This is a genomic window from Halalkalibacter sp. HAAS-P013, assembly GCF_056619925.1.
In genome coordinates this window covers 1-57671 of sequence record NZ_JBWQTU010000008.1, presented here as the reverse complement: position 1 = coordinate 57671, position 57671 = coordinate 1, and the positions used below count along the sequence as shown (strand labels likewise).

Genomic DNA, 57671 nt, shown 5'->3' with positions numbered 1-57671 from the left:
TTCTGAGAGGCGGAATTTCTATGTTAATGACATTCAGTCGGTAATATAGATCTTGTCGGAATGTTCCTTCTTCCACCATCTTCGTTAAATCTCGATTCGTTGCTGCAATAATTCGTAAGTCAATCGGAATCGTTTTTGGTCCTCCTACAGGTTGTACCTCTTTTTCTTGCAGGGCTCTTAATAATTTACTTTGCATAGAGAGCGGCATATCACCAATTTCATCAAGAAAAACCGTCCCCTTATTTGCGACTGTAAAAAGGCCTTCTTTCCCACCCTTTTTGGCTCCTGTAAAAGCTCCATCCTCATAACCAAATAGCTCTGATTCAAACAACACCTCAGGAATCGAAGCACAGTTGATGGCGACAAACGGAAAGTTACCGCGCATGCTGATATGATGAATCGCATGAGCAAATAACTCTTTTCCGGTACCAGACTCGCCTGTTATTAAAACAGATGAATCACTTCCGGCAACCTTTTCTCCCAAAATTTTGGCGGCTTTTAATACATCACTGTTTCCAATTAAGTCATCGAATGAATATTTACTTGTTAATTCATTTGCTGCTTTATTTTTATAGAAGTTCAGCTCTTCCAAAAGGTTATTCATCTTATTTTTAAAATGTCGTAAGTTATCTAAGTCAGGAAAAATAACCGTCCCAAATGCCCCTACTAATTTACCATCTATAACAATGGGGTAGCGGTTGGCAATCATCACACTGCCATTAATAGGTTGAAGATGTTCGATTTCTTTCTCGCCAGTTTTTGCGACAATGTGCATCCGTGTATTTTCAATAATATCTTGGACTGGGCGGCCAATTGCATCATCAAAAGTCGTTCCTATAAACTTACAATACGCCTCATCTATATAAACAATGATTCCATCACGATCCACTATGACGATTCGTTCAATACATAGATGAATAATCTCTACTAACCAATTAATTGAAAGCCTTCTCATTTCTAGATTCATGATTTCTCCTCCAATCAGTAGAACAATTATAACATAGTAGAAAATGCGGAAGAAGCTGTCCCTAATTGAACAGCTTCTTAACCTAAATTTTAATAGATTCCCATAGCCGCTAACGCGATTGCAGCAACCGTTGCAATAATTGGGATAACAATCGCAACAACAGCAATGTCTTTGTAGCTTTCTTTATGGGACAATCCTGTAATAGTTAGCAACGTTAATACTGCACCATTATGTGGCAGAACATCTAACCCTCCCGAAGATAAGGAAGCTATACGGTGAAAGGCTTCCGGACTAATTCCTGTACTTAAGGCAATTTTATAATATTGATCTCCCAATGCTTCTAGGGCAATCCCCATTCCCCCTGAAGCGGACCCTGTTGCACCTGCTAATAGATTAACAGCGATCGCTTCAGAGATGAGCGGATTTCCTGGAACATTCATTAACATTTCAGTAAGCTTTTTAAAGCCTGGTACTGCTTGCACAACTGTTCCGAATCCTACTGCTGCACTCGTATTAATAATCGCTACAATCGAACCTGTTGCACCACTATTGATCGATTTTACAAATCCCTTCATTTTCGTAATATTTAATAATAAGATTAATAGAATACCAGAAAGCAAAGCTACAACAATATGCCATTCAAGTAAGTTTAATGTTAAAAGTACGGTTAGTAGTGGTAATAAAGATAAGAACACGTTCGGGGAATTCCCTTCTACTTTTAACATGCTCGTATCTTTTGGCTCTGTAAACCCTTCCCCTTTTTCCGTAAGCTGTTTTTGACGCCAAATTAAATAAAAATAGCCTCCGATTGCCATAATTAGAGCAGAAACAATCCCCATAACTGGAGCGGCCATTGCATTTGTTTGAAAATAAGGCATAGGAATCAGATTTTGAATTTGCGGCGTTCCCGGAAGCGCTGTCATAGTAAAGGTGAAAGCACCTAATGCAATCGTAGCTGGCATAATCCTTCTGCTAATATTAGCCTCTCTGAATAAAGATAATGCAAGAGGATAAACCGCAAACACGACAACAAATAAACTAATTCCACCATATGTTAACACTGCACAAGATAAAATAACTCCTAATATCGCTCGTTTAGTTCCCATTAGCTTCGATAAAACAACAGCAATCGATTTTGCCATCCCTGTATCTTCCATTAATTTACCGAAAATCGCACTTAACATGAATACAGGGAACCACTGTTTAGCAAAGTTCACAAACCCGCTCATGTACGTATTTGTGTATGCATCTAACAGGTCCAAACCGCCAGTTAGTGCTACGACACCGGCCGCGATTGGTGCGACCCAAATAATCGACCACCCCATAAATGCAAGCGTCATTAAAACAATTAAACCTAGTATAATACCAATCATCATTCCACCCCATTATCTAATAGATTATCTGCATTTTTACTTACCCTATTACTTAGAATGTCAGGGTGTATATATACCGGTGCTAGTAAGACGGACTATTATTACTGTGCCGTATATCCTCCGTCTAACAACACCGCTTGCCCAGTAACTCCTTTTGCTTTTTCACTACTTAAAAATAGAGCATAATCAGCAATTTCTTGAACTGCTAATAACCGTTTTTGTGGGACTAATGGATATAGCACCTCTTCTTTTACTTTTTCAACAGGAACATTACGAGTTTTTGCTAAGTCTTCAAATTGTCCACGAACGAGTGGCGTATCCACATAACCTGGACAAAGAGCATTCACGGTAATGTTATGCTCTGCTGTTTCAAGTGCAGCTACCTTTGTTAAACCAATTACTCCGTGTTTTGCACTGTTGTATGCAGCCTTTCCAGCAAAACCAATCACCCCATTTATTGAAGCCATATTAATAATTCGTCCAAACCCTTGCTTTTTCATAATTGGCAAAACATGCTTTGTCGCAACAAATGGGGCGATTTGCATCACTTTAATCATGAATTCAAACTTTTCAGTTGGAAATTCTTCAATAGGTGAAACATGTTGTAATCCTGCATTGTTAAACAGAACATCAAGCCTTCCAAATTTTTGAACTGTTGTATCAATTGCGGCTTTTATATCTTTTTCTTTTGTTACATCCACTTTTAATCCTAAACAATCATATCCTTGTTTTCTCAGGTTTTCTGTTACTTCGTTAACTTTTTCTTCATTAATATCTGTAAAAACTACTCTATAACCATCCTTAAGAAATGCTTCTCCAATTTGATACCCGATTCCGCTCGCTGCACCTGTAATAAACGTTACTTTGTTTTCCATTCTTTTTTCCTCCCTAATCTCTACTAATAATGTCTGTGAATGAGGGACTCGTTAACCGCTCCCCAATTTTGTTGTCGACGTGTAATAAGGGATAATAACTACAATCTCCATTAAGACAGCGCTTTCAACAAAACAAGTGCTTTTTTGACACACTCACCAATAGATTAAGCAAGTTTTGTGCCAACTTTTTAATTACCTTTAAAAAATGTAAAAATGAACTATAAAATCTCTCACCAGTTACGAACTTACTTACATTCTCAGAAAACAAAATTATATTTTGTGGTTTTGTTTATCCATGCTTTCTTATACTTTGCCATTTCCGAAAAAGTGGAATATTCCGTATTACAGGAATATTTTTTGTTACTTTTCCGGAATTGCGGATAAACCAATAAATAAAAAGGTTCCTGCACACCATGCGTTTTAGCATGGGACAGGAACCATTTATTCAAACCCTAACTTGCTGCTATACTTATTCCTCTAACCACTTCTTCAACCGTTCAAACTGCATTTTTGCATCATGATAGCCAAGTTCGTATAATTCTAACAGTCTCTTTTGATTTCGTTCAAAGCCGCTTATAGACAGATCGATACTAGGCTGAATTAAAAAGACATTCTTTTCTTCTTGCTCTGATTCAATAAAGGATAACGTATCGTTATATGTAATCAAACGCTTCTCAAATGAATCAGCAACAGCTGGAAACTTTCTATAAAGTCGCTTTAATATGGAGGATGCTCTATTAGCTTTTAATAGTTCATTAGTTGATTTTGTCATAATGACAATGTTTTTCTGATTTCCGTCTTTTTTCGCTTTTCCTAAAGGTATTGGATCAACCAAACCACCATCTAGGAGCAATCGCCCATCATACTCCACAGGACGAGCAATGAAAGGGATAGAGCTAGAAGCTCTAATAATTTTTAGTATATCGTCTTTGTGCCGCTGTTTATTATAGTAAATTGCTTCACCCGAATGACAATCCATCGTCCCTATTAAAAATTGTTGTTTTGTCATTGCAAAGGTGTCAAAATCAAATGGAACAATATGATTTGGCACTTCATCAAACAAAAAATCCATTCCAAACATTTCTCTCTTAAAAAGGAAGTTTCGAAAGGATAAATACCGTCGATCATTCACAAGTCCAACATTGACCTTCTTATTTCTCCCCTTTTGTCTCGATACATGAGATGCCCCCATACAAGCGCCAGCTGAAACGCCAATGACATAAGTAAAAAACAAATCCTTTTCAAGGAAGTATTCTAGAACCCCCGCCGTATAGAGTCCTTTCATACCCCCACCTTCTAAAACAAGTCCGCAGTTTTGCATGTATATGATAGTCCTTTTCTTAAACTTTTGATACTAATTTAATAGTATATTATATTGTTATCAACATTTGTAGACCCAAAAGAAGACACTAGGAGATAATCAAAGACAAGCACTCAAATCAGATTTTTTAGAGCTGATTCTAGCCACTAAAGAAGAAAACCCCTTTTCAAGTAAACGACTACTCAAAAAGGGGAATCATAAGCTTTTTTTATTGCTTCACTTCAACTGGCACATGGAAATCATCAACATTAATGTGTCCCCATCCACCCGTATCGTTATCAACTAATAGAATATAACAATCTGTTCCGATATAATCATATGCATCCCAGTATACTCTGCTGTATGCTTCTCTATTGCCACCCGTTGCTTTCATTAAAATCTTCCCATCAGACTCTCTGACAAGAGCTACATATAAATCATAAATGTTATCTCCCCCTGAAACTAAAAAGTTTATTTGACCGTTTCCTCCTAGGGTAAATGTCTCCGAACGCATGGATCCTGTAAGAGAATCATCACCTGTATTGACACTCCAGAAATGATAGTTACCGACGTGATTAAATGGTCCACCCCACCCCCATTCATTTCTATCCGTAACATCACCAGGACTAAATGCATCACCAGAAAGAATAGTCCACCCTTCTAGCCCATCTTCAAAACTTGGATTTGTGATGTTACCAGCTGGAGGAGGGGCGACGACGACAATTTCTGTAGTTGCCTTATGGCCACCATCCCTTGTTTTCGCTTTAATTTCTACCGAGCCAGGAGCATGTGCAGTAACTCTGCCATTTGTAACTGTAGCAATAGTAGGATTACTAGATGTCCAGATTACATCCTTGTTCGTAGCATTTTGCGGAGAAACAATTGGTGTTACATATTGATTTGTTCCAGCCATCATTTCTTGCTTTTCTTGATTAAGACTTATTCCAGTTGCTGGGACCTGTTTGTAAGCAGAGTTCATTTCCCAAACTTTCAATGATTTTACAACTACGGTTTCACTATTTTCATTCGCCCATAACTGAAGGCCTGTTGCATCCGTTCTCGTAGGATAAGCTCTCGTTGTTAAAGTTTGCAGTCCATTCAAGTATGCTTCAACCATCGAACGATCAATAAATACTCTTAGTTTTACATTTTCATCATGAAGTTCGACGTTTCCTCCTTGATACCAAGCTTCTAAATCTCGATTTAAACTGGACTTTGTTCTGTCAACCCAGAACTCTTCGTTGCTCTTTTTATAATAAAGAGTCGTACCTTCTTCTCCATCCGGAGTTCTCCTTACCGTTATTCCAGCTTCGTTCGCTAAACCTTGATCTAATTCAAGTTGAACCTCAAGCAAATCCCCTTGTACGTTTGAAAGGATTTCATTTGCCTGATCGAATGACGTCTCTTCCGTAATATTAACAAGTTGTTTGCCTCGAAGCGATTCAACCTCTTCAATTGGGGCAACACCTAGACGATCGTCTTCACGAAGATATACATGAAGCGGCAAGCCAAAGTTATGAGCATAACCAGAATCATAATCGATTAACGCTGTTCTTCTTCCTTGTGTAATGCTGTAAATTACCGTTCTCCCATCAGGTGTTACAAAGCCTGCTGGTCCAGTAAAATAATCTCCATAATCAATTAATTTTGGTTCTTCATCATCTGGTATAAATCGCGCCTCTTCCTTATCCCATGTCCCTATCCAATACCATGTGTACCGAGATTGATATTGCTCCCTTTCCATTTTAGCAGGATTGATAAGCAAGATATGTTTTCCGCTATCTCCTAAAGGTAAAAATATCGGCAACTCCCAAACACGTCCTGTATAAGGATACTTTTCATAATCCCCAACAAGTAACTCTCCTCGATAATCCCAATTTTCAAAACTTGAATCTTTTGTAGAATAAACGAGAGCTGTTCCTCCGACAGGATCTCCACTTTCATTTTCTACCCCTGAAGTAATGAACATAAACCACGTATCTCCATCTTTAAAAACATATGGATCACGAAATTCTCCCATTATTCCATGGCCTGGCTCTTGGTCTAGAATCACTTCTGGATGTTTCACCCATCGATTTAAATCCGGATCACCATCTTCTTCAAACGTACTTCTAGCTATGTTTATCCGTTGATTTGGCGTCTTACGATCATCACCAGCTGTGTAAAAAATCACAGGATTTCCGAAATCATCTACAACAGCATCTCCTGCCCATGCACCATCGGGATCAACATCGTGTCGACCTGGAACAATGGTATCGTCTACATCTCTCCAGTGAATCATATCATCACTAACTAAATGGCCCCAGCGAATATGATTCCAATAAGGTCCCCGCGGATTGCTTTGATAAAAGACGTGGTACTGCCCATTAAAGTAGAACGGACCACCTGGCTCATTTTGCCAATGTACTGGTGGTGCTGCATGATACTGTGGCCTGTGTGGGTCATTCTCTAGAATGCCTCGATTAATACGAAGATTTGGAGTAGGCAAGTTCCCGTTTACTTGCTTTAGGTAACGATCATATTCACCTCTCACTTCCTCCGCTGAAAGTGCGCGCCCTCTTAATTTGACTTCGTCCATAAGGCCGCTAAACATATTTAACGTAAACCCATACAACCACATTCCGTCATTGTTCTTTCCAATTTTTAATGGGCTAGAACTTGATTTGATTTTAGCACCTTGAGGCAAGTTTGCTGACGCAACTTTTTCACCGTTTAAATATAAAACAACTTCACCAGTTGAACTCGCATAGGTTGCAGTCACATATGACCATTCCTCTAGTGGCAACACCGTATCAGACATGACTTCAAACCAGTCATTACCCGTACCAAATTGCAAGCCCCACGTTCCATGACGAAAGTGTCCAAGAATGAATCCTTCTTTTTCTTCTCTATTATGCTGGTTAATAATAGCGGAAAGCCGCCCTTCATCTCCATGTTCAAAGTTTCTTGGAGCAACCCATGCTTCAATCGTAATCTCATCCTCCAAGACTGGCGTTTGATTAGGTAGACTTTCTACCCAAGTTGAATAGCCATCAAACAGCAATGTTCCATTTTCAATACCGTCGTCTCTCCACATTGGATCACGTGCCGGTTGATAAACACCTTTATTAAGAAAATAATGTACAGAATTAGAGGAATCTGTCACTTTTTCCTTTACAGTTGTTCCTTGTTTCTCGTCAAATGCCCAATGCCCAAGTAACTCTCTTGAAAATTTCGAATTATAAACATTAAAATCATCAACATTTATATGCCCCCAAGGACCTGTTGCATCATCAACAATTTTAATAAAAACTTCTTCACCTAAATAGTTAGAGGCATCCCAAAAAACACGTTGGAACGTTTCAGAATTTCTGCCAGTTGCTTTAAAGAGAACTTCTCCATCTGACACTCGGACAAGGGCAACATATAAACGATCAATATCATCCCCGCCCCCTATTAAAAAATCAATTCCTCCATTTCCACTTAGAATAAATGGGTCAGAATGTAATTCTCCTGTAGCTTCATCACCAGCTGCTTTATACCCCCACAAATGGTACTTACCTTCTTGATCAAAGGTCCCACCTTCGCTCCAATACATCTCATTTACCAAGCTATCAGGACCATATGCATCACCACTTATAACCTCCCAACCCCAAATATCATCAGGATGAAGACGAGTATACTCGAAATCACTGTTATAAATGGCCGGCTCTATGTTTTTATGCAAAGAGGGGGTTGGTGGAACATTAACGTCATCTAAATTTAAATGTCCCTCAGTAGATTTGTCTACGATTTCGATATAATACACATCTCCTACATAGGCCGATGCATCCCAATGAACTCTTCGGTACGTATCATTCCCGTGGCCAGTTTCTCTAAGAACGATTTCTCCATCGGATTCCCGAATGAGAGCTACATATAAATTATCGATATCATGATCTCCCCCAATAAGAAAATCAATTTGCCCATCTCCACCTAAGGTAAATGTTTGAGATCTCATGACACCAACTTTTGAATTATCTCCTCTTCCTCCCCATATATGCCATAGGTTATTTTGATTAAAAGACTGCTTGTTCCAAAAATCAGTTTCATCTGTAATTGAGGCATCGCTAAACGCATTCCCTCTTACAACTGTCCATCCTGTTAAGTCTCCTGTTTCAAAACTAGGATTTTCAATATCATGTGATCCTTCTTTTTTACTAGAATTATTAACACGAATATCATCTAAGTTGATATGTCCGAATCCACCAGAGTGCATATCAACAACCTTAAGATACATTGCTTCTCCTAAATAATTAGATGCATCCCATGTTACCCTTTCATATTGTTCAGAGTCTCTACCAGTCTCCCTAAATAATTCTTTCCCATCAGATGCTCTTACTAAAGAAACATAAAGGCGGTCGATATCATCTCCTCCAGCGATGAGAAAATCAATGGTCCCATCTCCACCTAAACGGAATAAACTAGATGTCATCATTCCTGCTCTTACATCAGAACGTTCCTCAGACTTTGCTCCTGCAAATCCCCATAGATGGTAAGTTCCTTCATGATCAAATGGTCCTCCCCAGAACTCTGTTTGATCTGTAACAACACCTTCAAACGCACTTCCATAAGGAAACCACCCTGTTAAGTCTCCTGTTTCAAAATTTGGATTTTCAATATTCTCTGGAAGTTTATCTACATCTATCTCACTTGGCGTAAAACCAAAGCTTCGTTTAAACTCCATTTCATAACTTGGTGTAAAGGTAGCACTATTTAGTTGAAAGATTTCTAAGTTGGTTATATAGATATCTCCTTTGTCTCCGAATAACTCCACGCCTTTGCTATTGCGATTAGGGAAAATTTGTTCCGTAAATACAATCTCACCATCGTTTAAAAACACTTCAACCGACGATCGGTCAATCAGAATGTGTAACTTTATGATTTCTTCTTCAAAGTTGTAAGGTGCTGTATGCTTTGCTGCAAAATCTGAATGGAAATCAACTATTCCTGAATTGGTTCGATCCACAAAACTAATTTCCTTCTTTCGATTCACACCAATAGATGTATACTCTCCATCTCCTTTTCTTACTTTAAAGCCAATTTCATCTGCCGTTGTTTGGGTCAGATCAATTTCTGCAATGATTTCCAAACTATCTCCTTCAACACTTGAAAGAAGCTCATTGGAGCTGGAAGTAAGTTCGTTGGACCAACTTTGATTTTTATCACGAAGGTCTTCTAATTCCTCAACTGGAGTTTGAGTTAACATCATCTCGTTATTGCTCTGTTTTAATTTCAACTCTCGCGGAATCGTCATAGCACTTCTCCAAGGATCTGTTGGAGTGTCTCCAGCATATTGAGGTGTACTCATCCAACTTAATAAAATTGGTCGATTGTTAGGTGTATTACTCCAAGTAACACCTGCATACATATCGGCACCATAATTTAACCATTTAATGTTCTCCTTATCAGGGGTAAATTCGGTTCCATCAAAATCACCAATAAAATACCCCATTGATTGGCCACCTGTTGGGCCATTCGCTACACTCGTAATGAGAACCCATTTTGTTGAATCATGTGATCCATCACCGGTTGTATCAACTGGTAGATTAATAAGGTCCGTACACTCCCATATTCCAAGATCACCATTAACTTCTGGGGCCTCAAATCTCCCTTCCTTTTTCCATTCTTTTAAATTCTTCGATGAATAGAAATCTACTTGCTTTCCTGTTGCAATCACAAAGATCCATTTTTCCTCTTCCTCATACCAGAATACTTTCGGATCTCTAAAAGCCCCATCACCACCATTGCTCACTTTTGTTTCTTCCGGCATGTTTATAATAGGATTCCCTTCATATTTCTCCCATGTTCTACCTTTATCATTACTATACGCTATCCCGACTGTCTGATTTTCGTTTCCTAACTCATAGGAAAAGACTGCTATTAAAGGTGAAGTTTTTCCCGTTTGGAAGCCACTCGTATTGTCATAATCAACAACAACACTTCCAGACCAGATAAACCCATTTTCATCGGGGAATAAAGCGATTGGTTGATGTTCCCAATTGACTAAATCTTTACTTATGGTATGGCCCCAATACATCGGTCCCCATACTTTTTCTGTTGGGTTATGTTGATAAAATAAATGATATTCGCCATCCAAATACACCATCCCATTTGGGTCGTTCATCCAATTTTTTTCAGGAGTGAAATGGTATTGTGGGCGATAATCTTCATCATAATAACTATTCAAACTATCACTACCTTCTTTTAAATCATTTGAAGCGGCACTTACACTAAATAAATTCAGAGACGTTTGACCTATTATCAAATAAATAACAAACATGATTAAACATGCTTTTAATAGACCTTTCTTCATTAAAATATCTCCTTTTTATAGGGTAATAGAATTGAACAAAGAAATGAAGGTAATGAGAATTCAGTCACGTATCTTTCAAGAAAAGTTCAAATTAAAACGCTTTCATTTTTTCGGGCGGATGAGCCAGCCCAGCATATAGACGCATGGTTGCCTCATTGCTTTTGGACTGTACTCCTCAATGTATTCCTCTCAATTCCCACACTCTAATAGATTCCACAATTACCTCATCGTTTCCAAATAGAGATATCCCTTTCGAATCTTCTCTCGTTGGATACACTCGAGTCGTTAAACTTTTCATGTCGTTAATATAGGTTTCTACCATCGACTTATCTAAGAAAACCCGTATTTTCAAAGGTTCGGCTCTACTAAGGTCTAATTCTCCCCCTTGAATCCCTTTCGTCTTTTCTTTTGAATCGAGCGTTGTCTTTGACCTATCAACGAAAAATTCACTTGTAGAATGATCATAATAAAGTAATGTTTCCTCATCGCGATCCTGTGATTGCCTAATATACATTCCGATGCATCCTTGCTCTCTTTGTTGAAAGGCCACTTCGATCTCAAGCATATCTCCTGAAATTTCCATTAACGATTGATTGACTTCAGCCATTGTCACCTTCTCTACATCCAAAAGTGTTTTCTTACGAAGAGTCTTTACTTCATCAATCGGCTTACATTTCAAACGATCATCTTTCCCCAAAAATAGTTCAACAGGTAATCCGCCATTATGAGCCCAACCAGAAGCATATTCATACTCGATCGGTCTCTCTCCTTGAGCTATGGTAAATAAAATGAGCCGCCCTGTTTTCGGGTCAATCATTGCACTTGGGCCCGTAAAGTGAAAATCGCCTAAATCTATGAGCTCTGGCTCTTCTACATCTGGGTTAAAGACTCCGTTCTCGCAATCCCATTTTCCTATCCAATAGAAAATCTCAACATCGGCTTCATCACCAATCGGACTAACGATAAAAATATGTTTGTCATTCCCTTTACTATCCTTTCCTAGAGGAAGCAGAATTGGCAACTCCCAAACTCTTCCTAAATAAGGATATTTTCTGTTATCACTTATATAAAGTGGACCTCTGTATGACCAATCGATTAAATTCTCTGACTCAAATAACAAGGCTGTTCCACCTTGCCCGTTAATTCCCGAACCAACTAGCTGATACCACACCTTGCCTTCTTTCCAAACAAACGGGTCACGAAATCCATCATCATCTAAGTTACAGTCTTTAGGTTGAAACAGGATCGGCTCAAGGTGCTTTTCCCATTGTTTGAGTTCTAAGTCACCATCACTATTGACCGTGCTTCTTGCCAGCCCTATCATTTGGTTCGGAAGATAATGATTGTTTCCAGCAGTAAAAAATAAAACAGGTACTCCTTCTTCATCAAAATGTGCACAACCTGACCATGTTCCGTCTGGATCGACCTGATTTTTTTCAGGAGAGAGAGAAATAGGCATATCCTTCCAATGAATTAAATCCTCACTCACCCAATGCCCCCAGTGAATATTTCCCCAGTAAGGTCCTTGAGGGTTATGCTGATAGAACAGATGATATTTCCCTTTATAATATAACGGGGCATGAGGCTCATTCATCCAATGACCAGGTGCGGTCAGATGATACTGTGGTCGGTGTTTATCATTTGAAAAGTCCTCACGATGAATAGCAATATCCTCATGTTTTAACGAAGGAATTTCACCTCCATTGACAGTTAAATAGGAGCGGAACTCTTCCCTTATTTCCTCTGATGTTAATGCCCTCTTATAGATACAAACCTCATCCATAAGTCCACTAAACATACCAAGTGAAAATGTTCTCTCAATCATCTTTGAATGATTGTTCTTTCCAATCAGCAAGTCAACATCTGCAGGGAGGAATTGTGCATCTTTTTCTATTTGCTGTTTCGATGCTAATTTTCCATTTACGTAAATTGCTATTATTCCTTCACTTGAATCAAATGTTGCAACAACATGCGACCACTCGCTTTTAGTAATCTGAATTCCTTCTGTAAACAATTCAACCCAACCACTAGTTAATCCAAGTTGAAAAGATAGTGTACCAGCTTTATGGATTCCAAAAATAAAACCTATCTCACGCCTGCGATCATGCTGATTTATTAATGCTGTTTCACCTTCAATTCCCCCGAAAGAATAAGGAGCAACCCACAAAGATAGCGTCATTCCCTTTGTAGGTGGCAAAAAGGTTTCTTTTTCTCTTTGAATAAACGTTGAGTATCCGTCGAACCATAACGCGTTCCCTTGTATCCCTTTTCTCCGTTTGATAGTTCTATTTGGTTGAAAAGCCGCATCATGAAAAACATAGTGTATGGAGTCATCTCTTTTTTTTACTTTCTCATATGTCGTTTTTCCATCTGTCTCCTCAAATGACCACTGTGCGATCAGGTCTTTGCTTATAGCATAATCTCTCACTCTCACTAGTTTACCCTCCAATTCTCATATCCTATAGGCATAAAAAGCCGGAAGTTTAGGCTCCGGCTTTTTTACTATTATTCCTTACAAGTTTGAATTAAATCGATCTAAGCCTTCTTGATAGATTTCCATTAATTCACTTAGTCCCATCTTTTCTAGCTGATCAAGATATTGGTCCCATTCTTTTTCAACTCCACCATTTAGTAACCAAACAGCTTGTTTCTGATTGACAAAGTCCATAATCTCTACTTCAAGACGATTAATTCGGTCAAGTTCTTCTGCCGTAAAGAAAATTTGAGGGTAATTTTCTTCTACTAGATATGGAGCATATACCTCTTCAATATCTCGTAAACGTTGTTTCGCACGAGGTTCCATATCAACAACTGTTCCAAAGTGTTCAGCTAACACAACAACTGGACCATTCGGAGCGACTCTTTGACGAAGTTCTCCCATAGATACGCCTTCTTCTAACTCCATGTTCACTAACATGCCATTTTCATCTTCTTCATAAATAGTACCAATTGGCCCCCAACTAATTTGGGCAGACATCTTTGGCTCATATAACTGATCTACCCAACGCATCGTAATCTCTGGATGCTTGTTCGCTGATGTAATGACAAATTCGGCTCTTCCGTACTCTGAATAGTTGGAACGGCCAACCATCTTATGTCCATTTGGTCCCTCTAATGGTGGCAAAAGTACATAATCATCAGCACGTTCTGGTCCGACAATTTCTTCTGACTCCCACCATATATACGATCCTAGAGTTTCTGGATTTGTCTTCCCTTTTGCAAAATATTGACTCACATCTTGAGTGAAAGATTCTGGATCTATTAATCCTTCTTCAACCCAACCATGAAAATATTCGATTGCTTCTTTATACTCAGGTTGAACAACTGTAAAAATCACTTCCCCATCACGAACAATTCGGTGATCGACGTTGTCTGGAATTCCAAATGCAGCAAACATATCACCAAAGTTTCCAGTCCAAAAGTTATGCATATAACTTAATGGAATGACATCATCTTTGCCTGTTCCGTTAGGATCTTGGTCTCTAAAAGCTCTTAATACATCACCATACTCATCAAGCGTAGTTGGCATATCAAGTCCTAAATTATCCAACCACGTTTTATTAATCGATGTGAAGTTTGGAACTGCGCTTAAGCCCATCTCTTCTGCTCTTGGCAACGAGTAGATATGTCCGTCCGGTGCAGTAACCATGCTCTTTAACTCAGGTCTTTGTTCGAATATCTTTTTCAAATTAGGAGCGTATTCTTCAATTAAATCTTCCAATGGAATAATAGAACCCGCTTGACCGTACTTAACAAGTTCATGATCTGTGAATTGTGCGTTATAGAAAGCATCCGGAAGATCATTACTAGCTAACATGAGATTCTTTCTTTCTTCATAGCCTTCACCAGGAATATTGTTCCAATTAATATGAACGTTTGTCATTTCTTCTAAAGTTTGAATAATTTCCATTTCATTATAGTCTGGTGCAAGTGGGGCTTTAGGAGAAACAAAAGTTAAGGTCACTTTTTCTTCTACAATTGGTAGACCTTCTGTATTAAATTCACTAGTTAGTTGCGCTTCTTCATTCGATTTTGCTTCATCGCTTCCTGCTTCATTAGAACAAGCCATAAACATAAGCATTATTGTCACGATTAACATACAAACACCTAATCTTTTAACCATTAAAAACTCCCCCTGTATTCGTTTTATTCGTTTCAAAAACCATAAGTCAAAGAGCTATGGACATCACCTCCTCAAAGGAACCGCTTTTCAAGTCAATCCATACGCTATTTTAATAAAGACTTATGCATATAATCGATTACGTAAATGCAACTCATTTCTTTTATAGTTGTGAAGAAGCCATTGTAAGTTAGAGTCATTTTAATAAACGGCTCCTACTTTTTTAAAGGCTTCATAACAAGATACATAAACGAGATAACTAACAAGGCTTGTGATAAAAATCATCATAATTGGAATTTGATATATTAGGTATCCTGTAATAAATAATAGAGCCAAACTTAGAATCGTATATTTAATTTGACTAACCGCAATAAAAAATGAATTTTGGATTAGCTGAATCATTGGTAACTCAAAATGAACCGTAACTGGAATAAGGTAGGCCGATGTAGTAGCAAATAGCAAGAGAATGAATCCAATTACTACTGTCATAACTAAACCAACTATTGAAGCTGTAGGCTGAAGTAATTGGATATTAGTAAATAAAATGACTGTCAAAGGTGTCCAAATGATCGTTAAGCCTACACTAACTTTGAAATTCTTAACAAAGTGTTGAAAAAACGGCTTTATGACACCTACTTCTTTCTTCATGTGCCAATCTCGTATCACTCCAAACATTGCTATTGTTGAAGGAAAGAATGTAATAACAGGTAAACAAGCGAGGAGCCAAAGCAAATTTAATAGAAAGAAATTTACACTTACTTCAGCAATACGATATAATTTCGAATCTAAAACTTTCATTCTACTTAGCCTCCTTCTACGTTCATTCTTCCTTCAACAAACGATCATGAATTAGCCTTTTATCCCGCCAATCATAACGCCTTGAACAAAGTATTTTTGAATAAATGGATATACGATTAATAGTGGCAAGCTTCCAACAATAATAACTCCATATTTAATAAGGTCTGCTATTCGTTGTTGAGCTGCTACAGACTCTAGATCACTTACCATTGTAGCTGCTGCTTCATTTTGAATTAAGATATTACGCAAGATTAGTTGAAGCGGATATAAGCTTTCGTTATTCAAATAAATCAAGGCATCAAAATATGAATTCCAATGACCAACAGCATAAAAGAGTACCATAACTGCAATGATAGGTTTTGATAGTGGTAAAACAATCTTTGTAAAAAACTTTGTGTTCGAACATCCGTCAACCTTAGCCGCCTCTAACATTTCATCAGGTATGGTAGCTTGAAAGAATGTTCTCGCCACAATAATGTTCCAAATCGCAACAGCTTTTGGAATAATCATCGCCCACATCGTGTTGACCATTCCTAAATTTTGAACAACCAGGTATGTTGGGATTAGTCCACCTGAGAAAAACATCGTAAATACAAACATAATCATGAAGAAATTACGACCATAAAAATCCTTTCTCGATAACGCATAAGCAGCAGTTAATGTAAGAGCTACATTTAAGATGGTTCCCAGGACTGTATAAATAATTGTATTTTTGTATCCAGTCCATATTTTCCCATCTGAAAAGATTCTACTATAACCTTCAAAGGTAATTTCAACTGGATATAACCAAACATCACCGGCAAATATTCGATCAGGATTACTAATAGATGCAATTACAATAAAATACAATGGGTAAAGTATGGCAAGCAACATTAAAGTAAGTAGTGTAATGTTCACAGCATCAAAAATCTTATCTTCTCTTGAACGTCTAATTTTTGTTATATTCATTTCATCCACCCCCTGCTACCATAAACCGTTACCTGATAGACGTTTTACTACTCTATTTACATACCATAACAACACTAGATTAATAATGGCATTGAATAAGCCAACCGCTGCTGCAAAACTATATTGAGCTTGTTGTAGACCAACTTTATACACATATGTTGGAATAATCTCTGCTGAACTTTGATTGAGTGGAGTCTGCAATAGATAAGCTTTCTCAAACCCTATATTCATGATATTACCTACTGATAAAACTAGTAATATCATCGCGATTGGAAGGATAGCTGGTATATCAACGTGTATAATTCGTTGAAATTTATTCGCTCCATCCATAACTGCAGCTTCATGAAGTTCAGGACTTACTGCTGCTAAAGCAGCAAGATAAATAATAGCAGCCCATCCTGTTTCCTGCCAAACACTTGAACCAACATACAAGGGTTTGAACCAAGAAGCTTCAGCTAAAAATCTAATAGGATCCATCCCAAATAACAATAATATATTGTTAACGATCCCATTGTTTGAGAAAAATACGTAGACCATACCGACTAAAACAACGACTGATATAAAATGAGGTGCATAGATGACAGTTTGAACAAACTTTTTATAACGTTTGAAAACTAATTGGTTTAACATTAAAGCGACAATAATTGGTAAGGGAAAGGTTAAAAGAAGTTGTAACACACTAAGTGAAAATGTATTGTAAATCAAATTCCAGAACTGATAAGAATCAAAGAAGCGAATAAAATGGTCAAACCCTACCCACGGACTCCCTGTAATCCCTAATCCTGGTGAGTAATCTCGAAATGCAATCTGTACCCCATACATTGGTATGTAATGGAAGATGATAAAGTAAAGTAATGTAGGGAATAGGAATAAGTAAAGCTCCCAATTCTGTTTAATTTGTTTCCACCGTTTGTTTTTCCTTGGTTTTGACGGTTCAGGTTTCGTTACTGAAGTTATTGGAACCTGTTCTATCTGAGGTGACATTTCTGCTCTTTTCAACGCTGGTTTCATCTTGACTCCCTCCCTAATAATAAATTACTTATTGTCATGGGCAGTGGTTTATTTAATCTTTAATCATAAAAAAATTAATACGTAATCGATTAACCAACCTATAAATTTACAGTCATTAGTTACACTTTATTTAAATCACAAGTAAATGTAACCGCATACAAAAGAGAAAATCGATTACGTAACGATTAATAATCTTAAAATACAATAAATTCTGAAAAAAGTCAATTGGATTATTTAAGAGTAAATCTTAATTTTGAAATTAACTAGTACTGTTACAGATTTATTAATACTCTCTCTATTATTTAGCTCTTTTTCTAACAGTAATAATGAAGTTTTTATTCCCATGTACTTTTTAGAGTATATAACTCTAAAGTGACAATTTTCACTTCACCATTCACAACATAAAACTCCATTTCCTTACTTTGATCTTCAGGAAAAACTAAATCTGTGATTACTGCTTCACCATCATTAAAAAATACTTCTACGGAGGATTTATCAACGAAAAGGTGCAATTTAAAAGTTTCTTGACTATTGTTTAATTGGAATGAATGTCTCCCCTTAAACTGATTACTAAATTCATGTTCTCCAGCATTTTCACGATCAACAAATAAGACATTATTCAAAACGTTATAACCAATAGCTGTCTCCTCTTTATTTGAAGATTGCCTTACTTTAAATCCAAACTCATCTGCAGTTAGGTTTTCTATTTCTACTACTATTTCAAATGTATTTTCTTTTTGACCCGCTAAAACATTTGCGTCTCCATTAACATATTGATTTCTAATAACATATTGATCTAGGCGTAGTGATTTCAATTCCGCTATCGGCTTTTGAAAAAGCTTTATCAAACCGTTCTCCATTTTTCTAAGTTCAACTTCACGGGGAATGGACATCGCACTACGCCAAGGACTCGTCGGCAGCTCATTAGCATACTTCCAATTACTCATCCATGCCATCCAAATTCTCCTTCCGTCTTTTTTAGGTATATCTGAAAAGGATTGAGCAGCGTAAAAGTCTTTCCCATAATCTACCCAATTAACTTCATTTGGACTATTTTCATTATGAAAGGTGACCCCATCAAATTCACCAATAAAGTACTGACCGCCAGAACCACCTGCAATAGCTCCATCGCCTAAATCAACTTGCAAAACCCATTTATTGTTGGCCGGTTCGCCATCTACGGACAATTGAAATAAGTCTGGACATTCCCAAACACCGCCATGTGCCCCCTCATCATTTCCAAACTCACTTAAATAAGTCCAGTCCATTAAATTATTTGATCCATAAAGCATAACTTTTTGACCTGCTGCAAGCACCATAATCCACTTATTTGTTTCATAATGCCAAAAAACCTTAGGATCTCTAAAATCCTTAATTCCTATATTGGGGATCACAGGGTTACCATAATATTTCACCCATGTTCTACCTTTATCCTTACTAAAAGCAATACTTTGGGATTGCACTTCTTCTTTGCAATGAGTAAAAATTGCCACTAATCCTTCATTTCCATGAAAGAACCCAGAAGTATCATTCCAGCCTACAACAACACTTCCCGAAAAGATGGTTCCCAAGTCATCTGGTTCAAGTGCGATAGGTAAATGTTTCCACGTAATCATATCCTTACTAACTGCATGGCCCCAATGCATGGGTCCCCACTGAAGTCCACCAGGATGGTATTGGTAAAACAAATGATATTCACCGTCGTAATACACCATCCCATTTGGGTCGTTCATCCAATTTTTCTTGGGTGTAAAATGAAATTGCGGGCGATATTTCTCTGAATAAAATTGAGTATTGTTATAAGTTTTATTTAAAACTGACATGGCAAACACTCCTATCAATTATGTTTTTAGGCTTAATTGAACTTGTTTTAAACTAGGCAAAGTCGATATTGCTCCCCTTCATTCTAGTCGCTATCTTATTACTCTTTTATTCAGGCTAAAATAAACATCACCCCCTTTTAAATAAAACGTAATCGATTACGTTTTATTTAAAAGGAGACAATCTCCTTTTATATCGATTCTCGTGAGATAAAATTAGTAGGTAATAAAATATTTTCTTCTCCTTTTTTCTCTCCCTCTTCAATCCTTTTTAATAATATGTTTACTGCTTTTTCACCCATCTCATAAGATGGTTGCTCGACCACCGATAATGGAGGTGTAGTAATTTTCATCCAATCATAATCATCAAAACCTATAATAGCAATATCACCTGGAATTAATATGTTAGATTCGTTGAGGAATTTAAGCGCCCCCATTGTCATAACATTGTTAGAAACAAATATCGCTGTAACCCCTTCTTCATTCACTAACTCTTCTGCTAGCTTATACCCTTCACTAAAACCGGGTGCTCCTTCTTTAATAAGCGATTGGTCCACTTGAATGCCGTACTCTTCAAGCGCTTTCATATAACCTGTTAACCTGTCGTTACTAGTTGATATTCCTAAGTGACCAGTAATAAAACCAATTTTTTGGTGACCTTTTTCTAACAGAGTACTTACAGCTTCAAAAGTACCAAGGTATCCATCAGACATAACAATATCACCATTATACCCCTCAGGTTTACGATCAATAAAAACAACAGGATAATCACCAGCGAAAGCGTCCTCATACTCACTATATTTAGAAGCTGTCGGGGCTATTATTAAACCATCAATTAACTGTGTATTGAATAGTTTAATCTGATCAATTTCCGTTATTAGATCTTCATGAGAATTCCCCAAGATTAGATTATAACCTTTCTTTTTCACAATAGCTTCTATCCCATTAGCTATTGACATAAAAAAGAAGTTTGAAGTGTCCGTATACACCATAGGGACAATGAGACCAATAATCATGGATTTTCGACTTCGTAAACTTTTAGCGACTAAATTCGGCTTATAATCTAATTGCTTCATTGCTTGATAAACTTTCACTTTTGTAGATTCTGAAACATACCTTGTTCCATTGATCACATGAGATACGGTTGCGGTTGAAACATTAGCAGCTTTAGCTACATCTTTAATTCTAGCCATAAACCTTCTCCTTTGAAGCGCTTTCTTTTAGGTGTTTGAAATTCACGTAATCGTTTAACTGAATATTATAACAAAGGTTTCGTCCTGTCAAACAAATTTTCAAACAAAAGATCTTTTTTCCAAAGGTGGAAAATTTTTTACGTATACTTCCCTAACCTTATGACATTATTACTTTAAAAACATCCCGCTCACTCTAAACAAATTAATTTTACTTATTTAAATTTTAAAAACTAAAATAATATATTAACTATTCTAATAAATTATTGTATAATCTCATAATGATGAAATTTTTATAGATTAGGAGAAAAAGTATGAAACGTTTTGGACTTTTGCCTCGTATTATTTTGGCAATCATTATTGGGATTATTATTGGTAAAGTAGCGCCTGATTGGACCGTAAGAGTGCTCGCTACGTTTAACGGACTGTTCGGGAATTTCTTAGGCTTTATCATTCCTCTAATTATTATAGGATTTATCGCACCTGGAATAGCTCAATTAGGAAAGGGAGCAGGAAAACTATTAGGGATCACTGCTGGAATTGCATACCTTTCTACCATCACAGCTGGTTTATTAGCCTTTTTTGCTACTTCTTCCATTTACCCTAATATTTTGCAGGTTGATGGTTTTCTAGCAAGTTTTGAAAATCCTGAGGAAGGCTTACTCTCCTCATTTTTCACAGTTGAAATGCCTGCTATCATGGGTGTAATGTCCGCATTACTCCTAGCGTTCTTGTTAGGATTAGGGGTGACATTCGTAAAAGGAGATACACTAACAAATGTTTTAGTTGAGTTCCGTGGAATTATTGAAAAGGTTATTACTGCTGTCATTATTCCATTATTGCCAGTCCACATCCTTGGCATTTTTGCGAATATGTCAAAAGCTGGACAAGTAGAAACAATCATGTCTGTTTTTGCGAAAGTGTTTATCTTAGTTATTATTCTTCATTTAGTTATGTTGGTATTACAATATACTGGTAGTGGAATCTTAAATAAAAAGAATCCTATCTCAATGATGAAAGGTATGCTTCCTGCCTACTTTACGGCACTGGGAACACAATCATCTGCCTCAACGATACCAGTAACATTAAGAGAAACGAAGAAAATAGGGGTACGTGAAAGAATAGCAGATTTCACAGTCCCTTTACTTGCTACCGTTCATTTATCAGGTAGTACGATTACACTCGTCAGCTGTTCTATGGCAATTATGTTTCTGATGGGAGACACACCTACAATCGGTTCTGTTCTACCATTTATCCTCATGCTAGGTATTACAATGGTTGCTGCTCCAGGAGTTCCAGGTGGTGCAGTTATGGCTGCTTTAGGTTTGCTAGAAACGATGCTTGGCTTTGACCAAACGATGATCACGCTTATGATTGCACTATACCTTGCACAAGATAGCTTTGGTACAGCTTGTAATGTTACCGGTGATGGAGCTATTTCAGCTTCTGTTGATCGGATTAATAAGATGACGAGTTAGGGGTTATTTTCACTCTATCCGACTTTTAAATTACTAAATAAGAAAAGCATTTGGCTTCCAGGTGCTTTTCTTATGCATTGATGTGAAAAATAGTGTGATAGTATTCAATTTATTATATGGAGGTGGCAATGTTCATAGCTTTGCCCTTACTTTCACAAGCACTCTCGTAAATCCATGGTAAAATACCCTTAGAAGTAAACAACAAAAAGAGAAAAAGAACAGGGAGAGAAACACAAATGAAACGGAAAATTTCTGTTATTGTTGGATTAGCTTTCGTTGCCATTGCTGTGTACTTTTTTACGGGAAACAGTGAAAGTGCAACAACAGATTATGACGTTGATAATATCAAGGAATTGGTACACGATTACAGCGTAGGCAACATTACAAATCAGTCCGCTTCGATCACGTCGCATGAACTGATTGTCACTGACAGTGATGGGACCAAAGTAAGCTATGACCTACCTGAGGATGAATTCTTTTTATCAATTGCGCCATATGTCAATGAAACCCACCCTTGACACAATCATAACTTGACAGGTTGTCAAGGAGAAATCGTGAACGAAGAATTTAATGTATACATTGAAGATATGGATGGAAATGTTTTAGTAGATGAAACAATGACCTCTCTAGCAAATGGATTTATTGATTTGTGGCTGCCACGAGAAAAAACGTACCATGTAACGATTACACATGGCGATAGAACAGCTGAGTCGGAACTTTCTACGTTTGAGGGAGACGAGACTTGCATTACAGATATGCAGTTGAAGTAACACAAAAGCACCTAGTGATTAGGTGCTTTTGTGTTTTGAACACGTTTATACCGATTAAACCTCAAACAACTCCCCTTCAATCAAACCAACCATTTCAATTTTGGCTCCTTCATTATACACATTCCCTACTATGGTGTGTTGAATCGAGACAATCGAATTCTTCTTTAGATATAGGTCGCCTATTAATTTTCCATCTAAGCAAAGTTTGGCTCCCGGTAATACAGTAAGATTTCCGTTGAATATTCCTGTTAATAAGGTATCGCATTCTACTACCAAATCCTCTTCTAGACCATTCGTACTAATCAGTTTCATGGTATCCCTCCTTAACTAAAATTGCTCTTTAATAAAGTCTGGGACTTCATCGTCAGGGAAAGTTTGGAAGTCTGGATACATATGCTGATGATAGTAAAAGGCAACAATGTAGGTTCCCTGACTGCTCCAAGATGATGTTCGCAGCAGTTCTTCAAGTTGTTCTGCATCGTTAATTCGTAACGTGTCATCACGACTTTCAAGGGTATGATCTAGATTATTTTCGTGAATATATTCGTAAACACTGCTATGATCATCGTTTTTAATAACAATCGCATAGGCTATGTCATCAGCCGTCATTCTTGCTTGATCTAACAGACCCTTTTGTTCGAGCCACTCTTCAATTTGAACATATGACTTTTTCCATTGAGAGCGAATTCGTTGGTTATTTGTCCATAAATATTCAACTTCTGCCCATGGAGCGCGATATTCATGGCTTTCTTCATACGACTCCTCTTCGATTTCCGTTTGTAAGAGTTGATGAAATTCATTCATTTCATCGGGGTCAGTAAGAACTAGCCTTTTTCCGCCTTGTGGTACGTTTAGTGCAATTCGATCTAACTGGGAAAGGTCTTCGACAGCAAGAACAGGGTTTTGGTTTTGTTTGTATTCTTGTGATTCCACAATTGGTTTATATAAACTTTCATATTGTTCTGCAGGAATACGATATTGTCTTACTATTCTCTCTCCATTTTTCAACTCATAACCAAATGCCACCAGACGGGTCTCTTCATTATTCTCTCGAATAGACGGCTTATCTGCAATAAGTTGTTCGTGGAAAGAGAGAATGTTTTTAATGTTAATCTCATCTTGATAAAAATAGTTAGGCCTAATTTCTCTCTCATAGCCATCAAAATAGCGTTCTTCATTGTCATCTAAAAAATGGACAGTGTCTGCAAAATAGATTTGATGTACTTCATCAATACTTGGGATATTTTTTTCAAAACCGATTACATCCATTTGAATGAAGAAACCAAAGATGATAACAGATACAGCATAAATGGCATAGCCTTTCCATTTCGTAAAGACTCTCCAGCTTTTTTCTAAAATCATCACGGCAAGAAAATAGCCAATGACAGATGCCGTTACATACCCAAAAACAATCCAACCTGGGGCATCGTTTGTAGTAGCCCCAAAGTATAATCCACCGACTAACATCGTACAGAATGTCACACCATATTTAAAAATAGGTTGTAACGGTCGAAACGCGATCGCTTGAGTAGCGGCTTCGACATTCCTTTTTCTATACATCCACAAGGAACAAAGGTAGAAAAAGATGATAAAAAGGAGATAGCCAACAAATTCTAGCGCTGTTAGTGATGTATGTGTCAATTCATTCACACGTACAAAAGGGACAAGCCTATCTACATTTTGGTTTAAATAGTAATCCGCAGACAACCCATACCATGAGAATTGGAGATTCATAAGAACAAGTATGGATATCCCAGCAGGAAATAGAAACATTATATAGATAAGAGCACCTTGCAACACAGACATCCCTGTTAGCATCGCAACAAACACACCTGCAATAAAGACAAATATATTAAAAAATGAAGTCCATGCCACCCATTCTAAGATAGCTTGAAAAGATAATAGTTCTTGTAATGGCATAACGCTTCCTAAAATTAATAGAACAATGCCTGTTAATAGAACAGGTACAAGCAAAATAAAAACACCTAGGATGACATGCAAATGATAAAGAGCTTCCCTTTTTATCGGTAAACTGTGCATGTAGTCACTAGAGAGCTTAACTTGCATATAACGAAAAATAAAAATAGAAAGCAAGACAGGCATTAAGAACAACAAAAACACTTGAAAAGCGTTTGAAATGGCGAATAAGCTTGTCGAGTCCCTTACAAAAATATGATGAAAATGCCCATCTCTTGAATAAGCCATTAAAATTTGTAATGGCAAAGCAAAAAGCAGGCAAAGGAAATAGGCAATTCCGACCCATCCGACACTTCTTAAATCTTGAATCATGATCCCCCGATTAAACGAGAATGTTTTCGATAGCATAGCCGACATCCCTCATTTCATAAATAAAAATCTCTTCTAGAGTGAGTGGTAAAATATCAAATAGAACAGGGTGGAACGTATCGATATGAGAGGTTACCTTATCCTGCTTCCCTCTAACAATATATAAACGCACACTCCCACGTTCTTCCTTATACAAAATATCAAATCCATGTAAGAAAACAGCTGGTACTTCTTGCTTGAAGGCAACCTGAATCTTATGAACATCCGATTTTAAATCATCCAAATCTTTTTCAATCCGTAGTTGACCATGATGCAAGATCCCCACCTGATCACATAGATCTTCTACTTCACGTAAGTTATGAGAAGAAATTAAGATTGTCATTTCGCGATCAGCAACATCTTGAACTAGCAAGTTTTTCACCTTTTGCCGCATTACGGCATCAAGACCATCAAAAGGTTCGTCTAAAATTAAGATGTCTGGCATCGTTGATAACGTAAGCCAAAAAGATACTTGTCTTTGCATTCCCTTTGACAGACGGTGTACCTTTTTGTTGACATCAATGTTGAAAACATCTTTTAAACTCTGAAACCGTTCCTCGTTCCAATTAACATACATACTTTTATAAAACTGTGCAGCTTGTTTAATCGTTGAGTTCGGGAAGAAAAATAACGAATCAGCAAGAAATATAATCCTTTGTTTCCATTGAACATTTTCAAAGATTGGCTCTCCACTAATCAAAATTTCTCCTGAATCTTGCTTATAAATACCGGCAATCATTTTTAATAACGTTGTTTTCCCTGCACCGTTTGAACCAAGCAGACCGTAGATAGATCCTTTTTTAATATGAAGATTGATACCTTGAACGGCTTCGAGATCATCAAATCCTTTTTTAATGTTCTTCACTTCAATCATGTTCTTCTCCTCCTTTCACCGATTTTTCTGCTATATCAAGTAAAGATAAAATATCTTCTTTCTTCATTCCTAAATACATGGCTTCCGATAACAGTTTAATCAGTTCTTGTTTCATTTTTTTCACCTTTTCCTCATTTATTGTTTCTGATTGAGGGGCTACAAATTTCCCTTTACCTGGAATCGAATAAATGTAACCTTGATGCTCTAGCTCCCGATATGCTTTTTGAATTGTATTTGGATTAATCGTTAATTGTTGCGAGAGAACTCTTACAGATGGCAGCTGCTCATCAGGTTGATAAACTTCGTGAATTATCAGCTCTTTCAATTTCTCAACTAACTGTTCATAAATCGGCTTCCTGCTACGAGTATCTAACTGAAACATGGCTTCCCCCTTTCTAGGCTGTCGACATTTGTACTAACTGAACTAACTGTACTATTTAACATAATACAGTTTTAATTATATATAAATTGGCTGGTTTTGCAATACTTTTCCAATAAATAAATCATTTTGATAACTGGCGCTAGCCTAATACTATTCCCCCAAACTTTGCTTAAAGGAATAACGTAATAGTATTGATATCTTCTCGTATTTGCCTAAATTAATGATCGACTTCAGCCGATAACATAACTTGTTTTTATTCCCAGTGTTACATTCTAAAAATCAAAAAACAGTGGAAATCTAGTAGCATAATAAGGTAATAAAACCTTTTCAACTTCCTAGATACCACTGCTTTTTTTGGTATTTCATCTATACTCTCGCTTAGATGTTGTATTACACTCCTGCATAGGATAAAAATCCTCCATCAACTGGAACGGTAATTCCTGTAATGAAGCCTGACATATTTTCATCTGACAGCCAAATTAATGTTCCAAGTAAATCTTCGGGCGTGCCGAATCTTTGCATCGGAGTATGAGCTAATATTTTGTGAGAGCGCTCTGTTAAGGAGCCATCTTCATTCGTCAACAATCTTTTATTTTGTTGTGTAAGGAAAAATCCAGGTGCAATTGAATTGACTCTAATCCCAACTTCAGCCATATGTACCGCTAACCATTGTGTGAAATTATCAATACCTGCTTTTGCCGCACTATAAGCTGGCACCTTCGTCATAGGAGACGGAGCACTCATCGAAGACATATTAATAATGGTTGTTCCTTTTTTATTTATCATTTTCTTTGAAAATACTTGAGTTGGAATAATCGTACCAATTAAATTTAAATTGAAGACAAATTGAAAGCCTTCTGTCGTTAAGTCGAAAAATGTATTTAGTTCCTTATTATCGAGATCCTCTGGTTTTAACGTTTCATTCGTTGTTGAACCATCAGGATGATTCCCACCAGCACCATTTATTAAAATATCACATTCACCGAGCTGTTCTGAAATGAGGGCTTCTGCTTCTTTCACACTTTCAACATCTAGGACGTCACAAGATACAGCCAGAGCCGTACCACCATTTTCACGTATTTCGTGTTCGACTAGCTTTCCTTTTTCAAGCTGGCGATTTAATATCGCAACCTTTACACCTTGCCTGCCAAGTTCTTTGGCCATCGCTCCACATAATACACCACTTCCCCCAGTAATAACCGCTACTTTTCCTTTCAAATTTTCATTGATTGGTAACATAACGCTTCCTCCTTTTTTGTTTGTTCAAGCAAATCCCATATACCCCATAAATACATAATTCCTAGCCCACGATCATAGAGCCCATAACCAGGTCTACACTTCTCTCCCCAAATATGACGACCATGATCCGGTCTTGCATATCCTGTAAATCCGATTTCATGATAGGCTTTCATAATTTCCAGTATATCAACGGTACCATCAGATGAACGATGTGACGTTTCTATGAAATCTCCATTCTCATATGTTTTGACGTTTCGAATATGAGCAAAATGAATTCTGCCTGCAAACTCTCTTACCATTTCAGCTACATCATTTGTAGGGTTTGCTCCTAAAGATCCACTACATAAAGTCAATCCATTAGCAGGGCGATCAACAAGATTTAAGAAGCGTTGAATGTTCTCTTTGTTAATGATAATTCTTGGCAAACCAAAAACAGAAAACGGAGGGTCATCTGGATGAATGGCCATTTTAATATTATTTTCTTCGGCAAAAGGAATGATTTCTTCTAAAAAGTATTGCAAGTTCGCCCATAAATCCTCTTCTGACACATCTTTGTATTGTTCAAAAAGCCTAGATAAGGATTGGAGTCTCTCAGGTTCCCAACCAGGCATTGTAAGTGTTGAGTTTCCGGCGATTTCTTTTACTAATTCCATCGGATCAAGATCTTCAATCTTGGCATTCTCGAAAAAGAGGGCTGTTGATCCATCTTCTAATTCTTTAAATAGGTCAGTTCGAGTCCAATCAAATACCGGCATAAAGTTATAACAAATGACCTTCACGCCAACTTGAGCCAACCTCTCAATTGTTCTTTTATAGTTATCAATATAGCGGTCTCTTGTCGGTAATCCCAGTTTAATATCCTCATGTATATTAACGCTCTCAACGACATCGATGTTAAAGCCATGTTGATTTGCTAAACTTTTCACTTCCATAATGCGATCTAACGGCCATTCTTCTCCTGCTGGAATATCATGAAGTGCCCAAACTATTCCCTCTACCCCTGGGATTTGTTTTACATGCTCTAAAGGGATTATGTCATTTCCTTCCCCAAACCACCGAAACGTCATTTTCATCGTTTTGTAACTCCTTCCTATCTACTTGTTCTAATCCTAGATAGTTTTCTATATTTAAATAGCTAATGTCTTTTACTATCTTTCCTAATTGTTTAAAATCAGCCGGATATTCTCCATTTTCAACCCACTTACCGATTACATTGCAAAGTATTCTCCTAAAATATTCATGTCTAGTATAGGAAAGAAGACTTCTAGAATCCGTAAGCATCCCAACAAAGTTAGACAATACCCCAACATTGGCTAACGTTTTAATTTGGTCTTCCATGCCATCACGCTGATCATTGAACCACCAAGCCGTTCCAAATTGAATCTTTCCTGGTACTTCATTTTGAAAATTACCAGCTAATGTGGCCACCATATAATTATCACGAGGATTTAAACAATACAATACGGTCTTTGGCAAACTATTACTTTTTTCTAACTTATCTAACAACTTAGCTAGATCTTGCGCATACGTAAAGTCGGCAATGGAATCAAATCCCGTGTTAGGTCCTACTTTTTCTATCATTTTTGTATTTACATTTCTAAGTCCACCAATATGCAGCTGCATAGCCCACCCCTTCTTAGCATAAAGTTGCCCTAAATAGACCATAAGTGCTGATTTGTATTGCACCACTTCTTCTTCATTGATTATTTCATTTGCTAGCGCTTTATTAAAAATCGTTTCTATATCAGATTCATGAGAGGTTCTATAGAAAGATGAATCTAATCCATGATCTGATAAACGGCATCCAACATCATGAAAATAATTCACTCGATCTTCCAATGCCTTCTTAAAATCTTGATAGGTAGCAATGTTTCTCTTTGAAACCAACTCAAGCTCTTTTACCCAATCGCTAAAAGAGTTCTTTTCAATATTTAATGCTCCGTCCGGACGAAACGTAGGCAAAACCTTGACAGAAAAAGTTGGATCTTCTTTTAGCTGCTTATGATAAAAAAGAGAGTCTACAGGATCATCAGTTGTACATAACGCCTTCACTTTAAATTGATTAATGATCTCTTTTGCTGTCAAATCACCTGTTTGCAATTCTTTATTACATGTTTCCCATATGAACTCCGCCGTTTCTGGGGTCAGAACTTCATTAATCCCAAAGCAACGCTGCAGCTCGAGATGAGTCCAGTGATAAAGAGGGTTTCCTATAAGGTTTGGAACCGTCTCTGCCCATTTTAGAAACTTATCTTTAACACTTTTTTCACCTGTCACATACTCTTCAGAAACTCCATTTGCTCGCAATGCTCTCCATTTATAATGATCATCACCAAGCCATACTTCTGTGATTGTAAAAAACCTTTTGTTCTCTGCTATTTCTTTTGCTGAAAGGTGGCAATGATAATCAATTATCGGCATATCTTTTGCATAGTCATGAAATAACCTCTTTGCCGTTTCCGTTTCTAACAAAAAGTCCTGATTCATAAATGAATTCACTTAATCACCTCAGTTATCAAGTTTTATCGCCTTAAAGACAGCGCTTTCAATTGTTGTAGCAAACAACCAGCTACCTGGCTATTTGACCTATTTAAAATACATAGGATAAACGTCTTTTAATTTTCCCTGATCTTCATTCACTAACGTTAGATGCTCTTTTATGATCATTTTAGCTTTGTTCGCATTCTTTTCTCGAATTGCATGAATCATATCCTCATGTTGTTGTAAAATTGTATCGCAATTATGTTTTTCTGTTAGACTAAGCATTCTAACTCGGTTTAAGTGAACATTCATTTGTAGGATGATATTCCAGATCCTTTTCTTTCCACAACCTTCAGATATGGTTTCATGAAACTCTTCATCAAGCTCAAAAAACTTCTTATAATCCTTCACTTCAACACATCGCTTTTGCATATAAAAATTAAACTCTAGTCTCTGCAAATACTCTGGTGTGAAGACGCTGCACGCTAATTCTATGGCAGCTCTTTCTAAATGCTCACGAATAAAACGAGCTTCCTCAACATGTTTTAAATCGATTAGCGCAACAAATGACCCTCTTTGGGGGAAGACTTCTAATAATTCATCCTGTACTAGCTTCACAAATGCTTCTCTGACAGGGGTTCTACTCACTTGAAGCATATCTGAGATTTCTTTCTCTGAAATGTTTAACCCAGGTTCAAGTTTCAATGAGATAATGTTTTCACGTAAAATGGTATAAACATAATCGCGTGTTGAAGCGAATTTATTTCTTTCATCCAGTTCCAAAATCACATTGCTACACCTCCTTAGCTCTAGACTACCATACAAGTGTACTTGTATGGTAGTCTAGAGTATTTACAACAACCTACATCTTTTCAGGAACTCGTGTAATATGTGGATCTGTAAAGATGTCGTATTCATCCCTGCTTGTAGTGGAAAACTCCGATACAATCGCCCCCTCTTCGCTCGATTGAAACCAGTGAAGAGTATTAGGAGAGATCGTATATTGATCCCCAGGGTGTAATTCAATTTCATGAAAGACCGTGTAATAATCTTTGCTAGGACTTGGAATTTTTGCCTTTATGTTCTTTGTAGGCTCACCTTCCACGTACAAATATACCTTCCCATAACGGCAGCGAAATGTCTCTGTTTTTCCTGCATAATCATCAACTGGTGGATGTTTGTGTTCAGGACAAGTTTGTAGTGGAAAAAGTACCAACTCCTTTGCACAATAATACTCATTATTTATATACGTTATTAATTCTAGCCCTTGTCGTTCTAGGTCATTTAATCCAAAATCCGCAACCTCTATTTTTTTTTGTTCTACACTAGTCAATGTAATTTTCGCTTGTTTAAAATATCTCATTGTTTTTAATTGTGCTTTTTGATAATCACTTACATTTAACATTTTCTCTCTCCCTGCAACGTAAAAAGCTTACATATAAAATATAAGTTTTAAATTATAGATCAGCTGAATAATTCCCACCTGTTGTTATTTTATTGTTTGTGAAATTCTCTATACTGTTTTTCTTTTCATAAAAATGAATGGCTTGCTTCAGGACGCCATCCCTTGTATAAAAAGGACTGTCATCTTTTAAAGGTAATTTCACAGACTCCCCAAAGCTAGAAGATTGATAAATGGCCGTTATGAGTTCTAGTGTTTGGCGACCTTGGACTCCATCAACGAGAACGTCCTTTTTCCCTTCCACAGCAAGGAGTACATCATGAATTTGTCCTGTGTGCCCTTCATACTGAAGTGCTGGATGATCTTCATATACTTGCTGAATCTTTAATTCTAGTTCTTTATCTTCTACAGGGAAACCATTTTCTTGTGCTGTAGAGGCTTTTAGCTTCCAAGGTACAGAAACTCGCGCATTCTTTCCCTGAAAAATCAATTGTTGTTCTTCTCCATGATGAACAACTGAACTCGTCACTTGGGCTAAACTCCCATTAGCATAGCGGCAAATGGCAATCGATAAGTCCTCTACTTCTGCATTATCATGAGATGTATTAGTGGATACAGCTGTTACTTCCTTTGGCATTCCGTTCATCCATTGAAAAATATCAATATGATGAACAGCATGATTTAACGTACAACCTCCTCCTTCTTTCTCCCATGTACCTCTCCACCATAAATCATAATAACTATGTCCTCTCCACCAGAAGGAATCAATTTGACTATGAACGATCGGTCCCATCAGCTTTGATTCAAGGACGTGCTTTAGCTTCATCATTGGTGTCCCAAAACGATTTTGCGCGACAACTGATAATACCTTTTGATTTCTTCTTGCTGCCTCATTCATGGCATCACATTCTTCTAAAGAAGAGGCCATTGGCTTCTCAACAAGTACATTTTTCCCAGAGTTTAATAGAGCAATTGCTGTTTCGGCATGTGTGTACGGCGGGGTACAAATAGAAACTAAATCAATATCTGTGCGTTCCACTATGTCCTTGATATCTCCATAAATATTGACATTTAAGTTGAAATTATTTGCTTGTTTTTCAGCTTTTTCTGGATAGATATCGCATAATGCAACAATTTCACAACGATCTGAGAATTCTTGGTATGCTTTAATATGAGATGGAGATATCGCTCCTGTACCTATAATCGCTACTTTTATCATATTATCCTCTCCTATGAAATTACTTCTATTTAAAAGCAACCTTTTTTGTTGTTTCTACTTTTCTAATAACCATAAAATACTAGTGACCCCTCGAGGGTAATAGCGACTAGCTGCAATTTCTCCTTTAATGATTTGATCACTCCAGCTCCAGTAGGAGTGCTCTTTGTGTGTGAGCCAATTAACATGGGCACGATCAGCAGCTTTTCCTTCTTCTTCCCAAGAGAACCCTAATATTTCACGATAAACAAATTGACAAAGATAGATTTTACTTAGCCATGAATTGTCACTTGTAGAAGAAAGCTTCCATCCACCATCATCAAACAAACAAATACCTGGCTTTAATACAGTCGTAATGTGTTCTTTTAACGTTTTAATAAAATACCCAAATTTCCCGTCATCCTCAAGGTATTCGTTACAATCAGTAAAATACGGGAAAATTAATCCTTCAATAGCTGGTATAATCTTAGAGTCGTTTCCCTCAGAAAGTACCGCAGGAATATAGCCTCCCTCCGTTATTTCATTCGCAATCGTTTTTGCACACTTTTCTGACTGTTCAGTCGCGAGTTGAGATAGTTCATTTTCTCCTAATTTCATAAATAACTTTTCCAAAGCTACATAGACACCCCAGCACTTGGAAGCAATATAGATATTGTTTCTTGCTTGCCCTAGTGAAACATCCAAACTATCATACGTCGTAATTTCTGCTCCACCTTCAGTCATCGAACTATCTAATCCCATTAAGCCATTTCGCAATTCTGGATTAGGGTGATCACGGTTCAGCATACTTAAAAAGGCATCTTTCAACGTATCTAAATGCTTAGTTATAAAATCTTGATCCTCGGTTTGACTAATATAAACGGTTACACAACATAGCCAGTTAATTAATTCTTCATGTGTCATGTAAGAGAAACAACCGTCAATTCCTGCAACTTCATAAGCAGAGTGACCAGGCCTTGAAAATACATTAGCAACCCCCATATCATGGGTAAAACTTAATCCCCCAGCGTGAAGGGTGTTATCATTAGGAAACCGAACCTCATCTTGATAACTATAACGGTCGATAAATAATTCAAGTTCATTCCTTACAGCCCAAGGGTTCATCTTTAATTCGTAAAACAGTTGATCAACAGTTAAATCAAATGTGTTCATCATTCGATATTCACCTTCATTGACAACCCATATTGGCTTTCCATCAATGTCATCGAGTAACTGAGTATTTCCATAATAGCTTCGGATCGAATGAGCCATCATGAACTGTTGATCCTCTGAAAGGTTATCATTTTGAACTAGGTTATTAGACTTGATGCATTCATCCGTTAACCTCTTTAAATTGGAAAGCGCATAACTGGAAACTTCTTCAATAGAAGAGTAAAAACGAGTATAGGTGTATTGTGTATCGATCCCACTTGTAACAATTCCACCTTTATAAAAACTAATCGCAAATGTGAATTCTTTCTTCTCATTGGCAGGAACCTCCATAAGTAAAGCTCCTACAAGCCCTAACCCGAACCCATAATTAATTTCATGTTCAACCGTTAGCACCTTTTCAATCGAAAATCCTAAACCTGATTTAACTCCATAATCATTTGATACAATTGCCGTTTGTCTTCCTTGACCAATACCGACAAATTCTCCATTACTTGTATCATCTAGCCTACGCATAGCCGAGTATCGGTCACTTCCTTGATAACCAAAGAAAGCTGTTCTATTCTTGTTACACCCCGTGTTATCGATCGTAATTTTCGCATAGACTGCTGGTAAAATAGCGTCCTTTAAAGCTTCTTCCGTTTCAACTGATGGATCTGGTACACTTTTTACAGGTGAATACACTTCAAATGTCATATCCCCCGCTTTCCACGTGTCCGTTCCTAGTTTCAGATCTCTTGTAATATCGGTATCGTTGAAATAATTAATAAGTTGGTGATCTGCTTTTGTTTCATCATTCCCAACAGCAAAACGTGCAAGGTCTTCTGTAGCATCTCCGAAAAAAGGAAATGCCTCATATTGGTTGTTCTCTCTACTCTCTAAACCGACGTAAATGTTTTCATCAGCAGGCCTATCAAGCTCCAACCCTAAGCCTCCCTTCCCACCTTTGAATCCAAAAGTAAAACTCGCAAAAGCTCCAATCGGTGAATGATGAGCATTAAAGAAGATATTCTTTCCCAAAATAATCCCTCCACATATTTGTTTACTAATCTCTTTATCTAGCACTTACTTCACAGCAGCTGGTGTATCAGCTGTTTCAACTTGAATTGCTTTTTCCTGTGCTTCGATACATAGTTCTGCTGCTTTAAACGCATGTTCCTGTGTCATCGCATGTTCTGTTCCATTTAAACAATCCAAGATAAATTCTCCAAAAAATGGGCAGCCAACTTTTCCGTTGCATTCGAAATGCTTTTCTCCTTTTTGATTAACGAGGTACAAATGATCTCCGGAAGAATCTCTACCAATATCGATATATTTTCTAACTTCAATATACCCTTCAGTTCCTAGAATAATCACTCGCCCGTCTCCCCATGTACCGAGACCATCAGGTGTAAACCAATCCACCCTGAAATAAAACGTAGCTCCATTATCAGCAACGAGCGTAGCATCTCCATAATCTTCAAACTTTGGATATTGTTTAAAATGATAGTTTGCTACTTTGCTATGTAACACTTTTGCATCGTTTGCTCCTGAGTAATGTAGGAATTGCTCGATCTGGTGACTTCCGATATCGCATAAAATTCCTCCATAATATTGCGGATCAAAGAACCAATCAGGTCTAGCATTTGCTCTAGCACGATGTGGCCCTGTACCAATCACTTGTATGACTCGGCCAATAGCCCCTTCTTCAATTAATTGACCAGCAAATATCGCACTTTCTACATGCAATCGCTCACTATAATAGATTCCCCACTTCAAACCCGTTTCTGCCGTTTTTTTCCTGGCCTTTTCTACTTGTTCCTTCGTTGTGAATGCAGGTTTATCTGCAAAGTAATGTTTGCCATGATCTAGCACTTTAAGCCCTAATGCACAGCGATCAACAGGAATATTGGCCGAAGCGACTAAGTGAATCGTTGGATCTTTTAATATTTCGTCCTCAGATGCAGCAATGATCACTTCCGGATACTTCTCTTTGAACCCATTTGCTTTCTTTTCATCTGGGTCATAGACAGCTACTAACTCCCCTCCTGCTTCTAGTAATCCATTACACATCCCATAAATATGACCGTGGTCCAATCCAATCGCAGCAAAACGAAACTCGCCTTTTTCAACAACTCGACTTACTTTCCCTTTAGGCGCATAATTCATGCCATCATTTTTGCTCATTGTCTTTTCCTCCTCCATATTGGTTGCTTTTACTAAAACTTATTCAACTAACATTTTAATCATATTAGTATGGTACGCTAAATTTTAAATGACTGTATTATATGAGTTCAAAAAGCATAGCGGTCTGATTTTATGAGTATGAAGTAATTAACGAATCATCTAAGCCAATGTAGGAGCCCGTTTCATCATTTACAGGAGAAATTTCAATCAACGTTAGCTCATTCTTTGATAAGGTTACTTCGATTGTTAATTCACCATTTATAGACTTGCCATCTGATGTTCTCATAAGTGGTATAGCTGATTGACGCAAGGTTTCTATCATTTCCTTACTCGGAAAACGCGGGCGCCCCATTTCTTTCCATACTCTCCATGGGTTAGCATAGTCTTCATTTACGGTTTGACGCTTTATAAATACATCACCTTCTCTTATTGGAATCGTAAATGAGAAGTCTTTCTCAAAACCCTCTCCTTTTTCCATTACAAGATTCCAAACAATAAGAGCAAAGGACCCATCGTTCTTGCGTGTTACAATTGCATCATGATCACGATATAAACGTTCTTGACCTAACGAGTTAAAAAACGAGAATAAATGAAACGTTGGTTTTGGTACTTCGTTTATCCCAATCAGTCCGAATCCCCCATGAAACTGAGCTCTTGGTACATCTCGTTCTTCAAAAATATCACTGAAAGTCCAGTACGAAAATGAATCAACATAATCACCACCCTCACTAAGAATCCGAGCAAGATACGTAGCATTTAATGCTGTATCATGAACAGGATTTATAGGACTATAAGACGTATTGTATTCAGTAATATGAAATGGCAACTCAGGAAAAGGAGAAGCATTAATCATTTCCCTTACATTTTTAAATTCTTCAAGCATCTTCGTATTATCGGCAAGTTCCTGATAGTAATAATCTGGTGTTACTTTACTTGGCGGTCTTGATGTATAGGCATGGCGTGAAACAAAATCAACCGGAACTTCTTCTTCTTTACAAAAATCAAGAAATTCACCGATCCACTCATCAGATCCTCCACATATAGCAGGACCTCCTACTTGAATGCCAGGATGTACTTCTTTTATAGCTTTGGCTGTTACTTTATAAAGTTTAAAGTATTCTGTTTTATTAGCATCTTTCCAGAAATTTACTAGATTCGGCTCATTCCAAATCTCAAAAGGCCATTTCAAAACTTCTTCCTCTCCATACCGATTAATAAAATGAGAGACAACGGCAATAATTAAATCCTTCCATTTAGTATAGTCATTGGGAGGAGTTACATTCCCTTTCCACGTAAATACCGTTTCTTCACTTGAAGCAAGGAGTTCCGGCATGAATCCGATTTCAACAAAAGGGCGTATACCTAACTCCAAATAGGAATCAAAAATCCGATCAATGTATGTGAAATTATAAAACGGTTTCGTTTCCCCATTCACCTCAATTTCTCGGTATATTCCTACATCATCATGTAATAGACCATGCCCTCGAATATATTCAAATCCTATTGATTGTTGAGCTAATTTTAAATGCTCCAAGTAATCCTTCTGTAACGCTAGTCCTAACCGCCCGGTCCCAACACAATATTTCCAATTGTTGTTGAAATTTGTTTCAGTCTCTTTTCGAACCTCAATTTTTTTCATTAAAATCCCTTCTTTTCAACATACTCTTTTATTCTTTTTCAGCACCTAATACAATACCTTTTACAAAATATTTTTGAATGAATGGATAAACAGCTAGCATTGGTAAAGCTGCAATAAAGATTTGTGCAGATTGAACTGTTCGTTGTGACAAGTTCCGCAATGTTTCAGCATCGGTAATTTGGCTGAAATCTTGTTGAACAATAATGGTTTGTAAAAATGTTTGCAAAGGATAATTACTAGCATCGTTGTTGTAAATTAACCCATCAAACCAAGAATTCCAATGGAAGACCATTGTAAATAATGATACGGTGGCAATAGCTGGAACTGCGATTGGTAAATAAATTTTCAAGAAAATTTGAAAATGGTTCGCTCCATCGATTGTTGCAGATTCTTCTAAAGATTTTGGAACAGACGTCCGGAAAAAGTTTAATAGTAAGATTAAGTTAAAAGCGTTGATGGCTGTCGGTAATACTAATGCCCAAATTGTATTCGTTAACCCTAATCCAGTTACAACCATATATGTAGGTACTAACCCACCATTAAAGATCATGGTAAAGACAAAGAACCAAACATATAATTTTCGACCTTTAAATTCTTCATCGTATTTAGCTAACGAATAAGCTGCACAAAGCATTGCCCCCATCGATATAGCTGTTCCTAAGACTACACGTAAAACGGAGATCATGAAGGAACGGATAAAGTTATCGTTTCCTATTGTTCGTTGATAAGCATCTATGGTGAAATCAACCGGCCAAAATGTAACTATATTCGCTGCTGCTGCTGCACTTCCACTTAACGATACGGCCAAAATATGTATCAGTGGTAGGATACAAAGTAATGCCATCAAGATGAGAAAGCTATAATTAAATACCGTGAAAATGGTATAGCTTTTCGTTTTATAGACACGCATAGGAAATCCCTCCTAGAAAATTCTCCAGTTCGCATACTTGTAAGCTAAACGATAACCTACAACAATTAAAACTAAACTAATCACTGATTTGAATAAACCAACTGCTGTACCGTAACTAAAGTCACCACTTACTAATGACACACGGTATACATAAGTATCAATAATATCCCCAGTTTGATAAACTAATGGATTATAAAGGTTAAAAATTTGATCAAACCCTGCATTTAATACGTTTCCAAGTGATAACGTACCCACAACAATAATGATTGGTAGCATGGCTGGCAATGTGATATAAAGAGTTTGCTTCCAACGATCAGCACCATCTACAACAGCCGCTTCATATAAACTAGGATTTACAGCTGTAATGGCTGCTAAAAAGACGATCGTATTAAATCCAGTTTCTTTCCAAAGATCACTTATAATAACGGTTGTTCTAAACCAATCATTACTTCCTAAGAAAAAGATTGGGTCGACACCGAAGAATCCTATGAATTGATTGACAAGACCTCCATCTGGAGATAATAAGTCTAGCAAAATACCACCTAGAATAACCCAAGAAAGAAAGTATGGTAAATAAATAATTGTTTGGACCGTTCTCTTAACTGCCATTTTATACATTTCATTTAACAATAATGCAACGGTAATCGGGACAATTAATCCAAAGATAATTTTCAACATGGAAATGATAAGAGTGTTCCATATAACCTGTCTCGCATAATCATACTCAAACATCGTTCGAAAGTGTTCGAGCCCTACCCATTGTGATTCCCAAATTCCTAACCACGGCTTAAAGTCTTGAAACGCCATAACAATCCCAAACATGGGAGCGTACTGGAAAATAAGTCCTAATACGAGTGCTGGTATCAAAAGTACATGTAGCTGCCACGTTCTTTTAAGGTCCCATTTTTGTTTTTTCTTTTTAAGTTTTGGTTCTTTCGTAACTTGATTCGTCTTGTTATGAACAACTTGCTGACTCATGACTTTCCCTCCTATACCTAAAGAAAGTAACTAGTTAAAAGCAAGGTGCGAACAAGAAATTTAATCAACTTCTACTAATTGTTCGCACCATCTAGCTTTTATTTAGATCATCTTATTAACGAACGGATTCATACCATTCATTTACTTCTTGAGTAACTTGCTCTCCACCAGAACTTAACCAATCTTCAACAAACTGATCAAATGCATCTACTGGCTTGTTGCCATAGATAATGTCAACAAAAAGCTCATCTTCTAACCTTTCTAAATGCTCAGATCTTGAACTCATCGTATCAGTAGGTGGTCCAGAAAATTCATTAACGATGCGAATGTCATTTTGTTTATTAACAATTGCCGCTGCATGGATGTAATCTGTTTCTCTACCAGCAAGATTAGCTTCATATCCATTTACAGGATCTCTACCTGTGTCATGGAATTCCTCTAATAACCCATACATTTCATATGGAATGGTTGGAATATTTGTAGGTAGGAAATATCTACCTGGATCAACGTGGTCTTCACCAGTAATTTCTTCAAATTTTGCAATATCATAAACTGGCTCGCCATCTTGCATTACGTAATCGTACCCTTCAAATAAACCGTATGGAAAATGCTCTGATTCGCCTAATGTATAGCCAAGGATCGCATCCCAATATTCAAAGAACTTATCCATATGCTCAAATTCTCTATTGAACAGGAACGAACCAACGATTAATCCCTCACCTCTACGTCCAGCCTCTCCATTTGGTCCAGTTAAGTGTGGAAATGGTTTTACTACAGCATCAGGAATAACTTGTGAGATCTCACCAATTGGATAACCATGCGCCCATGGTGGTGCGGCCATAATTCCAGACCTTCCTGAAATAAAGCTTTCTTGTGCATCACCAGCACTTAAAATTGCGAAATCTGTTGATAAATACCCTTTTTCATACCAATCGTTAATTTTAGCTAACCCATCTTTAACATTTGGTTGGATAGAACCATATACTAGGGAACCATCAGATGCTTGACTCCAGTTACCAGGAACATAATCACCAAATGCTCCAAATACCCAGCTTGAGTCAGCTATGTTTCCACCACGGAAACCTTCGTCTCCAGCTGCAAACGTAATACCAATCGTATCGTCTCTTCCAGATTCATTTGGATCTTCATTTACAAATACATCCATAATATGTTCTAATTCTTCAAGTGTTTCTGGAGCTTCTAAATCAAATTTATCGAGCCAGTCTTGGCGTATCCAAAGAAGCGTATCTGAACCGTTTCCACCAGAGTATCTAGGTACACCGAATCGTTCTCCATCTTCATTCGTTGATGGATAAAAGGCTTCCGGGAATCTTTCGAAAAGCTCCTTCACCCGAGGTGTAGCATGCTCTTCAATTGCTTCATCAATTGACATGACTAATCCCGATTGGATTAAGTCTGCTTTGATATTATTGTTTGAAACTAAGAAAACATCTGGTAATTTTTCACGTGATGACATCATTAGGCGTAGCTGAGTATTAAATTGTTCATCATTTGGTTGTGTCCATTCTGTCACAAATTTAATACCTAACTCTTCTTCTGACCATCTTGTTACTACGTTGTCATGTACATTCTCACCGTCTTTAAATACGGTACCGTCATCAAGAACTCGAGCTGTTGTGACTGTAATCGCTCCATCACTATCTTCTGAACTTTGATCTGTTGCTGCATCTTCATTTGAACAAGCTGCCAAAATACCAGTAGTAAGTAGTAAAGATAAAAACGTAAACAATGATTTTTTAAGCATTTTCTTTCCTCCTTAATAATTTTTATGATGAAAACGCTAACAAAAGTGTGTTTTATACTTTTCTTTTCATCACCCCCTTTAAATAATATACTTAAATAGAATACTAGACATACTAGTATGGTAGTAATTGTTAATTAAAGATCTATTCACTATCTTTTCTGAAAACCAATCTTTGAAAGCCTTTTCAAAAAGATAACTACCATATTAATACATTACCATACAAGCTTTGTTGTATTTATTTGCACATAAGTATACTCATGTACTTAGTATTTATTATTTTACTAGTACGACCTTCTTTGAGCCCTCTTTTGGTAAGCGTTTACACCAGAGGTCAAACAAGAACAAGATTTTTTGGATATATGAATATATTGATTTTCCTATCTTCCTTCAAGAGCTGTCGTTATCAACCTCTTGTTTTGATTTACTTCCTTGTTGCTTGTAATTAAATTATACAAAACTCTATTCCTTAAAAAAACTAAGCAAAATATAGTTTACACTTAAAAAAGTATATATGTTTATCTAAAATTTCAGAAAAAAGAGAATTCGCTTCATGAAGATCTGCCCCGCATGATGAGGTCAGTTCTTGTACATTTAAAATCGTGTACTAGATACTGTCCTCAGGGGGCAAACTCAAAGGCCATTGAAAAAGGTCAAAACCATACCTTTTTCAGTGGCCTCCAAAATCATAGTGGTTATAATTCCTTCTTACTGCGTGCTGTTTCTCAATTCTGTAATTTGTCGTCTCAGCTCAAGTTGTTTGAATGCAAAATATGCAGACCCCATTACGATATAACCGATTGCACTTGCTCCAAACAGTGGAATTAAGCCAGGGATATACATGAATAAGTAGTAACCAATAAATATAACGATAGCCATTATAACCGTCATAATTGGACTTAATATCCCTATTAATAGTGCATGCTTCATATATTGAAAGAACTTCAAGTCATAGTGAACATAGACAGGAATAATATAGGCAATCATGATTAAATAAGCAAATACAACTATAAGTAAAATAGCATTTAATAGAAGTTGCATTATTCCTCCAATTTGAGAAAGTAGTTGAAAATCAATATATAATACATAAGCTATCGCAAATAAGAAGATAAATAATAAATTGCTCTTCATGAATTCTTTTTTATACGTAGATAAAAAGAGTTTAAATATAGGTGAATCCGTTTCTCCTTTAAACCATTTTCTAATAATTGTAAACATAGATACTGTTGCAGGCATAATTCCGAAAAGGACCAGCCCTAATGCTGTAAATAAAATCCACAGTAAATTTATATAGGCAAGTCTCATAACCCATTCACTTGCTCGGTAAAACCCACCCATGATTCCGTGCATCGTGTTCCCCTCCATATCGTGGTCATACCTTCCAATTACACTCTTCTTACTTTAAAAAGGCTGACATATTACTACAAAGAAAGATGAGGATGACTACAAAAGAATACTCCCGAAATTAGTAACACCCGTATCCTTGTATGTATACGTATGTCTGGGAGCCATCACTTGAATCATCCTCATCTCTTTAATTTTTTCTCACCATATCAATAAATCTTTCTATTTTTTTCATCTTGAATACCCGACTTACGCATGAAGTACGTGTTAATGATATCACGCCACTGCTTTGCATGATCAATTTGTCCATCGAGTCGGTCTAATATTTTTTGGTAACGCTCCTGGTCAACCTTTTCTTTTAGGCTACCCCAACGCTCTTTTAACCCTATCGCCTGCTCGACCCCTTCAAAATGTGTATCATAAATATGTTGGATAACGGTTTTACCAGATTTCAGTTTATGAGTATATGAAACGTGGTGGAAAAATAGCAATAACTCATCTGGACACGTTTCTAAGGATTCATACATGCTAGCATTTTCTTCAAAATACTGAGCTGTATAACCTGTTCCAGTTGCAACCGTTCGATCAACCCCTATCCCGTGACAATCAGCAAAGTGATAGGTTCCCCAAACAGAATATTCATATCCATCTACATTCGGTCCATAATGATGATCGGGATTAACCATCCAACCGACACCAAGTGGAGATGTATAATTTTCATATATTGGCCATGAATCCTTTAGAATAATAGATACTTGCTCTACCACGTCAGGGTCATTTCCAAATGTTGCACGAACCCATTCATTTGTAATTTCTTCAACAGAAAGATCAGGATTCCAAATCAAACGACCAAACCCAAATAGATTTGCCTGAGCGAGTTGATGTCCGGTCCAATTCGTATCATTACCAATATTTGAAACAGCTGTAATTCCACTAAAGCGATTTTCAAAAGTGGAACCATCAACAATTCTTTTGATTGGAGTTCCTTCACCTTTTGCATACGTTTCAAACTCTAAAATCCCTTTCCACTGAGGAAGTAAGTAACAGACGTGCTTTTGCTGCCCAGTGTATTCCTGTGTAATTTGAAATTCTAACATTTGATTCGTTTCATTCATGACTCCAAATAGTGGCGATACTGCTTCACGCACTTGAAAATCCATTGGGCCATTTTTTATTTGCAGGATGACATTCTCATGGAACCGTCCATCTAATGGCTTAAAGTGATCGTATGCAGCCCTTGCACGATCTGTCTTACGATCACGCCAATCTTGCATACAATTGTAGACGAAGCATCTCCAAATCACAATTCCTCCGAAAGGCTCCAATGCTTCTGCTAGCATATTCGAACCATCTGCATGATTTCTTCCATACGTAAAAGGTCCAGGGCGATGTTCTGAATCTGCTTTGACGACAAATCCCCCAAAGTCAGGAATATAACTATAAACATCTTTTGCTTTTTCCTTCCACCATTTTCGAACGTTATCGTCTAGCGGATCAGCCGTTTCTAGATCGCCTAATTGAATAGGACTAGCGTAATTAATACTTAAAAACGTTTTAATCCCGTAACCTCGAAAAATCTCAGCCACTTTTGCTACATTAGGTAGAAATGCATTTGTAATAAGTTTGGTTTCAACGGCATGAACATTTACGTTATTAATGGATATTCCATTAATTCCAACTGAGGAGAGCAACCTGGCATAATCTTTAATTCGTTCAAGGTTGGTTGTAAACTGATTATTCTCATAAAAAATAGATTCACCAGCATAGCCGCGCTCAATACTTCCATCCATATTATCCCACTGGTTAATCATTCTTAACTGATTCGTCGGGTTTTCTCTCAGGTTGACGGTCTCTAAGTTGGTTCTAGTTTGTATGAGTCTTAACAAGTGAAAGCTTGCATAAAGAATACCGATGTCTGTTTTACCAGCTAACAAAATGGTCGAGCCATTATCAGTTTTTTTTGCTTGAATCACATAGCCATCATCATTTAATTCATTTGATATTTTCTCATCTACTTCGTCTATTGTTGATAAAACAATGGAATAAGAGCTTTTGGAAGAGCTGCTTAGCACCGGCTTTTGACCTGTAATACTTGTGAATGCTTCGATGAGTTCCTCTATAGCTGATTCAATAACTGAAGTACGACTAGCGGAACATACGATAGCAGAAAGCCACTTCCCATTTTCATTCATCCAATCTTGATCATGAATCCTTTCATACCTTAACCAACCTTTGTATGCTTCTGTTACCTCTTTAACACTCATGCTCATTATTGTATCCTCCTTGTATTACTTTGACTTAACTTAAAACGACCATTTTCAAAGAGTGCTGGAATAACACCTCTTTGACTTCTATCCGGTAATCGAGTGTACCTTATAACTATGAAACGTTTACTGATTGTCTTGACTTAATTCAATTCTTTTTTGAATGAAATCATTCATCACTTGCTCAAATGCTTCTTCGTAGCCTGTTTGATTAAACTCTTCTACATACATGTCCCAAACTGATTCAAATTCATCGGGATCAGCTAAAATCATTTGAGGGAACCAAAGCCTTTGTAACTCGTACTTTTCCTGTTCATAAATCGCTGCTTGCGATCCTGGCTCTACGTTTGCACTCCACGCCGGAAACCATGGACGCTCTGCCGGTTCTGAAAATAAATCAGAAAAGACTTCAATGTTATAAGCATCTAGTAGTACTCGATCTTCCTCTGTATAATCATTCATAGCCACTTCCTGCTGACGTCGTGGTTCCCATGCATTTCCATCAGAATACAACCCATTCCCTCGAGGCCAATACCATTCAAAAATAGAAAAGCCAAATTGTTCTCGGAAATCTGCTTGATTTGTTAAAGCAATTTGTTCCTCCGTCCGATAAAAACGCCCTTCGTCATTCACTTCATACGTTTTCCCTTCAATTCCCCAATTTACCAACTTCTGATTTTCTTCTTTCATCAAATAATCAAAGAACTTCATAATACGGACAGGATCTTCGGCGTTAATCGTAATACCAACTCCTCTGTTTGCCGTAAATGATGGTGGATCGAGATATTGATCTTTAATCGTTTCATCAAAAACAATCGGTAATGCCATATATTCTCGATCATCATCCCCTGCTTCACTTAAGTGATTAAATGCTGTCCCAACCTGCCAACGATAGTCAAAAAATCCAAGCACACGACCAGAAGATATTTTTTCTAAATATTCTTCATAGGTTGAGATAAAAGCTTCATTATCAAATAATCCTTTGCTATTTATTTCATTCAGCTTTTGTAAATAACGTTTAGTGATGCCTTTATTTCCATATACTTCAGCTTCGTACGTATCCATATCAACAATTACATCACCATCATTTGGATACCCAGCTAAATGGGCAGGAGGATTAGCTAAAGTAAAAAACCTCCAATCATACGTTAGAGCTGTAAAACCAATTGTTTCTTGTTCATTAATTTTTGGGTACTTCTTTTCGTATGCTTCGATTAGATCAAAGTATTGATCGAGCGTCGTGATTTCTGGGTACCCAAACTCTTTCAAAACACCTCGTTGTATCCAAAAAGCACCTTGGTAAATATTAGGGTTGGGAATATAACCGTTACTCGCTCCAAAAGGAATATAATAAATATTTCCATCTTCATGCTTCATCATATCTAAGTAAGGTTCGTATACGGCCTTTAAATTGGGCGCATATTCATCAATTAGATCGTTTAATGGAATGAAGGCTCCAGCTTCAACTACTTTATCAACGGCTACATCGGGACTTAATACATCTGGATAATGTCCACTAGCTATCATCACTCCAACATGTGTATCAATATCACCTACAGGATACTCTACTTTAAAGTTCACTCCCGTTTCTTGTTCAAACATTTTCCCAATCGTCGTTACATTGGAATCCATGTTTCTTCCGTTATTAGCAGCATTAAAGTATGTGAACGTAACTAGATCCTCTCCATTTAGATCGGTATTCACCTGTTCACTTTCATCACGATTACATCCCGTAACTACTACTAAACAAATTAACAATGTAGCAATAAGCAAACAATTAGTTCTCATGCATGACTGCTCCTAACAAGTGTACTTATAAGCACTTATTTTGTAAGCACTTACATTATAACGCTTAAATTCTGTGTCTGTGACCCCGAAAAGTATAGTTCATACTTAGAAAAGCTTAGTGTCTTCTACTTACTTGGAAAAAAGATTCGGACTTCTGTGCCTTTATCAATAATACTGTTTATTTCAAAATCAAATTCCTCGCCATAAAGCAGCTTTAATCGGTAGTAAACATTTTTTACACCAATGTTTTTTCCCATATCATCTTCGTTATGAATTGATTGCAATAACTTATTTAGCTTCCTGTCATTCATGCCAACTCCATCATCTGTAATGGTAAACATCACGCCTTCTTCAACCTTCTTTAACTGTATATGGATAAACCCATTACCTCTTTTTGGTTCAATTCCATGAATACTTGCATTTTCTACAAAAGGAATAAGAGACATATATGGAATATTTAACTCTTTACATTCTGGATCAACGTCTATCTGGTATTGCAACTTTTCACCAAACCGATATTGCTGAATCTCTAAGAAACTAGTAATAATTTTTAATTCTTCTTGAATCTTCACCCAATCTTTCCCACTCGATATAGAGTTTCGTAACAACTTAGCCATATTTTGAATAATTTTGGCTGTCTCAACTTCATTTTTCAGTAAGCTTCTCATGCGAATGGTTTCTAATGAATTAAAAAGAAAATGCGGGTTAATTTGACTCTGCAGCGCATTAAGTTGAGCCTGTTTTCTCTTTAGCTCTAAGTCTTTCTTTTGAAGGTTAGCTATATAAACGTCGTTGATTAAATCATTAATCTTCTTGGCCATCCGATTAAACTCACTTGTTAATTGCCCTATTTCATCTTTGTACTCTATACCATCTATCAATGCGAAATTTTGGTTTCGCATTCGTTTCATATGACGTAATATTCGTAATATCCGACTATGAAGAGAAGACGAAATCCATATAATAATAAAAGATGGTATGAAGAAATTAAGAGCGGCTAAATACAAAATAAAGTTTCCAGAATTCTGTACTTCTTCTAATATAGCATTCTCAGAAACAACTCCAACTAACTTCCAATTATTTAAGTAATTCAGTTCGAATTCCTTTTCAAAAGTAATGGACTCTTTAGGAATATCAGACAGTTTCGAGAAATTTAATTGCTCATCGTTTTTAACTGTACCCGTACTGTATTCAATCTGATCCTCTTCACCTACTAAATAAATATGACCTTGAAATGTTACATTGTTAAAAGCTTGTTTAATCATATCTGTATTTAAGTCTATTTTCACAAACTTCTCTCTTGTATTATTTTGAAAATAGTCTAACTTTCGGATCACACTAAATATATCGGTTGATTCATTTCTTCGTAAAACCGGGTGCGATTGTTCTAATAACATAAAGTCTTGATGTAGTGTATTCGTTTTTACGTCCTTCGTAATTTTGTGAATCCCTCCTGCAAACAGCATCGATTGATTATCGGTATAAAACGTAATTTCTTTAATTGAAGAATAGACAGGGCTATATTTATTAAAGTTACGAAAAATGGATTCATAATCTGTTATATACTCAATAACAGATTCATACTCTTTTTCTAAAAAACCATGAATGATATTATCAGTATAGATCGTTGTTGAAACCCCTATAGCCTCATCCACTGTATTAATAAATTCATTTTCTACTTGCTCAAAAGCAAGGGTTAAATCATGCATTTTTTGTTTTTTAACATTATTGATTGTTACATGATAAAAAATGATGTTTGTTAGGAGGATCGGAATAAAGACAGATAAGAAATAAGTAATTAATAATTTATTCTTAAGTTGAACGTTATTTAGGCTAAACTTTTTCATAACTGTTTCATCCATTTCTTTCGAGTGACTTACGATATTCAGTTGGAGTCATACTTTCTTGTTTCTCAAATTGCGTAACAAAATAATCTGAATTTCTAAATCCAACTTTCTCAGCAATTTCATAAACTCTTAATGTTGTTTGCCTAAGGAGCTTCTTTGATTCGTCAATCCTTAATTGCAGAAGGAAATCTTTAAAATACACCCCGTAAGTCTTTTTAAAAAGCTGTCCCATATAGACAGGATTCATATAAAAAGCACTCGCTATACTTTTTAAGCTAATATTTTCATTGAAATTATCTTCAATATACGCTTTTATCTTGTATATATCACCTTTTCCATTCTTCTTTCGCAAGCTGCAGATGTACTCACAAGCCTCAAGTACCAATTCTGAAAAGTATTTTTTTAATTGAATAAATGTCACCGAGCTATTATGCAAATGTAAAATAGGAGTTAGCGTAGTCAGTTGTTGTTCATTGCCTTCCATACTTCTAATCGTTTTGATGATTTTATTTACACATCGAGTAATCGAAGCTTTAATTGCCCTTGGAGCAAAGAGCTGAACCTGAAACTCTGAAAAAAGAAGATCGATTTTTTCTTGAATGTTCTTTTTATCCTTTTCTTCAATTGATTCAATGAGAGATGTATACAAATGATCATCTATATCCATATGAGTGATGGACAAGTCTTTAACTTTATCAAACATAACTGGTTGATTACTAACATTCATATATTTATATTGCAGAGATTCAATTGCCGATTCAAAGGATTCGTTTAGTTGGTTGATCTTATTTACCGTTTGACCAATATAAATCGTTAAACTTTTATCAAGTTCATGTTGTAAATTTTTTTGTAAGCTACTTACAAACACCAATATATTATGATCAAAGCTCGCCATATGGTTGTCGGTAATTGTTAACCCAAATCGAAGCAACTCATGTTCTCTTATCGCCCATATTTCCTCTTTAGTCAGATCACATATCGCATCGCCGATCATCGTTTTATATAATTCTATCCTAGTTCTATCTATAGGACTTGAAATGATTTCATTTATTTCAACAATTAAATAATTCATTTGATTAACTGAATCTAAGCGTAACATATCGGTTTGCTCTTCCTTTACATTCTCCATGTTCCCTGAAACTAATTCTTCAAACAAATTTGTTACTAATATGTTTTGCCTGTACTCTTTGACCTTCCTTTCTTCATCAAGTGTTTTGGTCAATTGCTTTAATACGATTTCTATCTCTTCTTGATCAAGTGGCTTTAATATAAAATCGACAACTCCATATCGAACAGCTTTTTGAGCATACTTAAAGTCATTGTAGCCACTTAGGATAATAAACTTAGTTGGAAATTGTTTGTCTTCCACTAAATGCCGTATTAATTCTAAACCATCTAGTACAGGCATACGTATGTCTGTAATAACTAAATCAGGCTTGGTTCGTTCAATGATTTCTAATGCATCTTCACCGTTAGATGCTTCTGCACAAACTTCAAAACCACAATCTTGCCAATCTACAAGTGCTAATATCCCTTTTCTAACAAAGTGTTCGTCATCTACTAGTACTACCTTGTTCATCCTATTTCTAACCCCTTTCATACAAGATCTAATCTATATGCTGTTCCCATTCACACTTTGTACAAAAAGTGGGAGAAACTAAATAACATGTAAGTATAGAATCATAAAAAAGTGATAGAGGTGCCATTAAAAGGGACAACATCACCTTATTTGACACCTCCGAAGCTGTTTCTAATTTTTATAGACTTAACGCCTTGCTTTTTGCACCTCATTAACAAACTCTTTAGATTTAGCCGTTAGGTCTGCTAACGTTTTCTCATTCATTTCTAGCTTTGGATTTACTAAAGAACTACCAAGTCCTACAGCAACCCCACCGGCTTTTATGTAATCAGCCGTATTGGATAAGTTAATTCCTCCTGTTGGCATAAGAGGAATATGAGGAAGGGGTCCATGCACATCTTTCAAATAAGTTGGTCCAAATACATTGGCCGGAAATACTTTAATAACATCAGATCCATGTTCATAAGCTGTTAAAATTTCTGTAGGAGTTAAAGCTCCTGATATGCTAATCACACCATAGCGTTTCGTCATTCGAATGGTTTCTGTATTCACAGTTGGTGAGAAAACAAACTTAGCTCCTGACAAAATAGCCGCTCGTGCTGTTTCAGGATCAAGTACAGTACCTGCCCCCACGATCACACCATCTAATTCTGTTGAAGCTTTTTCTATAACAGATAATACATTTGGTGTTTCTACAGTGATCTCAAGTGTCTTCACTCCACCTTCACGTAATGCTTTTGAAATTGGAATAATATTATTAATCGTGGCCCCTCTAATAATTGCGACAACTCCACTACTCTTAATTTCTTGTAATAAACTCAAGCTTCTCCTCCATTCTTATCTGCTTTCTATGTATTATTATCGCTCAATAAACTCTTTTTCACCTAGTTGCACTAATACATCATCTAAATAAGGCAGACCTTCATTATCACCAGTTACACTGACAACCATGGAACCAATTGTATTAGCAAAATGCAGCGTTTTTTCTAACGGCCATTGATTCAACACTCCATAGATAAAACCCGCATCAAACCCATCACCTGCACCAACTGTATCCACTACTTTTTTTGGTGCAACTGGTGGGCTCTCCAAATATTCGTTCCCGTAATACCCAATTGCCCCTTTATCTCCTAGCTTAATCGCAACATAGGAGATTCCAAATTGCTTGCATTCTGCAATAATCGTTTTGGGGTCGTTTGTACCAAATAACATCTTTGCTTCATCTAAACCAGTTAACAAAATATCGACATATGGGAGAAATTCAGTTAATGCCGCTTTCGCATCTTCCTTAGACCATAATTTCAAACGTATGTTAGGGTCAAAAGAAATAAGCATATTCTGTTCTTTTGCTAAAATGATGGCCTTTTTAATAACATTAATATTCTTTTTAGAATCAATAGCTGGAAAAACACCGGTTATATGCAGTAGTTTTGCACCTACAAACTGTGATTCGTCTAATTCTTCCTCTGTTAATGTTGATGTTGGAGAGTTCGAGCGATAATAAAATGTACTTCCACTTCCACCCTCCATGATCTCTTTAAAATAGACAGAGGTAGGATATCCCTCAACAAGCTTGACATGAGACACATCAATACCTTCACCTCGAACAAAGTTAAGAATATATCTGCCAAATTCGTCTTGTCCAAGTCGACTAAACCATTTTGTATGTAATCCTAATCTGGAACAACCTATTGCCACATTTAACTCGGCTCCACCTACTTTGCGTTCAAAAGTTGATACGAACCTCAAAGGTCCCTTTGCCTGAGGATTCAATGAAACCATAGCATCTCCTATTGTCAATACATCTACCATAAGAATTTTCTCCCTCCCTTAAAAAGTTAGGTCCATCTTAAAACAAAGGCCTTATTCCAAAAATATTTGTTACCGCTTTCACTTTTTTTATGATTATAACATCACATTCTTAGTTTGTGTATCGTTCAAACTAAGTTTTCGTAATAATTCAGATGTTATAAATAATTTGACAAACAATTAGATTGGTTAATATTTTTCTTATTTTTCTTTATACTCTTTAAAATTATCGTTGCATTTATAATAATATATATTACTATTAGGGCATGAATCCATAAACAAATGAATAGATTAAGTTTGTTATTGAAAGCGTTTTACAGATGATTTTGAACAAATTTTTAGAATAGGAGACTTTAATGGCTACAAGTGAAGTAAAAAAACTCTCTCTTTTTGCAATAACCTGGCCTATTTTTATCGAAACATTCTTGCACATGTCCCTTCGAACAGCTGATACCTTTATGTTAAGTTTCATATCAGATGAAGCCGTGGCAGCCGTCGGTGTTTCTAACCAAATAGTTATGTTTATGTTTTTTCTTTTTCAATTTGGTGCTACTGGAGCAGGAGTAGTTATCGCTCAATATCTTGGTGCGAACAAATACAATGATGTTCGAAAATTTGCATGGAATGCGATTACCTTTAATTTCTTGTTTGGTTTAATCATTAGCATCATTATGATTCTATTTAGCAAAACGTTTTTAGGATTCTTCAACTTAGAACCAGCGTTATTTCATCAAGCAAAAAGCTTCTTATTAATAGTAGGGGGAGCTTTGTTCCTGCAAGCGATGATGCTCACTATTTCGGCAATTATTCAAGCCCATGGCTTTACAAGGGATACAATGTTTGTAACAGTAGGAATGAACATTATAAACATTATAGGGAATTATTTATTAATTTTTGGAGCTCTCGGCTTTCCCCAATTAGGTGTAGTTGGAGTTGCTGTTGCCACAGTTGCAAGTCAATTTTTAGGACTTATCGTTAACTTTATGATTTTATTTAAGAGAGTTGACGTTCGACTACATATAAAAGATATGATCGATTGGAATAAGGAACGGCTCTACCAAATCTTAAATATTGGCGTTCCAAGTGCAATTGGCAACCTTTCTTATTCATTAAGTCAAATTGTTACTACAGGTTTTATTGTTTCACTTGGACAGGAGATGTTAACGACTAGAATTTACACGTTAAATATTTTATTCTTTGCGATTGTCATTTCCATTTCTTTAGGAAGAGGAACGCAAATTATAATAGGGCACTTGGTTGGTGCCGGAGAATTTGAACAAGCGTACAAAACGGCTCTAAAAAATCTGCGGATGAGTATGTTACTTTGTCTAGGTGTTGCTATCATTCTTATTTTAGCTAGCGAACCATTGTTTAGTCTTTTTACTGATAACCCAATAATTATTTCTACAGGTGGTATGTTGCTTCTAATGGGGATTTTTCTAGAACCTGGTCGCTGCTTTAACATTGTCCTCGGTCAAGCAATTCAAGCTACTGGCGATGCACGCTACTTAATGATAATGAGCATTATCATCATCTGGTGTTTTAGTGTCCCATTATATTATTTACTAGGTATTCAGCTTGGCTACGGATTAATTGGGATTTGGTTGGCTTTTGTTGTTGATGAATGGCTGCGAGGGTTAGTTTTATTTGGACGTTGGAAGAGCAGAGTCTGGGAAAAGAAAGTGTTAGTAAAAAAAGAAAAACAGAAAAATGAAGCGCTTGGGTAAAAGAAGTCTGTCAAACACAATGAGTAGAGGGCACTGATAAGGTCGATTTTTACCTTTTTCAATGCCCTACTAAGAAACTACTTTTTATACAAGTTGATCTTCAATAGCTCTAAGCCAGGTCGTGGCCATTAACATGTTTCCTTTTGTATTCATATGTACACTATCTGTCGTCAGCTTATGATTAGGATTGGATTGCAAAAAGTTGATAAACGCTTTATTCGTTGGAATAACTGTTCCATTATACTGCTTCGCTACTGTATTTACGATCTCTACATAATCTACTAGCATTTTATTTCCAATTGAGTTAGGGTCCTCTCCAATAATCGTTGGTTCCATTAATAAGATTTTGGCATTGGTTTTGTCTCTAACTTCTTTTAATAACTCAATGTAAATTCGATTATAGTCTTCTGGTGTTACTTGTTCTATTTCTGGACGGTCTAGTTGTCTCCATACATCATTTATTCCAATTGATATAGAAACAATGTCTGGCTGATGGTCTATTACATCTGTTTGCCATCTTGAAAACAAATCAATAATTCGATTTCCATTTATCCCTACATTCACAAATTGAAAAGTCGTAGTTGGATAAGTTGTCACCAAATAATCATGCAATAGTCTTACATAGCCATATCCCAAACCATCATAATCTTCCAATCTTCCACAATCAGTTATACTATCTCCAATAAATAAGATCTTTGTCGGCTTCATTCTATAAGCTCCCTTTTATACGACTTGTTTTATACCATTTACAGCTTACCGTACTTTAATGATTTCTAACTATTGGTAATATAATAGGTTTATTATATTTCAGATCATTTCTAATTCCAAGTTTAAAAAGTATAGATAAACATTAAGAAATTAATAAATTGCTGACAAATGTCAATAGTCCTTTGAAAGCGCCTAATTGGTTTGATTAAAGCAGAACTATACATCTGCCCTATCTCTAACAAAAAGCTATCTAACACCAATCGGTAATTAGATAGCTTTTAAATGACAATATTCTATTTCTCTTCAACTAAAGTATGATTCACCGTCTCTGTGCCAACTGAACTAACCAAAAAGCCAATGACTCCACCAACTATAGCCGGAACAACCCAACCTAATCCAACAGCATACAAAGGAAGAACAGTAGTAAATAAATTATGCACAGCCTCAATTTGGAAGCCGGCTGCATTTAATCCTTCAAAGAAACTAACAATAAAGGTAAACAAAATACTAATCTGATAAACTTTCTGTTTCCCTTTGAAAAGTGGATGAAGGAATGTTAGAACCATTAAACACATTGCTAATGGATAAAGCATGTACAGTACCGGAACCGAAATGTTGATTAAAGTAGATAAACCAAAGTTCGAAATGACTGCACTGAAAATCGTAAAAACAATTGCCCATTTTTTATAAGAGAAAGCAGGCACAATCTTATTGAAATACGATGCACAGGATGTGATTAATCCGATACTCGTCGTTAAACATGCAGCAATCACGATAAAGCCCAATACTACTTTACCAAATGGTCCAAAATAATAATTTGATACACTCGCTAAAATGGCTCCTCCATTATCTAAATGGCCAAGCTCGATAACACTTTTTGCCCCCATGTACGTAAGGGATGAATAAATGATTGCGAGTAGCCCACCAGCAATTAATGCTACTTTTAGAGTTGAGATCATGATTTCCTTTTTCGTCGTGATTCCTCTGGCCTTCATGATGTTAATAATAACAATACCAAAGACAAAAGCAGCAAGAACATCCATCGTTAAATAGCCCTCTTGAAAACCTTTAAAAAAACTATTATCGATAAATGAATCTACTGGTGCTTGAACTTGTCCGATTGGATTAACGAATGAAACAACAATAAGAATTCCGATAAAAATCAATAATAATGGAGTTAAAATTTTTCCAATAATATCAACTAGTTTGCTAGATTGCAATGAGAAAAAGAGTGCAATCCCAAAAAATACGATTGTAAAAAGAAACAATGGTAATATGCTATCAGGATTACTTAAAAATGGCCTAACCCCCATTTCAAAAGAAACCGTGTTTGTTCTCGGTATAGCAAAAAGTGGCCCGATCGCTAAATAAAGAGCAACAGTAAAAATCATTCCGTACAATGGATGCACTCGACTTGCTAGTGATTGTAAATCCCCTTTACCTGAAAACGCCAAAGCTAAAATTGCTAGTATTGGCAATCCAACACCCGTCACGATAAAACCAAAATTCGCAGATAATATATTCTCCCCAGCCATCTGACCAAGCATCACAGGGAAAATTAAATTCCCAGCTCCAAAAAACAAAGCAAACAACATAAACCCTACTGCAATAACATTTGTGAATGAAACTCTTGATGACATATAAAATTATCCCCCTACTATTTCCAACAAACTAAAACTATATTACAAAATTTTGTCTTTTATCAAAAAATTTGAATTACACTAATTTTAAAGGCAACGGAAGATAATATATCATACTAGAATAGTAAAAGCAATGTCCATTCTGAAAATACGACATTTTTCGCAAGGTGTAGAAACTGAATCAAAAAAAACGCTCAAAATTGAGCGTTTTCCCTATTGAATCACTAACCTACTTCGACTCTTGAGCCAAAGAGGATTCTGGTGATGTTACCTTATCATAAAAATCAACAAATTTATCACGGTCTTCGCTTGCACGGTAGGCCATGGCAACACGCGGATGTTCATTTAGTGTCCCAGAGATCATGTAAGGAATGATGTAACCCCATTCCCACCTTTGACGCATTTCTAACATGTGCTTTTCAATGACATCGAGTACTGGCTTTAGTTCATAGCTGGCTTTTTGGATATGAGTAACGAGAAGCTCTGTATTACAGTTCCCTGCAGCTCGACCCATTCCGTAAACAGAGGAATCAAGGAACGTAACTCCATTTCGCATCGCAGTCAGCGTATTCGCAAAAGCTAATTGCATGTTGTTATGCGTATGAATCCCTAGCTTCTTGTTAGGAATCATTTCTTTAAACTTGTTCACTTGATGCTGGATGTCAGCCGGGTCTAGACTTCCAAAAGAGTCAACAATATAGACCACATCAACGGCACTCTTTTTCACCATATTAAATGCTTCAATTAGTTGATTCTCAGGTACACTTGATAATGCCATGATGTTAAGCGATGTTTCATAGCCTAAATCATGGAACATTTGAACAAGCTCTAATCCTTTATCAACTTCACGAATATAACAAGCGACACGAATCATATCTAAAGGACTTTGCTCACGCGGCAAAATATCATCGGGGTCTACACGTCCGATATCAACTAAAGCAGATAGTTTTGTGAATTTTTTCTCTGGGATAATTTCTTTTAAGAAGTTATCATCAAGAAATCTCCATGGATTCGGCTCCGTCGCTTGGAGAAGCTTAGGTGAATTTTTATAGCCGATTTCCATATACTCAACACCTGCAGCACTAAGTCCGTCATACAAGTCTTGAACAAATTCAACACTGAAATCCCAGTTGTTAATTAATCCCCCATCTCGAATGGTACAATCTATAATCTTGCAACTCTGTTCCATTGGTAAGACCTTCCTTCTGTTCTGTTATTCTTATTTTCAGTATGCTCTTTTGTGCCACTTACAACTCAATATGTAGCAAAACCATATGCAGTTTGTACCATGATTCGATAATAGTTGTCAATATTCAAATAATTATTCTTTATTAGAACATCATTAGCTTTGCATAAAGTTATTAAAAATTTGTCAAGTAGTTTCAAGTAGAAATTTATGGTTTCAAGGCACAAAAAAACTCCTTATAATTAGGATTGGTAGTTCTGTCCAAATCCCAA

41 protein-coding genes (1 of these 41 running past the window's edge) are annotated in these 57671 nt (G+C 36.6%); 3 read left to right on the top strand and 38 right to left on the bottom strand.

Annotation, left to right across the window (positions count from 1 at the left end):
* From AC1FXP_RS12050 to AC1FXP_RS11995, 12 genes are all read right to left on the bottom strand, one after another.
* Positions 1-967 carry the 5' portion of a sigma-54 interaction domain-containing protein gene (locus AC1FXP_RS12050; RefSeq protein WP_480061657.1) on the bottom strand. Its footprint begins 446 nt before the window's first position, so only the first 967 of its 1413 coding nucleotides appear in the window; it begins with the start codon at positions 965-967; the stop codon falls past the left edge of the window.
* A gap of 89 nt (positions 968-1056) precedes the next feature.
* A complete protein-coding gene (locus AC1FXP_RS12045; RefSeq protein ID WP_480062053.1) occupies positions 1057-2340 on the bottom strand; it encodes a GntP family permease in 1284 nt (427 codons plus the stop codon).
* 101 nt (positions 2341-2441) lie between these two features.
* Entirely contained in the window at positions 2442-3215 is a 774-nt protein-coding gene (locus tag AC1FXP_RS12040) for a 3-hydroxybutyrate dehydrogenase (RefSeq protein ID WP_480061655.1), read from the bottom strand.
* 469 nt (positions 3216-3684) lie between these two features.
* On the bottom strand, positions 3685-4536 hold the full coding sequence (locus AC1FXP_RS12035; RefSeq protein ID WP_480061653.1) for a patatin-like phospholipase family protein: 852 nt from the start codon (positions 4534-4536) through the stop codon (positions 3685-3687).
* Positions 4537-4744: 208 nt separating this feature from the next.
* The gene (locus AC1FXP_RS12030) at positions 4745-10849 is read right to left on the bottom strand and encodes a GH32 C-terminal domain-containing protein (RefSeq protein ID WP_480061651.1); all 6105 of its coding nucleotides are present in this window, start codon (positions 10847-10849) and stop codon (positions 4745-4747) included.
* 175 nt (positions 10850-11024) lie between these two features.
* Positions 11025-13283 (bottom strand): GH32 C-terminal domain-containing protein, encoded by a 2259-nt coding sequence (locus AC1FXP_RS12025; RefSeq protein ID WP_480061649.1) that lies wholly within the window; start codon positions 13281-13283, stop codon positions 11025-11027.
* A 78-nt stretch (positions 13284-13361) separates the two neighbouring features.
* A complete protein-coding gene (locus AC1FXP_RS12020; RefSeq protein WP_480061647.1) occupies positions 13362-14972 on the bottom strand; it encodes an ABC transporter substrate-binding protein in 1611 nt (536 codons plus the stop codon).
* A gap of 198 nt (positions 14973-15170) precedes the next feature.
* On the bottom strand, positions 15171-15767 hold the full coding sequence (locus tag AC1FXP_RS12015; RefSeq protein WP_480061645.1) for a YesL family protein: 597 nt from the start codon (positions 15765-15767) through the stop codon (positions 15171-15173).
* Between the two features lie 51 nt (positions 15768-15818).
* Positions 15819-16715, bottom strand: coding sequence for a carbohydrate ABC transporter permease (locus AC1FXP_RS12010; protein ID WP_480061643.1), 897 nt, complete (start codon positions 16713-16715; stop codon positions 15819-15821).
* A 15-nt stretch (positions 16716-16730) separates the two neighbouring features.
* Positions 16731-17726 carry an ABC transporter permease gene (locus tag AC1FXP_RS12005; RefSeq protein WP_480061641.1) on the bottom strand — a complete coding sequence of 332 codons (996 nt, stop codon included), beginning with the start codon at positions 17724-17726 and terminating at the stop codon, positions 16731-16733.
* A gap of 335 nt (positions 17727-18061) precedes the next feature.
* A complete protein-coding gene (locus AC1FXP_RS12000) occupies positions 18062-19549 on the bottom strand; it encodes a glycoside hydrolase family 32 protein (RefSeq protein ID WP_480061639.1) in 1488 nt (495 codons plus the stop codon).
* Positions 19550-19737: 188 nt separating this feature from the next.
* Entirely contained in the window at positions 19738-20739 is a 1002-nt protein-coding gene (locus tag AC1FXP_RS11995) for a LacI family DNA-binding transcriptional regulator (protein ID WP_480061637.1), read from the bottom strand.
* 311 nt (positions 20740-21050) lie between these two features.
* Here AC1FXP_RS11995 and AC1FXP_RS11990 point away from each other — a divergent pair, with 311 nt between their 5' ends.
* Together AC1FXP_RS11990 and AC1FXP_RS11985 are read left to right on the top strand one after the other, a co-directional pair.
* Positions 21051-22214, top strand: a complete 1164-nt coding sequence (locus AC1FXP_RS11990; protein ID WP_480061635.1) for a dicarboxylate/amino acid:cation symporter — start codon at positions 21051-21053, stop codon at positions 22212-22214.
* Between the two features lie 236 nt (positions 22215-22450).
* Positions 22451-22984 (top strand): CueP family metal-binding protein, encoded by a 534-nt coding sequence (locus AC1FXP_RS11985; RefSeq protein WP_480061633.1) that lies wholly within the window; start codon positions 22451-22453, stop codon positions 22982-22984.
* Positions 22985-23038: 54 nt separating this feature from the next.
* Here the strand turns inward: AC1FXP_RS11985 and AC1FXP_RS11980 are convergent, their stop codons facing one another.
* The 23 genes from AC1FXP_RS11980 to AC1FXP_RS11870 all read right to left on the bottom strand — a co-directional run bounded on the left by AC1FXP_RS11980 (position 23039) and on the right by AC1FXP_RS11870 (position 52141).
* Positions 23039-23296 carry a hypothetical protein gene (locus AC1FXP_RS11980; RefSeq protein ID WP_480061631.1) on the bottom strand — a complete coding sequence of 86 codons (258 nt, stop codon included), beginning with the start codon at positions 23294-23296 and terminating at the stop codon, positions 23039-23041.
* A 15-nt stretch (positions 23297-23311) separates the two neighbouring features.
* On the bottom strand, positions 23312-25309 hold the full coding sequence (locus tag AC1FXP_RS11975) for a DUF6449 domain-containing protein (RefSeq protein ID WP_480061629.1): 1998 nt from the start codon (positions 25307-25309) through the stop codon (positions 23312-23314).
* The gene (locus AC1FXP_RS11970; protein WP_480061627.1) at positions 25284-26183 is read right to left on the bottom strand and encodes an ABC transporter ATP-binding protein; all 900 of its coding nucleotides are present in this window, start codon (positions 26181-26183) and stop codon (positions 25284-25286) included. Before AC1FXP_RS11970 ends, AC1FXP_RS11975 begins: the two co-directional genes overlap by 26 nt.
* On the bottom strand, positions 26176-26565 hold the full coding sequence (locus tag AC1FXP_RS11965) for a GntR family transcriptional regulator (RefSeq protein ID WP_480061625.1): 390 nt from the start codon (positions 26563-26565) through the stop codon (positions 26176-26178). Before AC1FXP_RS11965 ends, AC1FXP_RS11970 begins: the two co-directional genes overlap by 8 nt.
* A gap of 390 nt (positions 26566-26955) precedes the next feature.
* Entirely contained in the window at positions 26956-27804 is an 849-nt protein-coding gene (locus AC1FXP_RS11960) for an SDR family oxidoreductase (RefSeq protein WP_480061623.1), read from the bottom strand.
* Positions 27780-28877 (bottom strand): mannonate dehydratase, encoded by a 1098-nt coding sequence (gene uxuA / locus AC1FXP_RS11955; protein WP_480061621.1) that lies wholly within the window; start codon positions 28875-28877, stop codon positions 27780-27782. The genes AC1FXP_RS11960 and uxuA overlap by 25 nt, the downstream gene beginning before the upstream one ends.
* Entirely contained in the window at positions 28840-30303 is a 1464-nt protein-coding gene (uxaC, locus tag AC1FXP_RS11950; protein ID WP_480061619.1) for a glucuronate isomerase, read from the bottom strand. Before uxaC ends, uxuA begins: the two co-directional genes overlap by 38 nt.
* 87 nt (positions 30304-30390) lie before the next feature.
* On the bottom strand, positions 30391-31074 hold the full coding sequence (locus tag AC1FXP_RS11945) for a GntR family transcriptional regulator (protein ID WP_480061617.1): 684 nt from the start codon (positions 31072-31074) through the stop codon (positions 30391-30393).
* A 73-nt stretch (positions 31075-31147) separates the two neighbouring features.
* Entirely contained in the window at positions 31148-31690 is a 543-nt protein-coding gene (locus AC1FXP_RS11940) for a D-lyxose/D-mannose family sugar isomerase (protein WP_480061615.1), read from the bottom strand.
* Between the two features lie 52 nt (positions 31691-31742).
* Entirely contained in the window at positions 31743-32906 is a 1164-nt protein-coding gene (locus AC1FXP_RS11935; RefSeq protein WP_480061613.1) for a Gfo/Idh/MocA family protein, read from the bottom strand.
* Positions 32907-32960: 54 nt separating this feature from the next.
* Positions 32961-35072 (bottom strand): glycoside hydrolase family 52 protein, encoded by a 2112-nt coding sequence (locus tag AC1FXP_RS11930; protein WP_480061611.1) that lies wholly within the window; start codon positions 35070-35072, stop codon positions 32961-32963.
* A gap of 45 nt (positions 35073-35117) precedes the next feature.
* The gene (locus tag AC1FXP_RS11925) at positions 35118-36218 is read right to left on the bottom strand and encodes a Gfo/Idh/MocA family protein (protein WP_480061609.1); all 1101 of its coding nucleotides are present in this window, start codon (positions 36216-36218) and stop codon (positions 35118-35120) included.
* A gap of 130 nt (positions 36219-36348) precedes the next feature.
* Positions 36349-37857: a GH39 family glycosyl hydrolase gene (locus tag AC1FXP_RS11920; RefSeq protein ID WP_480061607.1), complete on the bottom strand. Its 1509-nt coding sequence runs from the start codon at positions 37855-37857 to the stop codon at positions 36349-36351.
* Between the two features lie 28 nt (positions 37858-37885).
* Positions 37886-38767 (bottom strand): carbohydrate ABC transporter permease, encoded by an 882-nt coding sequence (locus AC1FXP_RS11915; protein ID WP_480061605.1) that lies wholly within the window; start codon positions 38765-38767, stop codon positions 37886-37888.
* 12 nt (positions 38768-38779) lie between these two features.
* On the bottom strand, positions 38780-39745 hold the full coding sequence (locus AC1FXP_RS11910) for an ABC transporter permease (RefSeq protein ID WP_480061603.1): 966 nt from the start codon (positions 39743-39745) through the stop codon (positions 38780-38782).
* Positions 39746-39860: 115 nt separating this feature from the next.
* Positions 39861-41510 carry an extracellular solute-binding protein gene (locus AC1FXP_RS11905; protein WP_480061601.1) on the bottom strand — a complete coding sequence of 550 codons (1650 nt, stop codon included), beginning with the start codon at positions 41508-41510 and terminating at the stop codon, positions 39861-39863.
* Between the two features lie 705 nt (positions 41511-42215).
* Positions 42216-42857, bottom strand: coding sequence for a YesL family protein (locus tag AC1FXP_RS11900; RefSeq protein ID WP_480061599.1), 642 nt, complete (start codon positions 42855-42857; stop codon positions 42216-42218).
* 203 nt (positions 42858-43060) lie between these two features.
* Complete coding sequence (locus AC1FXP_RS11895) at positions 43061-45121, bottom strand: alpha-glucuronidase family glycosyl hydrolase (RefSeq protein ID WP_480061597.1); 2061 nt, start codon at positions 45119-45121, stop codon at positions 43061-43063.
* A gap of 120 nt (positions 45122-45241) precedes the next feature.
* Positions 45242-46903, bottom strand: coding sequence for an ABC transporter substrate-binding protein (locus AC1FXP_RS11890; protein WP_480061595.1), 1662 nt, complete (start codon positions 46901-46903; stop codon positions 45242-45244).
* Between the two features lie 125 nt (positions 46904-47028).
* Positions 47029-48750 carry a sensor histidine kinase gene (locus AC1FXP_RS11885; RefSeq protein WP_480061593.1) on the bottom strand — a complete coding sequence of 574 codons (1722 nt, stop codon included), beginning with the start codon at positions 48748-48750 and terminating at the stop codon, positions 47029-47031.
* 7 nt (positions 48751-48757) lie between these two features.
* Positions 48758-50329, bottom strand: a complete 1572-nt coding sequence (locus AC1FXP_RS11880) for a response regulator transcription factor (protein WP_480061591.1) — start codon at positions 50327-50329, stop codon at positions 48758-48760.
* Positions 50330-50515: 186 nt separating this feature from the next.
* A complete protein-coding gene (locus AC1FXP_RS11875; RefSeq protein WP_480061589.1) occupies positions 50516-51151 on the bottom strand; it encodes a bifunctional 4-hydroxy-2-oxoglutarate aldolase/2-dehydro-3-deoxy-phosphogluconate aldolase in 636 nt (211 codons plus the stop codon).
* Between the two features lie 36 nt (positions 51152-51187).
* Entirely contained in the window at positions 51188-52141 is a 954-nt protein-coding gene (locus tag AC1FXP_RS11870) for a sugar kinase (protein ID WP_480061587.1), read from the bottom strand.
* Positions 52142-52494: 353 nt separating this feature from the next.
* On the opposite strand from AC1FXP_RS11870, the gene AC1FXP_RS11865 reads away from it, so the two are divergent.
* Positions 52495-53865, top strand: a complete 1371-nt coding sequence (locus AC1FXP_RS11865; RefSeq protein WP_480061585.1) for an MATE family efflux transporter — start codon at positions 52495-52497, stop codon at positions 53863-53865.
* Between the two features lie 84 nt (positions 53866-53949).
* Here the strand turns inward: AC1FXP_RS11865 and AC1FXP_RS11860 are convergent, their stop codons facing one another.
* From AC1FXP_RS11860 to AC1FXP_RS11850, 3 genes are all read right to left on the bottom strand, one after another.
* Entirely contained in the window at positions 53950-54573 is a 624-nt protein-coding gene (locus AC1FXP_RS11860; protein ID WP_480061583.1) for an SGNH/GDSL hydrolase family protein, read from the bottom strand.
* 293 nt (positions 54574-54866) lie between these two features.
* Positions 54867-56213: a branched-chain amino acid transport system II carrier protein gene (gene brnQ / locus AC1FXP_RS11855; protein ID WP_480061581.1), complete on the bottom strand. Its 1347-nt coding sequence runs from the start codon at positions 56211-56213 to the stop codon at positions 54867-54869.
* A gap of 229 nt (positions 56214-56442) precedes the next feature.
* Complete coding sequence (locus AC1FXP_RS11850) at positions 56443-57402, bottom strand: aldolase catalytic domain-containing protein (protein WP_480061579.1); 960 nt, start codon at positions 57400-57402, stop codon at positions 56443-56445.
* Positions 57403-57671: the final 269 nt, after the last annotated feature.

What these genes read in the sequence shown, in the direction of transcription:
- AC1FXP_RS12045 (WP_480062053.1), bottom strand. Translation starts at nt 2,340, where the DNA reads ATGATTGGTATTATACTAGGTTTAATTGTTTTAATGACGCTTGCATTT.
- AC1FXP_RS12040 (WP_480061655.1), bottom strand. Translation starts at nt 3,215, where the DNA reads ATGGAAAACAAAGTAACGTTTATTACAGGTGCAGCGAGCGGAATCGGG.
- AC1FXP_RS12035 (WP_480061653.1), bottom strand. Translation starts at nt 4,536, where the DNA reads ATGCAAAACTGCGGACTTGTTTTAGAAGGTGGGGGTATGAAAGGACTC.
- AC1FXP_RS12030 (WP_480061651.1), bottom strand. Translation starts at nt 10,849, where the DNA reads ATGAAGAAAGGTCTATTAAAAGCATGTTTAATCATGTTTGTTATTTAT.
- AC1FXP_RS12020 (WP_480061647.1), bottom strand. Translation starts at nt 14,972, where the DNA reads ATGGTTAAAAGATTAGGTGTTTGTATGTTAATCGTGACAATAATGCTT.
- AC1FXP_RS12015 (WP_480061645.1), bottom strand. Translation starts at nt 15,767, where the DNA reads ATGAAAGTTTTAGATTCGAAATTATATCGTATTGCTGAAGTAAGTGTA.
- AC1FXP_RS12010 (WP_480061643.1), bottom strand. Translation starts at nt 16,715, where the DNA reads ATGAATATAACAAAAATTAGACGTTCAAGAGAAGATAAGATTTTTGAT.
- AC1FXP_RS12005 (WP_480061641.1), bottom strand. Translation starts at nt 17,726, where the DNA reads ATGAAACCAGCGTTGAAAAGAGCAGAAATGTCACCTCAGATAGAACAG.
- AC1FXP_RS12000 (WP_480061639.1), bottom strand. Translation starts at nt 19,549, where the DNA reads ATGTCAGTTTTAAATAAAACTTATAACAATACTCAATTTTATTCAGAG.
- AC1FXP_RS11995 (WP_480061637.1), bottom strand. Translation starts at nt 20,739, where the DNA reads ATGGCTAGAATTAAAGATGTAGCTAAAGCTGCTAATGTTTCAACCGCA.
- AC1FXP_RS11990 (WP_480061635.1), top strand. Translation starts at nt 21,051, where the DNA reads ATGAAACGTTTTGGACTTTTGCCTCGTATTATTTTGGCAATCATTATT.
- AC1FXP_RS11980 (WP_480061631.1), bottom strand. Translation starts at nt 23,296, where the DNA reads ATGAAACTGATTAGTACGAATGGTCTAGAAGAGGATTTGGTAGTAGAA.
- AC1FXP_RS11975 (WP_480061629.1), bottom strand. Translation starts at nt 25,309, where the DNA reads ATGCTATCGAAAACATTCTCGTTTAATCGGGGGATCATGATTCAAGAT.
- AC1FXP_RS11970 (WP_480061627.1), bottom strand. Translation starts at nt 26,183, where the DNA reads ATGATTGAAGTGAAGAACATTAAAAAAGGATTTGATGATCTCGAAGCC.
- AC1FXP_RS11965 (WP_480061625.1), bottom strand. Translation starts at nt 26,565, where the DNA reads ATGTTTCAGTTAGATACTCGTAGCAGGAAGCCGATTTATGAACAGTTA.
- AC1FXP_RS11960 (WP_480061623.1), bottom strand. Translation starts at nt 27,804, where the DNA reads ATGTTACCAATCAATGAAAATTTGAAAGGAAAAGTAGCGGTTATTACT.
- uxuA (WP_480061621.1), bottom strand. Translation starts at nt 28,877, where the DNA reads ATGAAAATGACGTTTCGGTGGTTTGGGGAAGGAAATGACATAATCCCT.
- AC1FXP_RS11940 (WP_480061615.1), bottom strand. Translation starts at nt 31,690, where the DNA reads ATGTTAAATGTAAGTGATTATCAAAAAGCACAATTAAAAACAATGAGA.
- AC1FXP_RS11935 (WP_480061613.1), bottom strand. Translation starts at nt 32,906, where the DNA reads ATGATAAAAGTAGCGATTATAGGTACAGGAGCGATATCTCCATCTCAT.
- AC1FXP_RS11925 (WP_480061609.1), bottom strand. Translation starts at nt 36,218, where the DNA reads ATGAGCAAAAATGATGGCATGAATTATGCGCCTAAAGGGAAAGTAAGT.
- AC1FXP_RS11920 (WP_480061607.1), bottom strand. Translation starts at nt 37,857, where the DNA reads ATGAAAAAAATTGAGGTTCGAAAAGAGACTGAAACAAATTTCAACAAC.
- AC1FXP_RS11915 (WP_480061605.1), bottom strand. Translation starts at nt 38,767, where the DNA reads ATGCGTGTCTATAAAACGAAAAGCTATACCATTTTCACGGTATTTAAT.
- AC1FXP_RS11910 (WP_480061603.1), bottom strand. Translation starts at nt 39,745, where the DNA reads ATGAGTCAGCAAGTTGTTCATAACAAGACGAATCAAGTTACGAAAGAA.
- AC1FXP_RS11905 (WP_480061601.1), bottom strand. Translation starts at nt 41,510, where the DNA reads ATGCTTAAAAAATCATTGTTTACGTTTTTATCTTTACTACTTACTACT.
- AC1FXP_RS11900 (WP_480061599.1), bottom strand. Translation starts at nt 42,857, where the DNA reads ATGCACGGAATCATGGGTGGGTTTTACCGAGCAAGTGAATGGGTTATG.
- AC1FXP_RS11895 (WP_480061597.1), bottom strand. Translation starts at nt 45,121, where the DNA reads ATGAGCATGAGTGTTAAAGAGGTAACAGAAGCATACAAAGGTTGGTTA.
- AC1FXP_RS11890 (WP_480061595.1), bottom strand. Translation starts at nt 46,903, where the DNA reads ATGAGAACTAATTGTTTGCTTATTGCTACATTGTTAATTTGTTTAGTA.
- AC1FXP_RS11885 (WP_480061593.1), bottom strand. Translation starts at nt 48,750, where the DNA reads ATGAAAAAGTTTAGCCTAAATAACGTTCAACTTAAGAATAAATTATTA.
- AC1FXP_RS11880 (WP_480061591.1), bottom strand. Translation starts at nt 50,329, where the DNA reads ATGAACAAGGTAGTACTAGTAGATGACGAACACTTTGTTAGAAAAGGG.
- AC1FXP_RS11870 (WP_480061587.1), bottom strand. Translation starts at nt 52,141, where the DNA reads ATGGTAGATGTATTGACAATAGGAGATGCTATGGTTTCATTGAATCCT.
- AC1FXP_RS11865 (WP_480061585.1), top strand. Translation starts at nt 52,495, where the DNA reads ATGGCTACAAGTGAAGTAAAAAAACTCTCTCTTTTTGCAATAACCTGG.
- AC1FXP_RS11860 (WP_480061583.1), bottom strand. Translation starts at nt 54,573, where the DNA reads ATGAAGCCGACAAAGATCTTATTTATTGGAGATAGTATAACTGATTGT.
- brnQ (WP_480061581.1), bottom strand. Translation starts at nt 56,213, where the DNA reads ATGTCATCAAGAGTTTCATTCACAAATGTTATTGCAGTAGGGTTTATG.
- AC1FXP_RS11850 (WP_480061579.1), bottom strand. Translation starts at nt 57,402, where the DNA reads ATGGAACAGAGTTGCAAGATTATAGATTGTACCATTCGAGATGGGGGA.